Source organism: Chitinophaga ginsengisoli (assembly GCF_003014595.1).
Lineage (GTDB): Bacteria > Bacteroidota > Bacteroidia > Chitinophagales > Chitinophagaceae > Chitinophaga > Chitinophaga ginsengisoli.
The window spans coordinates 1-57,671 of sequence record NZ_PYGK01000009.1; the positions used below are offsets into that span (position 1 = coordinate 1).

39 protein-coding genes (1 of these 39 running past the window's edge) are annotated in these 57,671 nt (G+C 46.6%); 19 read left to right on the forward strand and 20 right to left on the reverse strand.

Features of this window, described 5'->3' with window-relative positions:
* The first annotated feature begins 159 nt into the window (after positions 1 to 159).
* Entirely contained in the window at positions 160 to 453 is a 294-nt protein-coding gene (locus CLV42_RS20580) for a thiamine-binding protein (protein ID WP_089836295.1), read from the forward strand.
* A gap of 7 nt (positions 454 to 460) precedes the next feature.
* Here the strand turns inward: CLV42_RS20580 and CLV42_RS20585 are convergent, their stop codons facing one another.
* From CLV42_RS20585 to CLV42_RS20595, 3 genes are all read right to left on the reverse strand, one after another.
* Positions 461 to 1,723 (reverse strand): glycosyltransferase family 39 protein, encoded by a 1,263-nt coding sequence (locus CLV42_RS20585; protein ID WP_146154441.1) that lies wholly within the window; start codon positions 1,721 to 1,723, stop codon positions 461 to 463.
* Positions 1,724 to 1,796: 73 nt separating this feature from the next.
* Positions 1,797 to 3,047, reverse strand: coding sequence for a YeiH family protein (locus tag CLV42_RS20590; protein WP_106603832.1), 1,251 nt, complete (start codon positions 3,045 to 3,047; stop codon positions 1,797 to 1,799).
* A gap of 84 nt (positions 3,048 to 3,131) precedes the next feature.
* Positions 3,132 to 4,370, reverse strand: coding sequence for a nucleoside recognition domain-containing protein (locus CLV42_RS20595; RefSeq protein ID WP_106603833.1), 1,239 nt, complete (start codon positions 4,368 to 4,370; stop codon positions 3,132 to 3,134).
* 140 nt (positions 4,371 to 4,510) lie between these two features.
* On the opposite strand from CLV42_RS20595, the gene ychF reads away from it, so the two are divergent.
* The 4 genes from ychF to CLV42_RS20615 all read left to right on the forward strand — a co-directional run bounded on the left by ychF (position 4,511) and on the right by CLV42_RS20615 (position 14,370).
* Entirely contained in the window at positions 4,511 to 5,614 is a 1,104-nt protein-coding gene (gene ychF, locus CLV42_RS20600; RefSeq protein WP_106603834.1) for a redox-regulated ATPase YchF, read from the forward strand.
* A gap of 528 nt (positions 5,615 to 6,142) precedes the next feature.
* Positions 6,143 to 9,376, forward strand: a complete 3,234-nt coding sequence (locus CLV42_RS20605; RefSeq protein WP_106603835.1) for a hypothetical protein — start codon at positions 6,143 to 6,145, stop codon at positions 9,374 to 9,376.
* A 7-nt stretch (positions 9,377 to 9,383) separates the two neighbouring features.
* Positions 9,384 to 13,895, forward strand: a complete 4,512-nt coding sequence (locus CLV42_RS20610) for a DUF6443 domain-containing protein (protein ID WP_211303499.1) — start codon at positions 9,384 to 9,386, stop codon at positions 13,893 to 13,895.
* Positions 13,896 to 13,902: 7 nt separating this feature from the next.
* Positions 13,903 to 14,370 (forward strand): hypothetical protein, encoded by a 468-nt coding sequence (locus CLV42_RS20615; protein WP_146154442.1) that lies wholly within the window; start codon positions 13,903 to 13,905, stop codon positions 14,368 to 14,370.
* Between the two features lie 465 nt (positions 14,371 to 14,835).
* Here the strand turns inward: CLV42_RS20615 and CLV42_RS20620 are convergent, their stop codons facing one another.
* The gene (locus CLV42_RS20620; RefSeq protein ID WP_106603838.1) at positions 14,836 to 15,843 is read right to left on the reverse strand and encodes a phosphotransferase enzyme family protein; all 1,008 of its coding nucleotides are present in this window, start codon (positions 15,841 to 15,843) and stop codon (positions 14,836 to 14,838) included.
* A gap of 101 nt (positions 15,844 to 15,944) precedes the next feature.
* Between CLV42_RS20620 and CLV42_RS20625 the strand changes: the two genes are divergently transcribed.
* Positions 15,945 to 17,246: a GH36-type glycosyl hydrolase domain-containing protein gene (locus CLV42_RS20625; protein WP_106603839.1), complete on the forward strand. Its 1,302-nt coding sequence runs from the start codon at positions 15,945 to 15,947 to the stop codon at positions 17,244 to 17,246.
* Positions 17,247 to 17,424: 178 nt separating this feature from the next.
* On the opposite strand, the gene CLV42_RS20630 is transcribed toward CLV42_RS20625, so the two are convergent.
* From CLV42_RS20630 to metX, 6 genes are all read right to left on the reverse strand, one after another.
* Entirely contained in the window at positions 17,425 to 20,181 is a 2,757-nt protein-coding gene (locus tag CLV42_RS20630) for a TonB-dependent receptor (protein WP_106603840.1), read from the reverse strand.
* A gap of 475 nt (positions 20,182 to 20,656) precedes the next feature.
* Positions 20,657 to 23,779, reverse strand: a complete 3,123-nt coding sequence (locus CLV42_RS20635; protein ID WP_106603841.1) for an efflux RND transporter permease subunit — start codon at positions 23,777 to 23,779, stop codon at positions 20,657 to 20,659.
* Positions 23,780 to 23,793: 14 nt separating this feature from the next.
* Positions 23,794 to 24,873 carry an efflux RND transporter periplasmic adaptor subunit gene (locus CLV42_RS20640; RefSeq protein WP_106603842.1) on the reverse strand — a complete coding sequence of 360 codons (1,080 nt, stop codon included), beginning with the start codon at positions 24,871 to 24,873 and terminating at the stop codon, positions 23,794 to 23,796.
* Between the two features lie 18 nt (positions 24,874 to 24,891).
* The gene (locus CLV42_RS20645) at positions 24,892 to 26,193 is read right to left on the reverse strand and encodes a TolC family protein (protein ID WP_106603843.1); all 1,302 of its coding nucleotides are present in this window, start codon (positions 26,191 to 26,193) and stop codon (positions 24,892 to 24,894) included.
* A 143-nt stretch (positions 26,194 to 26,336) separates the two neighbouring features.
* A complete protein-coding gene (locus CLV42_RS20650; protein WP_146154443.1) occupies positions 26,337 to 26,705 on the reverse strand; it encodes a hypothetical protein in 369 nt (122 codons plus the stop codon).
* A gap of 501 nt (positions 26,706 to 27,206) precedes the next feature.
* Positions 27,207 to 28,223: a homoserine O-acetyltransferase MetX gene (gene metX / locus CLV42_RS20655; protein ID WP_106603845.1), complete on the reverse strand. Its 1,017-nt coding sequence runs from the start codon at positions 28,221 to 28,223 to the stop codon at positions 27,207 to 27,209.
* A gap of 123 nt (positions 28,224 to 28,346) precedes the next feature.
* Between metX and CLV42_RS20660 the strand changes: the two genes are divergently transcribed.
* The 4 genes from CLV42_RS20660 (at position 28,347) to CLV42_RS20675 (ending at position 33,080) form a co-directional block, all read left to right on the forward strand.
* Positions 28,347 to 28,766, forward strand: a complete 420-nt coding sequence (locus CLV42_RS20660; protein WP_106603846.1) for an OsmC family protein — start codon at positions 28,347 to 28,349, stop codon at positions 28,764 to 28,766.
* Between the two features lie 82 nt (positions 28,767 to 28,848).
* Positions 28,849 to 30,030, forward strand: coding sequence for a trans-sulfuration enzyme family protein (locus tag CLV42_RS20665; RefSeq protein ID WP_106603847.1), 1,182 nt, complete (start codon positions 28,849 to 28,851; stop codon positions 30,028 to 30,030).
* Positions 30,031 to 30,171: 141 nt separating this feature from the next.
* The gene (locus CLV42_RS20670) at positions 30,172 to 30,528 is read left to right on the forward strand and encodes a hypothetical protein (protein WP_106603848.1); all 357 of its coding nucleotides are present in this window, start codon (positions 30,172 to 30,174) and stop codon (positions 30,526 to 30,528) included.
* On the forward strand, positions 30,525 to 33,080 hold the full coding sequence (locus tag CLV42_RS20675) for a DUF5686 and carboxypeptidase regulatory-like domain-containing protein (protein ID WP_106603849.1): 2,556 nt from the start codon (positions 30,525 to 30,527) through the stop codon (positions 33,078 to 33,080). The genes CLV42_RS20670 and CLV42_RS20675 overlap by 4 nt, the downstream gene beginning before the upstream one ends.
* Before the next feature lie 35 nt (positions 33,081 to 33,115).
* Here CLV42_RS20675 and CLV42_RS34455 read toward each other — a convergent pair whose 3' ends face one another.
* Positions 33,116 to 33,241 carry a hypothetical protein gene (locus tag CLV42_RS34455; protein ID WP_262510007.1) on the reverse strand — a complete coding sequence of 42 codons (126 nt, stop codon included), beginning with the start codon at positions 33,239 to 33,241 and terminating at the stop codon, positions 33,116 to 33,118.
* Positions 33,242 to 33,488: 247 nt separating this feature from the next.
* Between CLV42_RS34455 and CLV42_RS20680 the strand changes: the two genes are divergently transcribed.
* The gene (locus CLV42_RS20680; protein ID WP_146154444.1) at positions 33,489 to 33,701 is read left to right on the forward strand and encodes a hypothetical protein; all 213 of its coding nucleotides are present in this window, start codon (positions 33,489 to 33,491) and stop codon (positions 33,699 to 33,701) included.
* A 156-nt stretch (positions 33,702 to 33,857) separates the two neighbouring features.
* Positions 33,858 to 34,892, forward strand: coding sequence for an oxygen-dependent tRNA uridine(34) hydroxylase TrhO (gene trhO, locus CLV42_RS20685; RefSeq protein ID WP_106603851.1), 1,035 nt, complete (start codon positions 33,858 to 33,860; stop codon positions 34,890 to 34,892).
* A 266-nt stretch (positions 34,893 to 35,158) separates the two neighbouring features.
* Here the strand turns inward: trhO and CLV42_RS20690 are convergent, their stop codons facing one another.
* From CLV42_RS20690 to CLV42_RS20705, 4 genes are all read right to left on the reverse strand, one after another.
* Positions 35,159 to 35,824 (reverse strand): efflux RND transporter periplasmic adaptor subunit, encoded by a 666-nt coding sequence (locus CLV42_RS20690; RefSeq protein WP_106603852.1) that lies wholly within the window; start codon positions 35,822 to 35,824, stop codon positions 35,159 to 35,161.
* Positions 35,825 to 35,921: 97 nt separating this feature from the next.
* Positions 35,922 to 37,325: a sensor histidine kinase gene (locus CLV42_RS20695; protein WP_106603853.1), complete on the reverse strand. Its 1,404-nt coding sequence runs from the start codon at positions 37,323 to 37,325 to the stop codon at positions 35,922 to 35,924.
* Positions 37,322 to 38,008 carry a response regulator transcription factor gene (locus tag CLV42_RS20700; RefSeq protein ID WP_106603854.1) on the reverse strand — a complete coding sequence of 229 codons (687 nt, stop codon included), beginning with the start codon at positions 38,006 to 38,008 and terminating at the stop codon, positions 37,322 to 37,324. The genes CLV42_RS20695 and CLV42_RS20700 overlap by 4 nt, the downstream gene beginning before the upstream one ends.
* Positions 38,009 to 38,089: 81 nt before the next feature.
* Positions 38,090 to 40,108: an ABC-F family ATP-binding cassette domain-containing protein gene (locus CLV42_RS20705; RefSeq protein WP_106603855.1), complete on the reverse strand. Its 2,019-nt coding sequence runs from the start codon at positions 40,106 to 40,108 to the stop codon at positions 38,090 to 38,092.
* Positions 40,109 to 40,221: 113 nt separating this feature from the next.
* Between CLV42_RS20705 and CLV42_RS20710 the strand changes: the two genes are divergently transcribed.
* The 5 genes from CLV42_RS20710 to CLV42_RS20730 all read left to right on the forward strand — a co-directional run bounded on the left by CLV42_RS20710 (position 40,222) and on the right by CLV42_RS20730 (position 47,374).
* Positions 40,222 to 40,785, forward strand: coding sequence for a DUF3347 domain-containing protein (locus tag CLV42_RS20710; RefSeq protein ID WP_106603856.1), 564 nt, complete (start codon positions 40,222 to 40,224; stop codon positions 40,783 to 40,785).
* A gap of 155 nt (positions 40,786 to 40,940) precedes the next feature.
* Positions 40,941 to 42,881, forward strand: a complete 1,941-nt coding sequence (gene thrS / locus CLV42_RS20715; protein ID WP_106603857.1) for a threonine--tRNA ligase — start codon at positions 40,941 to 40,943, stop codon at positions 42,879 to 42,881.
* A gap of 207 nt (positions 42,882 to 43,088) precedes the next feature.
* Positions 43,089 to 43,787 carry a translation initiation factor IF-3 gene (infC, locus tag CLV42_RS20720; RefSeq protein WP_211303500.1) on the forward strand — a complete coding sequence of 233 codons (699 nt, stop codon included), beginning with the start codon at positions 43,089 to 43,091 and terminating at the stop codon, positions 43,785 to 43,787.
* 131 nt (positions 43,788 to 43,918) lie between these two features.
* Positions 43,919 to 44,311: a response regulator gene (locus CLV42_RS20725; protein WP_106603859.1), complete on the forward strand. Its 393-nt coding sequence runs from the start codon at positions 43,919 to 43,921 to the stop codon at positions 44,309 to 44,311.
* Between the two features lie 18 nt (positions 44,312 to 44,329).
* Positions 44,330 to 47,374 carry an ATP-binding protein gene (locus CLV42_RS20730; protein ID WP_106603860.1) on the forward strand — a complete coding sequence of 1,015 codons (3,045 nt, stop codon included), beginning with the start codon at positions 44,330 to 44,332 and terminating at the stop codon, positions 47,372 to 47,374.
* Positions 47,375 to 47,421: 47 nt separating this feature from the next.
* Here CLV42_RS20730 and CLV42_RS20735 read toward each other — a convergent pair whose 3' ends face one another.
* From CLV42_RS20735 to CLV42_RS20750, 4 genes are read right to left on the reverse strand one after another with little or no spacing between them, the layout of a single operon-like run.
* Positions 47,422 to 48,738, reverse strand: coding sequence for a DUF4302 domain-containing protein (locus tag CLV42_RS20735; protein ID WP_170117587.1), 1,317 nt, complete (start codon positions 48,736 to 48,738; stop codon positions 47,422 to 47,424).
* A 10-nt stretch (positions 48,739 to 48,748) separates the two neighbouring features.
* The gene (locus CLV42_RS20740; RefSeq protein WP_106603862.1) at positions 48,749 to 49,597 is read right to left on the reverse strand and encodes a zinc-binding metallopeptidase; all 849 of its coding nucleotides are present in this window, start codon (positions 49,595 to 49,597) and stop codon (positions 48,749 to 48,751) included.
* A 20-nt stretch (positions 49,598 to 49,617) separates the two neighbouring features.
* Complete coding sequence (locus tag CLV42_RS20745) at positions 49,618 to 51,075, reverse strand: RagB/SusD family nutrient uptake outer membrane protein (RefSeq protein WP_106603863.1); 1,458 nt, start codon at positions 51,073 to 51,075, stop codon at positions 49,618 to 49,620.
* A 16-nt stretch (positions 51,076 to 51,091) separates the two neighbouring features.
* Positions 51,092 to 54,505 (reverse strand): SusC/RagA family TonB-linked outer membrane protein, encoded by a 3,414-nt coding sequence (locus CLV42_RS20750; RefSeq protein WP_106603864.1) that lies wholly within the window; start codon positions 54,503 to 54,505, stop codon positions 51,092 to 51,094.
* Between the two features lie 179 nt (positions 54,506 to 54,684).
* Here CLV42_RS20750 and CLV42_RS20755 point away from each other — a divergent pair, with 179 nt between their 5' ends.
* A complete protein-coding gene (locus tag CLV42_RS20755; protein WP_106603865.1) occupies positions 54,685 to 55,665 on the forward strand; it encodes a cation diffusion facilitator family transporter in 981 nt (326 codons plus the stop codon).
* Here the strand turns inward: CLV42_RS20755 and CLV42_RS20760 are convergent, their stop codons facing one another.
* Positions 55,666 to 56,853: a serine hydrolase domain-containing protein gene (locus CLV42_RS20760; RefSeq protein WP_106603866.1), complete on the reverse strand. Its 1,188-nt coding sequence runs from the start codon at positions 56,851 to 56,853 to the stop codon at positions 55,666 to 55,668.
* 298 nt (positions 56,854 to 57,151) lie between these two features.
* On the opposite strand from CLV42_RS20760, the gene serA reads away from it, so the two are divergent.
* Positions 57,152 to 57,671 carry the start of a phosphoglycerate dehydrogenase gene (serA, locus tag CLV42_RS20765; RefSeq protein WP_106603867.1) on the forward strand. It continues 719 nt past the right edge of the window, so only the first 520 of its 1,239 coding nucleotides appear in the window; the start codon lies at positions 57,152 to 57,154; its stop codon lies off the right edge, out of view.

Consider the following 57,671-nt stretch of genomic DNA (forward strand, 5'->3'; position numbering starts at 1 on the left):
ACTATTTTGATGTGCCGCCGTATACGGACCCGTACGTACGGTGGCTGGAGGGGACGGCATGCGAAATAATCTCATGCCTCCTACTCACTTGTAGCGCGGGATGCAACCCCGGGGATCGGGGATTCGTAATAACATTTCAATAATAATCGACAAATCAATATGGCACACAAGATCAATCTCGCATTACAAATCCTCCCTTCCGTACCCAGCGACCAGGTATACGCCGTGGTAGACGAAGCTATCGCCGTCATCCAGGCTTCCGGCCTGAAATACAGGGTATGCCCTTTCGAAACGGTCATAGAAGGCACCTACGACGAATGTATGGAAGTAGTCCGCAAGGCACAGGACGTCTGTTTCAAAGCCGGCGCCTCACAGCTGCTGGTATACGTAAAAATGCAGATCAAAAAAGATGCAGACGTCAGCATTGAAGACAAGACCGGTAAATACGACTAAGCCATATTTATCTGAAAAGGAAATTTGTTTCCAGCGATAACAAACCAATGATCATTCCGGCAGCAAATCGGATACACTGTTCCTTACTGGCGCGGACATAAGGTGCCAGTAGTATGATGAACAGCGGCGCTGTCTGTGCTACATACCTGGAGCTGAAAAGGTGGCCGACCTTAAAACTGGTGGCCAGCATCAGGAAGGTAGCCAGCAATAGGAACAGGAAAAAAGGTTCCGTACGCCGTTCCATCCATTGGAGGAAAGAACAGTACAGGAAGTACAGCGCGATAGCTATCAGCAGGGGAGAGATAAGATAAGGATATATCTGTATGACAGCTGCCGGAAAGATCTTCTTCATGGCTTCATTCAGCGGGGCATATGTGAAGTCCAGCCAGTAGTAGTTAACAGGCAGGAATATGATATATAGCAGTACCAATACCGGCAGTGTCAGGCGCCGATAGATAAACCAGCCCGGTGCTACGATGAATACGATGATCGCCCCATAGGCAAATGCCAGTATACCATGCCAGGGCACGAAGTCCCCTGCATTGATGATAGCCTGCTTAGGCGGCATCAGACCTCCCCAGATAAGAAATACCGGTATACAACAGAGCAGGGCCACGCCCATGTATATACTGACATTTACCCAGCGCTTCCATTCTCCGGCCGACTGTAACAGCAATAGAAGGGCAGCGGGTATAAACACCAGGAAAGACGAACTGCCAAGTATAGCCAGCCCCAGGCACAAGCCCGCCAGCAGAGATAAGAATATGCCTAGTCCACCGCGTTTATGGGTATGATCGAGCGCATGCTGCAGGAGCCAGATAGATAGCGTGGCAAATAGCATCGAAGGAATTTCCGTTAATGCCATCCCTGCTACCTGCCATATCATGGGTACTGCCATGATATGTAACGCAGGCAACCATACGCTTTTCTTTACCTTTCGTTGCATCTTCCGTATAATGGCCGCCAGCAGGATGATGATCAGCAGCAGCATCGTTGTATTCACCAGCCGGATGCCCGGCGTCTGTAAATGCGTGACCGGCTCCAGTGCATAATGTATCAACTGATACAAAGGCCCAGGCGCCTGGTTATCTATATTTAAGAGGAAGGCACGGGACAGCCCATATTGATGTAGTAGCTGAATATTGGCAATAAAAAGTGGTTCGTCAAACAGTGGTCCTTGCCAGTGTAGAAGTGTAATGACCAGCAGAAACAGGTAACCGGCAATACCGGAAGCCAATAATAATCTCTCTTGTGAATTTGGGCGTAGCATGTTCATAGTTCGGTAGCAGACGATCCACAGACCGTAGTGTATTGCTCACCTGCGGTCTGTGGATCATCTCCTTTTATTGTCGACCGAACACGAGGTAAGCTATCACCAGCGTAAATATGATATTGAAGAGCTGCGCAATGATAAATGCCATTGCCGGACGGCCATTCTCTATTTTAAAAATATCAGTGAATTTAGTCTCCAGTCCTATACAGGTAAACGCAATAGCGAACCAATATGTTTGCAATTCCTTCAAAGGACCTTTACTGGCGGCTACCGTTGCGGGGGATAATGCAAAGGAAAACAGAAGGGACGCCAATACGAAACCCAGTACGAACTTGGGAAATCGGTCCCAGATGGTACGCAGTGTAGGCTTTTCATAACCTGCTTCCTTACGCGAATAAGACCAGTAAAGAGAGATAAAGAAGGCTGCCAGTCCAAGCAACACGTTCTGTGAGAACTTCACCAGCGTGGCATATTTCAGTGCTTCTTCTCCCAGCACACTGCCAGCGGCTACCACAGCGCCAGAAGTATCGATCGTACCTCCCAGCCAGGCGCCGGCTACGGCAGGCGTCATATGCGCCCAGGTAGCGATATAGGGCATGAACAGCATCATGGGAATAGCGACGATGAGTACCAGGGAAATAACATGTGATAATTTTTTATTGTCCCCCTCAATAGCGCCCGCAGTGGCAATGGCGGCAGAAACCCCACAGATAGACACGGCACTGGAGATCATCATACGGAATTCATCATCCAGTTTAAACTTGCGGCATACCCAGAAGCTGAAATACCATACGGTAAATACTACCGCCACAGACTGTAAAATACCCAGTCCACCAGCTTTCAGGATGTCCTGGAAAAGTACGTTGGCGCCCAGTAATACCAGGCCGATCTTGATATACAGCTCCGTCTGTATAGCAGGCCTGAAAATGGCCGGTATCCCTACCAGGTTGCTGATCAGCAATCCCAGTATCAGGCTGAATAACACGACCTCAATGCCATATTCCTTTATGGGTTTATAACTTGCAATGAATTGTGCCAGTAGGGTAATAAAGACGATGAATAACAGGGACACCAGCAGTTTCACGACTTCCACTTTCCCTGTAAAAGCCTTCGCCAGTAGCAGACTGGCAAATACCCAGAGAAATAAAAGGCCCGTCTGTCCCCATACGGTAACTCCTCCGAATTGTGCCGTCACAAGGGAGGCATCACTCCAGACGGCGATCTTCGGGAATACCGGTTTAAGACCCAACAGCACCAGGCCAATAGTCAAAAAAGCAATAATAACAGCAATCCAGTCTTCGTGCAGCGTTTTCTTAGGCATGATAGTAAGCGACGTTAATAGTTTAAGAGTACCTCTTGGTGGAAGCGGATCTATTGGTGGTGGGCCCCAAGTTAGTAAAAGAATTTATTTATTATGAAAGAAAATGTACCCTATAATAATAGCAGCCACCAGTCCTACCACATCAGCGATCAGCCCACATGTCAGCGCATATTTGGTCTTTTTGATGTTCACAGAGCCAAAATATACCGCGAGTACATAGAACGTTGTCTCCGTTGATCCCTGTATGATACTGGCCAGGCGTCCCGCAAAGGAATCCGGCCCGTGTGTTTTCAGGATATCCACCATGAGAGCACGGGCGGCGCCCCCGCTGAGGGGTTTCATTAAGCCGACAGGAAGGGCTGGTACAAAGTCTGTATTCATACCCATAGCAGCAAACAGGCTGGCAATGCCATCCAACACATAATCCATGCAACCGGTATTCCGGAATGCGCTGATAGCCACGAGCATGGTAACCAGGTAGGGGATGATGGTAACAGATACCTGGAAACCTTCTTTGGCCCCCTCTATGAACACATCATATACATTGATCTTTTTGACCACCCCCAATGCCAGGAAGCCTACAATAATGGCAAATATGGTAAACCCACCGACGAAAGCGGTGTATTGTGCCAGCTGGTCGGCCGTGAGGTAGGGCATTACGTAATAAAGCCCCAGCAGCGCCAGACCGAAAACGGCAAAGGTCAGCAGGATAGGGGCCTTCAGTAAGTTAATCCGCTGGTAGATGGCCACGGCGATCAGACCAGACACAAAAGAGATAATAGTACCTATCAGCGTGGGAATAAAGATCTCAGCAGCATTATGGGAACCCGCGGCAATACGCAGGGCAATGACGGAGGTAGGTATCAGGGTGATGCCGGCTGTGTTCAATACCAGGAACATGATCTGGGCATTGGTGGCAGTATCCGGCTCAGGATTCAGCTCCTGTAACTGCTTCATGGCCTTCAGCCCTACAGGAGTGGCGGCATTGTCCAGTCCTAAAGCATTGGCGCTGAAGTTCATGAGAATAGACCCCATAGCAGGGTGCTTTTTAGGTATCCCAGGGAAGAGCTTGGAAAAGAAGGGGTCCACCGCCCTCGCCAGAATGCCGATCATTCCACCTTTTTCCCCCACTTTCATGATCCCCAGCCAGAAGGTCATAATACCTGCCAGCCCCAGCGAGATCTCTGCCCCGGTTTTGGCACTCTCAAACATGCCATTCATGACGGTAGAGAACACGGCAGTATCCTGGAGGAAGATCAGCCGACAAACGGCCACAACAAAAGAGATCAGGAAGAAGGCCAGCCAGACGTAGTTTAATGCCATATGGTGTGAAATGATTGAAAGCCAAATCTAATGGCAAAAATTTAATATTAAAAACATAAATCTGTGTTATAGCATGTCACTTCGGCCGAATTGCCATTGATAGCGAAAAAAGCATTATCTTCGCGCAAATTTTTAAAAAAATGGCGTTACAAGTAGGAATTGTTGGATTGCCGAATGTAGGGAAGTCGACTTTATTTAACGCGGTAAGCAATAGCGCAAAGGCGCAGGCCAGCAATTACCGTTTCTGTACAATTGAGCCTAACGTAGGACTTGTAGACGTACCGGATGAAAGGCTGAGAAAGCTGGAAGAATTGGTAAAACCAAACCGGGTAGTTCCTACTACTATCGAGTTTGTGGACATTGCAGGCCTTGTAAAGGGTGCCAGTAAAGGGGAAGGTCTTGGTAACAAGTTCCTCGCCAATATCCGTGAAGTGGATGCGATCGTACACGTGATCCGTTGCTTCGAAGACGATAACATCCTCAGGGAAGAAGGCGCCATCAACCCTGTAGGCGATAAAGAGATCATTGACACGGAGTTACAGCTGAAAGACCTCGAAAGCGTAGAGAAAAAGATCGCACGTACCGAGAAAATGGCAAAAACCGGTGGTGATCCGAAAGCGAAAAAAGAATACGAAATCCTGAAACAATGCCAGGAACACCTGGAAAAAGGTAAGAATATCCGTGAGCTGGGATTGAGCAAGGAAGACCGCGTAGCGATCGCCGACCTGTTCCTGCTGACGGAAAAGCCAGTACTCTATGTAGCCAACGTAGACGAAGCCTCTATGCTGACCGGCAACAAATTTTCCGAGCAACTGCAGGCTTCCGTTAAAGCGGAAAACGCAACAGTAGTGGTAATGAATAACAGTATCGAAGCCCAGATCTCCGAAATGGAAGATCCTGCGGATAAAGAATTGTTCCTGTCCGAATATAACCTGACCGAACCAGGCCTGAACCGCCTGATCCGCGAAGCATATAACCTCCTGAACCTGATCACCTACTTTACAGCAGGCGTACAGGAAGTAAGGGCATGGACCATCCACACCGGATGGAAAGCACCACAGGCTGCCAGTGTGATCCATACCGATTTCGAGAAAGGTTTCATCAAGGCAGAGGTGATCGCTTATGATGATTACGTTAAGTTTGGCTCCGAAACCGCAGCACGCGATAATGGCCGCTTACGCATAGAAGGTAAAGAATACATCGTGAACGATGGTGATGTAATGCACTTCCGTTTCAACGTATAAAAATACTCAGGGTTTATCCACTGAGGGGTACAACAAATCTAAGACGCTCCGGGGCCTTCCCCGGGGCGTCGCCAATTTTAGGGGGGGGATTTCTCCCCTTTTTGCGTTTCTACGATTGTCGTGTTGGGAATTAGTTCTAATTTTCAACTGATATTACAAACTCCAATAGTAACTATCCATAATTATTTCCAGATAACGTATTTCTGGCACTGGTGCATCACCAGGGCAGCCGGAATAAATGACAGCATAAAAAATTAACATTGGTTTCATTTTTTACACTATATCTTCATCTTGTAATTGTCAGTAGAAAACTCAAATTAGTTTAACCTATATGTGGTATTTCTTCTAAGAATTAATAGAAGAACTAATGCAATTTAATAAACCCAACATACCTATAAAAGTTCGTATCATTTAATGCTAAGAATCAAATATCTAAGTACGATATTGCTAGTAATCGTGCTGTTTGCCAAGCAGTTGTCCGCTCAAAACTATCTTTCAAGCCTCGAAAAAACATTAACTCCGTCGCCGATGATAGCTTCTCTGGGGACTTTCGGAGGAACAGAAATCAGGAAGAATACCGGTGGTGTCCAAAAGAGTATTCCGCTGTTTCAAGTGAAGCAGGGAGACATCAGTTACAGCCCTACCCTTGAATATTTTTCCACTGGTATTAAAGTAGACGACTGGGGTAGCCGTGTTGGTATGGGATGGACGGATAACATCACTGCGGTTATTACCCGTACAGTGAGACACATACCGGATGAAACAGCTACTTCAAGATTTGGAGATGGTCCCGATGAGTTTCTGGATCCGTCAGACCCTGTAAATGCGCAGAATGCGCTTGCTAAGGCAAGGCAATTGTCATCTCCTACGACAAAGGTGGATGGAATATTTGACGAGTTTCATTATAATATAATGGGTACTTCTGGAGGTTTTATTATCCGGAAAGGTCAGGCAGTATTGCTGAAGGACAATAACGAGTTTAAAGTATCTATTATATCAACAAGTCCTACTTATCAGTTTATTCTTACTGACATAGGGGGGACAAAATATTATTTCACCTCATCTGTTGAGAAGACTAAGTTTGATGCAGATAACCCGTGCGATAATGATAACCCGAATACTGCTTATACGGCTACTGCATGGTTTGTGGATAAGATGGTATCTCCAGGTGGCCGTGTTGTGAATTTCTATTATAGTGATTTATCGTTTAATTATTTATACGATTTTAACGAATCATATATTTTCTCTGAGGTAAATGATTTGCCTTACGATCCCTGTAGTGAAGGTTCAGCTCCTAGTGGAACCCGTAGCTATTGTTTAAGGAGGAAACTATCGAACACTAAACTGTTGTCTTCAGTCACTGCAGATAACTTCAGTTTGACATTCGACTACATTACACGTAATGATATCTATGCTGAGAAATTGCTTAGCAAGGTCACGTTGAAGAATAATGATGGCGAGGTAAGGAGTGCTACGCTGAAGTATGACGAGGTAGTCGCTACTTCCACGTTGGAATTGATCATAGCGAATAGCTTGACTAACGATCCTGTAGAGGAAAAAGGCCTGAAAACGAGATACTATCTGAAATCGCTTGAAATTTCAGATAGCAAGGGCAAACCTGAGCAGTTATATCAATTTACATATTTTAATCCGGGAGACTTGCCACATCGCTATTCTCTGTCGCAGGACTATTTGGGTTATTATAACGGTCAGATAAATGTAAGTTTAGTGCCGAAAATATCGTTAATAGGAGAGCCGCAGCTTTTTATTGATGCAACACGTGGTATTACCTTCGGTAACCGTGATCCCTCATTGGCTGGTCGTGCTGGACTTCTGAGCAATATCACATACCCCACAGGCGCAAAGGATGATATCACTTATGAACAGAACAAATACCATACAATTGTAGAAAACATACATACAGCATCTGTTAAGGACTGGTATTCTTGTGAAGAATGGCCATCCTATTCAGGTGGATTTTTTACAATGAATGTGCCGATGGCCGGTCCTGTTACCTTATTTGTAGAATGTTATTACGGGTCTGATGAACCAATGACCAAGCCGGTGGAAAATTATGAAGCAGATTTTGAACTTTGGAGTTCAGATGGTATTGTAACTTTTCCCAGCGGACAGACCAGGATACAGTTGCAGCTAAACAAAACGTTTAATTCTACAAATATTCTCAAAGGGCAGCCAATAAAACTGATGATGGAACCCGATAAAGAATACTGGTTAAACGTCAATATTTATGGCAAGAATACTACTTTGAGAGCAACACTTGAATACATCACTTCTATTACCAATGACCCTGTTGATTCGGTTTACATGGGATATCGTGTGAAAAATGTAGTTACTCATCCGTTGGCAGGACCGGATCTTGTTAAGTCATATAACTATAACACTTTTAAGGTAACAGGTAATCAACTGGCGCTTTCTAATGAAAGTTCTTTGAATGTCACCCCGCTTAACAATTTCCGTACGGAAGGACTGTGGTTATGCGAAAAGACCGCCACTAATGGTGTACCCACCTTGTCACTGCTTAAATTAATGGGTAAAAGCAACTATAACTTAAATGAATATGCAGGAGTACCTTATACATATAGCTGCATTACAGAGTTTCAAGATGCGTCGGAAACGGCATTCATCTCCAGCGAAATGGCGGTGAGTCGCGACACACGTGAAGTTCGAATAATTGACGATGGGAAATGGACTGGCCTGGAAATAACATATCCTGCCCTGAATAATTCCTCCTGGAACAATGGTATTGAATTAAACCGGTATTATGGGGCGAAAATCGATGGTAAGTACAATGTAGATCGCCGCATAAACTGGGATTATTTACAGGATGAAAAGTGGTTCTTTACTTATTCTGCATATCAACTCTTGCCTGTAATACAGGGATTTAGTGATCCGAGATCCAATCTTGGCTTTTATATGATAAAGTCAGGAGCAGTTTACACCCACTATGTAAAACTGAATTCCATGACGGAAACTAATTTTTATCCTGTCGCAGGGGGAGGATATAATACAGGTGTCAATAAGACGCTCTATAGGTATGCTGGCGACAAGCTGAAGTCTGAAGAAGAAACAACTAGCAGTAAGGGAGAGGTGCTGTTGAAACATATCGCCAGACCATATGAGATGATGAATACAACAGGTAAAGATCCACAGGGTATTTATGCAGCAATGGTCAATAACCATATAGTGGCCCCGGAGATCGAAGTAGCGAATAATCGCGATGGTAATCAGGTAAGCTTGGTCCGTACTAATTACTTCCAGCCATTTACGGGTTTGTTTTTGCCGCAATCTATACAGACGCAATCCGCTAGTAGTGATCCTTTAGTGACGAACCTGAAGTACCTGAAATATGATGATATGGGCAACATATTAAGCTTATCTGAAAATAACGGTAAGATCATTAATTATATCTGGAGCTATAAAGGAATTTATCCGGTTGCCAAAATTGAGAATTGCGATTATAGCACTCTGGAAAGTGTAATAGGATCTGCCGCACTCACAAGCTTTCGTGGTCTTAATCCGGATGACGTCAAGGTAGAGCAGCTGATAGCCCCTGTCAGGACTAATGTACCGGGGGCGTTTATTACCCGATATACTTATACGCCCCTGGTAGGTGTGAATGCTATAATGGACAATAAAGGGCAGATGATCTATTATAATTACGACAACTTCCAACGCTTGAAGACTATCAAGGATACAAACGGTAAAGTTATAAAGAGTTTCTTCTATCATTATGGCAATTAACTCTCCTATGAAAAAGCACATAACTAATATATTACTACTAATAATACCCGCATTTGCGAATGCACAAAATAAGCCAGTGGGTGGTGGTGTCCCCGCAGCTACCAGGACTGTGAATATTCCTACCGCGTATCCGGCAGATATGAAGTATAATTATATCCGTACATGGGAACCTTCGTTGCCTCTCCCTGATGATGCATCGTTGGGTACCTATACTGATGCCAGGGACGTCGTACAAAGTACGCAGTATTTTGATGGTATGGGACGACCGCTTCAAACAGTGACAAGAGGTATTTCGTCTACAGGTAAAAAAGATCTGGTAGTACCTTTTTTATTTGACGAATATGCACGTGAGCAGTTTAAATACTTACCCTACGTTTCTTCAACTGCTACTGGTGAATTCAGGAGCAATGCTTACGCAGAACAGAATACTTTTTTGAAAAGCCAGTATTCCGGTGAGACGTTCTTCTATAATGAAACCCAGTTTGAGCCTTCAGTATTGGGTCGTGCATTGAAAATGATGCCCGTAGGTAACAGCTGGGTAGGTAAAGGTCTTGGAACGGGTCAGTCCTATGATGTAAATACCTTGGCAGATGCTGTCAAAATATGGGATATGGGTACACAGGGATATCCTGTAAGCCGTACGCAGGACTATGCCGCGGGCATGTTGACGAAAATGACCACAACCGACGAAGCCGGCCATCGGCTTATAGAGTACCGAAACACTGAAGGACAAACTGTTCTGCAGAAAGTACAGCTTTCGGAGACGCCTGGCACCGATCACACCGGGTGGTTATGTACATATTATGTGTATGATGCTTATGGCAACCTCCGTTACAAGATACCTCCCCGCGCAGTTGAAATATTGTCCGGGAATGGCTGGACACTTGCAGATGCCAAACTGCGCACCGAGTTATGCTTCAGCAACAATTATGATAATCAGCAGCGATTGATTGGTCGGCAGATACCTGGTAATTTGACTTATGAGTATGTGTACGATTCACGTAACAGACAGGTAATGGTTAGGGACAATAATTTGTTGATGCAGGGTAAGTGGCTTGCTACATTCTATGATGATATGGACAGACCCATCATGACAGCCTTTTATAAATCAACTGAGTCGGCTGCACAGTTACAGGCGATTTTCAGTGCCGCGACTTCCGGACGCCAGATACCTTATAATGTGTCTGCGCCGGCCAACCTTGTTGTCAATATCGATGATGGTAGAACACAATACAAAGCAGCGGAGGAGATCGTGTTTGCTCCCGGATTCGAGAGTATGGGCGCCTTGGAAACAATATTAGGTCCAGGTACTACGCTCTATACCGAAATCATCGCTGCTAATAATGTTCCGTCAGCCATTGTCGACTCGCAGCTTGAACCCCTTACCTATACCTATTATGACAATTATGACTTCAAAGATAAAAAAGCGGCTGTTTCAACTGCGATGGCGGCACCTTTAGGTACGCCGTATGTTGATGAACTACCGATAACTTTACAAACTAAAGGCTTGATAACAGGCCAGAAGGTGAAGGTGTTGGGAGCGAGCAACCAATGGCTGGTTACAACTTACTATTATGATAATAAAGCACGTACCCGACAGATCATTTCAGATAATGCGGAAGGGGGGCTCGATATTGTAACAAACCTCTATAATTTCAGCGGTCAGTTATTGAATGACAATGTCATCCGTCGGAATCCCCGCAGTACGGCGACGCCAGAGGTAGAAATATTGACCAGGCGAGAATATAACCACGCGGGAAAATTAGTGAAGATAAGTAAACAACTGAAAGGTAAACCAGCGGTGGATATAGCAACTAATGAGTATGATGAGTTGGCTCACCTGAAAAGGAAAATTTTCAAAAGGAGTGATGGATCTGAACTTGAAAGCCTTACTTATGATTATAATTCAAGGGGTTGGTTGAAAGGCATCAATACTCAGTATCTGAAAGGATCAGAAAGCCATTATTTTGGTGAAGAAATAAGCTATGACTATGGATTCTCAGAACCTCAGCTTACTGGTAGTATAGCAGGTATCAGATGGCGCAGCAGCGGTGATATGGTGCAGAGGGCATATGGCTACAGTTATGACGCCAGCCGCAGATTGCTAAAAGCTGATTTTACCCAGTTAACAACTGGTGGAAATTGGGATCAGAGTGAAGGTGTGAATTTTGATGTGAAAATGGGTGATGGTAAAGACGCTTTGCAGGCCTATGACGCCAACGGTAATATTAGGAGAATGCAGCAATGGGGGCTGACAGGTGCTGGTACCAGTGGACAGATTGATGACCTGATCTATAAATACAAGGAAACAAATGAAGCTAGTAATAAGCTAAAATCTGTGACTGATAATCGTAACAATCCCAGCAGTCTGCTTGGAGATTTTAAAGAGATCACAAAAGGGGAAGCAGAAGATTATGACTATGATGGTAACGGCAACTTCATACGTGACAATAACAAAGGTATCACCCAGGTTACCTATAATTACATGAACCTGCCAGAGTTGATTACCTTTGGTACGAAAGGTACTATCCTGTTTGAATATGATGCTACAGGTGGTAAATGCCGTAAAACAGTCACTGATAAAACGGGAAGCTCGACAAAAGTAACTACCACTGCCTATATAGGAGGAATGGTATTCGAGCAGGACGTGCTGAAGTTTGTTAAGCACGAGGAAGGCCGCATACGCTTGTCTTATCCTTCGAACCAACCAGTGCAGTATACATTTGACTATTTCGTCAGGGACCATCTGGGTAACATACGTAGCATACTAACAGAAAACACACAGCAGGGATTGTATATGGCGAGCATGGAAACCGAAAGAGCAGCTACAGAGACGGCCCTGTTTTCAAATATAGAAAATACGCGTACAGCTAAGCCGGCAGGATATCCACAAAGTGAGACGGCAACAGCCAACCAGTACGTAGCCAGGCTTAATGGCGATGACCAGAATAGAAGAATAGGCCCCTCCCTGGTATTAAGAGTAATGGCTGGCGATACAATAACGATTGCTGCTAATGCTTTCTATAAATCTACCTCACCTGCCAATACACAAAACAAAAGTGTTCCAGTCGAAGCAATGATCACGTCGCTTGTACAAGCATTTGGTGGCCTATATATAGATAAACACGGTAAAGCAGGTACGGAAGTAAATAAGACATTGCTAAATGCAAAAGATCTCAGGGGCCAGTTACGTAATTCAAATGAGCCGGAAGATGATCAACCTGTATCACCCAAACGTCCTAAAGCTTACCTGAATTTTTCGCTTTTCAACGACCAGTTAAAGCTTGTGCAAGAGAATAGCAGTGTAAAGCAGGTGCAGGAAATGCCAGATGAGTTACAGACACTGGCGCAGAATAGAATGGTAATACGACAAAGTGGTCTGCTATATGTGTATACCAGCAACGAAACTGCACAAGACGTATATTTTGACAACGTTGCAGTTAACGCAATACCTGGCCCCTTACTGGAAGAAACACACTATTATCCATATGGTTTGACAATGAACGGCATTTCTACTCAAGCTGCCACCGTTCCTGTCAATAAATATTTATATACTGGTAAGGAATTGCAGACTAAGGAATTCGAAAATGGCCCAGGTCTTGACCTATACGATTATGGCGCCAGAATGTATGACGCACAGATAGGCAGATGGCATGCACTTGATCCGGCTGCCAGCTCTTTCGCAGGAGTGTCTCCATATAACTATGTATCTAACAATCCAATTGCTTCCATTGATCCCAATGGGATGTGGACTGTCGATATCAAACAGGTAAAAGCGGCTGATGGTAGAACTACTTATGCTTTACAATTCACTGCGGAAGCAGGAGACAATCTCCAGACACTAAGTGATCAATTAGGAGTCGCAGTAGATGAACTTAGCCAAAATGCAGAATTAAAAGGAGCCACTATCAAAGAGGGAGCAACATTCAGTTTGAAAGATCTGGACGCTGTAAACCAGATAAATACGGCATTGAATACAGTAATACAGGATACATGGAACTGTGCAAATTTTGCTGCTGCCGGAAGTGGAACTGTGGGATTGCAAACACAATGGGACCATCCGGCTTCTAAGGGTTATGAAGATAATATTGAAATATTTTCCCGTACATTGAAGGGGGACTATGCCGCTGTAGATCAGAAGAACACATCAATAGGGAATGTTGTACATTTCAGGGTGAACGAAGAACGATTCAGGAAGCAGATTATGGAGAAGGCTGTGGCCAAATTTAAGGCGTCGGGAATGTCAGATGCGGATATACAGGCATGGATATCAAATCCTAAGTGGGTTGAGGGTTTTACTACTTTTGTATGTGACGTGGTGGAACATGAAAGGCATTTTGCGGTGGTGGTGTTAAAAGATAAAACCGGACAGAACATTCAGGATATTATACAAAAAGCGGGGAAGCAACATTTTATGTTTACTGTTGATAAGATGGCAAACGTAGGCAATGAAATTCCTTACGTTCCTACTCCGGTAGAAGGAACAACAACTCCTTATTATGATAAAACGAAGAAATAAAGTCTATATGAAACTATTAACTATTTTTATAATGACCTGCCTTTTTGGATTAGATGCTGTTGCCCAGGAAGCTAGTCGTAATAACGAAATGCGATATACAGTTGTTAAAGCTCAGGGCTTAAAAGACGATATTAAAAAAGTTCTCGTGACGGTTTCCAAAAAAGAGTTGACAAATCCCAAGGGAGTAACAGTTAGCTATTATGCCAAGCCAGGGGAGATATATCTGGAGAAGGATAGTGTGCAGATTGGATATTACAATGTGAGTGGGAATGAGGACAGTATTATGATCGATAATTTTCGTCCTTTCAGAGAGAGGTTATCGAGTTTAGATCCAAACGAACGAAAATATAAAGTTGCTATAGTCAGCCGAACCTCAAAGGCCATTATCGTAGAGGTGAATAATTGGGGCGAGGAGACAAAAGAAAATCTCCTAGAGAAAAGCGTGTTACTAACTTTAAAGCCTTTAAAGCAATAGAGAAGAAAAGCCGTCTCATTGACGTGCTTTCCGTCAATGCCCTATCGGACATAAAAAATCATTTTCGGTGCGACCGCGATTTGTCGATCCACAAAAAAGCCTTCAGATTATCTGAAGGCTTTAATACTTGCGAGAAACAGGGGTCCGAACTCCCGCACGTGCCCAGATTTCTATCAGCCTTCAAACCTGATTTTACAGGAGCCATATTTCAATTTAATACTTTTCCAAACCCACCAGATGAAAGGAGCAGCCAATAGCTTGTAGAATGGCTAGGATTGGAATGTTGTTTCCAATATATAAAGGGTATTTATAATCGATAATAACTGACATAATGATGCGATCCCCCCCTGCATCCTATCCATTCCTTCCCCATATCAAAGGCACATTAAAGGCATATCAAAGGCATGTATAAAGCATGCTAACCTGGCCAAAACTGCCCCATGTACCCCCTGACAATATTACCGTTCAACCGTGTTCCACCACCTTCCACGCCTGCTCCAACAGCTTACGAACAACCGCAAACCTACCCTGTAACATATGCAATTGCATCATCGGATAAAACTGATCATGCGTAGTATGAAAGCCCATATAAAACACCCAGAATCCTAATCCCAGATAAGGGATCGCTGCTAATTCCTCCTCGCTGAGTGCACGCTCGCTGCGATAAGCTTCCACGAAAAGCGACCAGGTATTATCCCGTTGTTCTGCCGTCAGGCGGCCTAGATGTGTATCAATGAGCAATTGCTGGTGGAAAGTCATCAGGTCATTAGCCAGCCAGCCTTTTCCAAAGAAGTCGAAGTCAAAGAAGGTTATATGATCCTGTGCATCGAAGTGGAAGTTCTTCGGCAGGAAATCAAAATGACAGTAGCCAAAGGAAAAACGGGAGGTATCCAACTGCGACAGGAAGGCCTTCACCTTATCTGCCGACGCTAACAGCCATTCATAAGTGGCAGGATCTTCAGTGAAGTATTCTTTGACCGCAGCCAGTGGTTGAAATAAGGTGGTTTCCAGGTCAAATATCCACCGGTCTTCACTCAGTTGTATCTGGGACGAGATATTATGAAACCGTGCCATTTCCCGCCCAAAATGGCGAAGCTGAACGTCCGACAGGATATTATGGGAACGCCCTTCCGCATAACTAAACAAAACCGCATGGCGGATGCCTTCGGCTCCGGGGAGGGCTTGGATGTAGTGTCCATCTTTATCCACCAGCGGGTAGGACACAGATACTTCGGCTGTATGTAAAGCCGTCAGCAGTTCCACTTCCGCCTGTATATTACCCAGGGTACGGTGAGAAGGTCTGTAAATGCGTAGAATAAACCGCTCACTGGCGGAAGTAACAAGATAAGTATCACCTACACCGCGCACGATAAACTGGCACTGAACGGAGCCAAATGTATACTGCTGACTGATGTAAGCGGCTAGGGCAGTAGGGCTAAGGGTCGAATACAGGGTCGGGAAAACAGTTTGCATGCCGCAAAGATAGGATTCCTATACTTTGTTGGGTTTGTCTATAATGTTTGTACATTTAAATACATGTTCGTACATTAGCCTCAGGTCTTAACAACAGATATATGAGAATATTTACTGCTTTCCTCGTCATTTCACTCTCCCTGGCAGCCTTCCGGACGCCCGTCCTTGCTCAAAAGACGGACAACAGGAAATTGTCACTTGCCATTCGTAACGACCATCGTCTGGACACTATTCAGGCCCGGGCACTGCGTCTGCTCACCGGTTTTAATGCTGGCACCTCTTACGGAGAGGTCTGGATCAGGGACCTCAACACCTTTATTAAGGGTTCCCTGAAAGTCCATTCTCCTGAAAAAGTAAAGGATATGCTCCTGCTGTTCTTTAAAATGCAGGGGAACGGAGGTGATATCGTCGATGGTTTCATCGATATCAAAAAAGCGGCAGTAGGCTACGAATTCCGCTATTTTCCAACAGCCCCCGACTGGGTAGCGCATAAAAACACCGTAGAAACAGACCAGGAATCATCTTTGATCCAGGCCATCAGAAAGTATATAGACGTAACCGGCGACACATCCATTCTAGGGGAAAAAATAAACGGGAAGACCGTCATCCAGAGAATGGAAGACGCGCTTGCGTACGTTCATAACGAACGCTGGGCAGAGGAGTACGGATTAGTGAAAGGCGCTACTACTGTCGATTGGGGCGATGTACAACCAGAAACTGGCTGGGGCGTAGTCATCAACCATAAAACCAAATGGGCTGCTGATATTTACGACAACGCCATGTACCTGATCGCCATTCAGGACTTCCTGGCGATGAAACCAGCATCCTATCAATCTGCTGAAGACTGGACAGTCATCGCCCAACAGATAAAGGGAAACGTACGTAAACATCTCTGGGAATCTGCGAAGCAGAAATACATTCCTCATCTCTACCTGAACGGCAGCCCTTTTCCTGCATCATTCAATGAGAACGAGATGCTGTATACCGGTGGCTCCGCCTGCGCCATCCTGGCCGGCCTTCACAAACGGGAAGAAATAGCCGCTATCAACCAACAAATGGTAGACGCGGCTGCTAAAGAGAAATTCGCGACAATCGGCATAACCGTATATCCTCCTTATCCTGCGGAGGAATTTCCCAACATGCATCCTTACATCTACCAGAACGGTGGTGACTGGACATGGTTCGGCGGCCGAATGATTCAGGCCCTTATTGCCAACGGAATGATAAAGGAAGCATGGGAAGAATTACAGCCTATCGTTGCAAGAACTATCGCCCGTAAAGGCTTCTACGAATGGTATGACGTACGTACCGGCGAACCCAAAGGCTCCGGCGATTTCAGAGGAGAAGCAGGCGTCTTGTTTGACACCATCACCATGTTACGGGAATGGGCCGAAAAAAAGTAAATAAACGGAAACAACAAACGCTGATAATCCGCGTCAATAGCCCCCTTTAGGGGGCTTTTTGTTTGTAGTGCGGGTCTTCAATCCCGAGGTTGGCCCTCCGGGAAACATAACGTACCGAAAAAATTAACCCCGGGGTACACATCCCCGGGGTTAAATAAGTATTCAAAGAACCATCAGATTATTTCAACAGATCATCAAACAGGATCGCGGTATAATAAATCGCTCCTGCTTTCGGATTACCGTACGAAGTCTGGAAGTAATGGTTCGTAATATTAGAGCCACCTACTTTAATCGTAGCCCTGATCTTCGGTATTCTGTAATTCACCTGTGCATCTACTGTACTATACGCAGACACGGTACCTCTCACGAAACTGGAACTCCATACAAACGCATCCTGCCAGCGATACATCACGTTAAAGCCAAGGTTCTTGGCGATGCTCTTACTCGCAACACCGATATTGAAACGGTATTTAGGCGTGTTAAATGCATTGTCCAGTTCCCCTTTGTTGTTCGTAAGATCGTTGTAAGAGAAGTTACCTGACAGGGTCCAGCTATTGATCAGGTAATCGAGGCCGATGGCACCTCCCTGTGCTTTCACCGTTTCAGGATTATTCACGTAGGTAGCAAATATTTTGGCACTGCTCAGGGTAGGATCCTGTGCCAGTGGTACTGTAGGCTGTATCAGTGCTGTATAGGACAGGAAGTTCTTATAAGCGCTGTAGTAGTAATACGCGTCGATCAGCAGGCGATTCTGGATCAGACCCTTATATCCGATCTCATAAGCGCTTACGCTTTCAGGCCTGAACTTGCCGAAAGTATACTGTTGCAGCTGGGTAGGATCGCCAGTGGCAGCATAGCGTTGTACGCTGGCCTGCGTATAACCTTTATTGTTGTAGAGGTTATACTTGTTCAGCAGTTCAGGTAATCCACCTATGAGGCGTGTATTGGCGCGGATAGGCAGGTCGATGTACTGGTCCTGGTTGGTAGGATTACGGTAGGCTGTCTGGAATGACAAACGGATATTATGACGAGGGGCAACAGTAAACACGCCGGATATACGAGGTGTGAAGCGGCCGTCAAAATTTTCGTTTTTGTCATAACGCATAGAACCTGTCAGTTTGATCCTGTCATTTACCAGTTTCTTACCCACCTGCAGATAAGCACCTACTTCATCGATCTTGATACGTCCGTCAGCATCATCGAAGATGGTACCGTCAGAGTTGAGGGAGTACCTGCGGAAGGCCGCGCCTGCCTGTACTTCCAGTACTTTGATGTGGTCGGTGAAGTCATAGAAACCTTCATAGTGATACAAGTTCGTTTTATCATTGAACTTGGCTCCGTTCCTGCCGGCGCCGAAGCCGATATAATTGCTGGTGATAGTCTCTTTAGCCTGGTTGAAGGCTGCGCTGCCAGGCATTAATCTGTTTCTGTCAGCTACTCCTCTGGCAATAGCATGCGCCTGTGCATCTGTCTTTACACCTGGAGCGCCGGGGAAAACACCTGCGCGGGCCTGGTTGTAAACGGTCGCATATTCTGCAAACCATCCGCCGGTTACATTACCATCGTTATCCCTGACTACGCTTGGATTATAAGCCTCATTCAGCAGGGTTCCTAATGCAGTGGCATTGTAGGCTTTACCGGAACGTTCCTGCGTGGTATAACCACGTACAAAGAAGCGTTTGCCCCTTATTTCGATCTTATACTGTCCCAGGTTGAACTTGCGGAGTGAATAGCGGTCAGAGCCAGTGTATACAGTGGTACCGGTTCCCCAGTTCCCCTGAACAATGGCCTCCGTATTATCTGTGATCTTATAATGAAATGCAGCGCCTGTCTTCAGGCTGCTTGTGCTGTAATCTACCAGGTCCTTTTCCCTGTAACCGGTACGGGATACCGCCTGTCCGTTGAGTAATCCGCCTGAAGCTCCGAAAGTAGTGGTGATCTCATCACCGTAAACGTTGACACCGTCGTAATTAGGATCTGTAGCATGAGAGAAACCTGGTTTAGTATGCAGGTTTAAACGGTCGAAATTCGTAGAATCTACCGCCTGCCAGTCGTCAGCCTTCATGTACCCGAAGTTGAGTTTAAAGGCGAACTTACCGAAGGCTTTGGCATAACGGGCTGTAATATCCGGAATGAAGCCGATATGGTCCTGTTGCTTTTGACCTACGTGGTTGATCCCTGCCTGTAGTTTCAGGCTGAGACCCTGGTAGTCAAAGGGGCTTTTACTGGTCATCAGTAAGGTACCGTTCATACCTCCTGCACCATACAGCGCAGAAGATGCGCCTGGCAGCAATTCCACACTGGCTACGTCCAGCTCGGAAATGCCGACAATGTTACCTACGGAGAAGTTCAGGCCCGGCGCCTGGTTGTCCATGCCATCCATCAGCTGGTTAAAGCGGGTGTTACCATTTGTATTAAAACCCCTGGTGGTAATGGTACGGAAGGTAAGGCTCTGTACGCTGGATTCAACGCCTTTCAGAGAAGGCAGGGCGTCATAGAAGCTAGGGGTAGGAGATTCCCGTATGGCCGTTGCATTGAGTTTCTCAATAGATACCGGCGATTCCAGTATACTTTGAGACACACGGCTGGCGGCAACTACGATCTCTTCTCCCAGGATCTCCGTCGAAGCGAGTTGCACAGTAATGTTGCCCGCACTGTTCACCACCACCGGGGCGCTGCTATACCCCACGGAGGAAAATACCAGTGTGATCGGGAACTGGCGGGTCGTGTTGAATCTGAAATTTCCGCTACCATCAGTAATGGTACCGGCAAGTGAGCCTTTGACGCTGACAGTAACCCCCGGTAAGGGATTGCCTGTTGTCTTGTCTGTTACAGTACCTGTTACTGTCTGTTGTTGCTGTCCATAAACCCTTGTAGATAAGTTTATGAGCAACAAAAGGGCGCACAAACAGGTGAGTTGTAGATAGTTCTTCATACTGTGGCGATTTAGGATGATCTTGGGATTACGTATACGTTTTGATGAATGTAAGGAAAATAGTTGAATAGTCGACAGGCGACATCGTATAGTTAACAACCTACACGTGATTATGTTCTGATATGTTACAATAGTTGTTTACGAACGTTTTTGAAACTGCATTGTATATTACTACTGCATTCTAAAAAATAAATGCTGCTGATTGACAACCTGTTGGTTATTCAGTACTCATTCTCTTTATGTAAATTTACCATGTATGGCCTGAAATAGCCTATTGTATTTCTGCTGCTTTGGATGGGCTATTATCTGGTGAACCTGGGGGTTTCTTATAACAAGAAATATAACGTTCCTGATATAGATGAAGAGAGGCCACGAAGGCACTCTTCTTAGTATTTATCAGTAGCCTCCTTTACATAAAGAAGAAGTCTGCCAACCGGCAGACTTCTTCAATTACATAAGCACAGAATCAAATCACTCAATCCATTTTCTGTCCAACCTTCCTGTAACCCAGGTAGAAGAACAATGGAAACACCAGCAGCGTGAGCACGGTGGCAGTGATCAAGCCACCAATTACTACTATCGCCAAGGGTTTGGAAGTCTCAGAACCAATACCTTTGGATAACGCTGCTGGCAATAAGCCAATAGCCGCCATCAACGCTGTCATGACCACCGGGCGTATTCTCGTACGTACCCCGTCCCGTATTGCTATTTCAAGAGTGTGATGATTAAATTCATGCCGCTTCACCGACTGCATGTTGTTCTTAAATACCGATATCAGTATTACTCCGTTTTGTATACAGATACCGAACAATGCAATGAATCCGATACCGGCCGAGATACTGAAGTTCGTCCCTGAAATCAGTAAGGCCGCAATCCCCCCAATGATGGCAAATGGTACGTTCAGCAACACCATGCCCGCATCTTTCACATTGCCAAACATCACAAACAGGATCAGGAAAATGATCAGAAGGCTGATAGGCACCACCTGTGTCAGACGCTTCGTAGCACGCTGCTGGTTTTCAAAGTCGCCAGCCCACTGCATTTCATACCCCTTATCCAGTTTTACCTGTTTATCCACTTTGCCCTGGGCTTCTGCAATAACGCTACCCATGTCACGTCCCCTTATGGAAAATTTAACGGCGGTATATCTTCTGTTGTCGTCCCTGAAAATGATACTCGGCCCTGTCAGTGTACGTATTGTGGCAATGTTCTTAATAGGTACCCGCGCTCCGCGTAGGGTAGGGACCATTAAATTACTGATTGCTTCTGCATTGTTGCGGTATTGCTCTTCATAACGTAAACGCAATTGGAATTTGCGCTCTCCTTCATAGATCTGCGTGATAGCCTTACCGCCAATCGCCATTTCAATGATAGCGTTCGCGTCCGCTGTAGTAACGCCATAAAGGGCCATTTTATTTTCATCGAGGTCAATTCTCATTTCCGGTTGACCGATATTCCTGATCACACCCAGATCTTCCACCCCTTTTATGTCCTTCATAATGTCGTATACCTGGTTCGCCTTGGCCTCAGTATAGGTGAGACTATCCCCGTATATCTTCACACAAAGGGAGCCTTTAACCCCCGATACTGCTTCCTCCACGTTATCCATAATAGGCTGGGAGAAGTTCAGGTTCACGCCCGGATATACTTCCAGCTGCTTCTGCATCTTATCGATCAGCTGTTCTTTTGACAGTCCGCTCTTCCATTCTTTCTTAGGATAGATATCTACGTGAAATTCAATGTTATAAAAGCCTGTAGCATCTGTACCATCATTCGGACGGCCCGTTTGCGACATCACCTGTTTCACCTCAGGGAACGCCAGGATGATGCGGCGCATCTTGTTAGCCAATACTTTAGACTCATCAAGCGATACACTCAGCGGACAGGTAGCACGGATGTAGATGGCTCCTTCATCCAGTTCCGGCAGGAATTCACTACCCAGAAACTTGAACATGAAAAGCCCAACAGCCACCAGCGCCGTTGCTATAATGAGCGTAATACGCTTATGACGATAGGTCCGTGAAAAGACCTTCATGATGCCATTCGTAATGCCTTCTACAAAGATATTATGTTTTTCCCGTACATTTTTACGTAATAGGATACTACTTAACAATGGTATCAGTGTTAAGGTCAGCAGTAATGCGCCCAGTAATGCAAAACCCAGCGTCCAGGCCAGCGGAGAGAACATTTTACCTTCCACTTTCTCAAAAGAGAAGATCGGCAGCAAACCGGCAATGATGATCATCTTGGAGAAGAAAATAGCCTTACCCAATTCTCCACCGGTATTCTTGATCATCCCCAGTTTGGATAACTTATTGAAGCGCTCCATGCCCAGCTGGTGCTGTTTATGGTCCAGCAACACGAAGATCCCTTCCACCATCACGACGGCACCGTCAATGATGATACCGAAGTCTATCGCCCCCATCGATAACAGGTTGGCCGACATGCCTTTGAGTGTCAGACAGATAAAGGCAAATAACAGTGCGAGAGGGATTACAATAGCCACAATAACAGTGGTACGCCAGTCGGCCATGAACAGGAATACGATCACCGTTACAAAGATGATCCCCTCCAGCATATTGTGCAATACTGTGTGCGTAGCAAACTCGATCAGGTTGTCGCGATTGTAGAACGTATTGATTTTCACATCTGAAGGCAATACTTTTTCATTCAGATAGGTAATCCTGTCCTGTACCCGCTTGATCACCTCACTGGGGTTCTCTCCCTTGCGCATCACAATGATACCTTCCACCACATCGTTCTGTTTATCACGACCTACCTGTCCGAGACGGGGTAGGGCGGATACCGATACCTGCGCAATATCTTTCACCAGTATCGGCGTATTGTTGATATTATCAACAATGATATTACCTATTTCTTCCTCATTGTTCAGCAAACCGATACCACGTACCACATAAGCCTGCGAATTGTCTACGATCACATCGCCACCTACATTGATATTACTTTTGGAGATAGCACTGTAAACGTCCAGCGGCGTAATATCATAAGAAGCAAGCTTCTGTGGATTGACAGTGATCTCGTACGTCTTCACTTCACCACCAAAACTCACTACATCACCAACGCCGGGCACATTCAGCAAACGGCGTTCTATTACCCAGTCCTGTAATGTTTTGAGATCCTTTACTGTTTTAGTTTTGCTTTCCAGCGTATAACGGAATATCTCGCCGGTAGGTCCTGTAGGCGGTTGTACATCTGGTTCTGCTCCATCCGGTATTACCACATCACGCAGCATGTTGTTGACCTGCTGACGCGCAAAAGCATCATCTACATTATCGTCAAAGATCACTTTCACTACCGACAATCCAAACACCGTAGTAGAACGTACAGAGGTCTTTTTCTGTACAGGGTTCATGGCCACCTCAATGGGGACGGTCACAAACTTCTCTACTTCCTCCGCACTTCTGCCGGACCATTGTGTGATGATGGTGATCTGTGTATTCGTTACATCCGGAAAAGCTTCAATAGGTATATTTCTGAATGAAATGATGCCCCATATGATAAGGACAACGGTGGAAAAACCTATGAAGAGCCTGTTCTTGAGGGAAAAGGCAATGACTTTTTTTATTATTTTCTGCATGAGATCCTGCTTGGCTAGTTAAGGTTAAGGGCATCATAGATAAAGACCTGTGAACTGGTCACAACCTGTTCACCTTCCTGCAGACCGGAGATAAATGCCCGGTCTTCGATCCTGCGTATCAGGTTGATCTCCCGTATTTCCAGGCCCGTTGCTTTCTTTACGATCACATACTGTTTGCTGTTATCCATCACCATTGCTTTGGCAGGAATGCTGAGGATAGCACCGGTAGGCTTCGCACTCACTCTCACCGTTGCAAACATTTCAGGCTTCAGTTCCCCATTGGTATTCTGCATGCTGATACGTACCTGCATGGTGCGGTTGGCAGGATCCAGTACATTGTACACCTTATCTATTTTGCCTGTATATTCCTTGTCAGGACTGGCCAGGGTTTTCACTGTTACCAGATCACCCAGACGGATATTCGCAATGTCTGATTCATATACATTGGCAATGATCCATACAGTAGAAAGATCAGCAATGGTGAACAGGGTATTGTTGTTATCCTGGCGTACCTCAGAATTGTTGGAGATGTTCTTTTCTATAACATAACCGCTGATCGGTGCTTTGAGCGTATAGGCAGCACTGCTGGCGCCTGTGATATTCGCTACCTGACGGGCCCTGTTCAGCTCTGATTGTGCTTTCTTATATTCTATCTGCGCAGACAGGTAATCCTGTTGTGTAGCCAGGTTGCCTTCGAAGAGAGATTTCTGTGTCTCCATATTCTTCTTCGCCATTTCAACGCTGGATTCTGCAATAGATACATCGTTGGAGATACCGGCTACTTCAGAGCTCTGCATGATGGCCAGCACCTGCCCCTGTTTTACGTAGTCGCCCATTTCCACCTGCACATTTTTTACCTTACCGCTTACCAGGGCATATACCTTGGACTCCTTACTTTCATCGGGCTGGATCTTACCATTCAGTTTAATATTTTCTGATGGTTCTTCCATCTTAGCCGTTGCAGTTTCCACGTGTTTAAACAGGCTGTCGGAGATGGCAGGATCGTCTTTTTTCACTTCCGTTTCATGTGAGCCGCAGGCAGACAGCATGCATACAAAGGCAACAGGAAGGAGATATATAATAAAAGGTTTCATGACTATTTTCTGTTATTGTTATTTATTGAACAAAGTTTTACCGATCGCGAAGTTGAGTGTCTCTATCGCCTGCATTCTATCATTCTGCAACTGATTCAGCTGAAGGATGTTTTCTTTATAGGAATCATAGAAGTCTGTCAATTCCAGCAGGCTGATATTCTTCTTCATAAAATTGTCTGTAATGCTTTGCAGCAGTTGCTCGAACTGTCCGCGGAAAGCAGGGTCCACAGACTCCAGCATCTTGTCGGTATTAATGGCTTTTACATAGGCCGTCTGTACTTCGTTCTCTACAGCCTGTGTCTGTTGCTGTACCAGCACTTTCGTCTGGTCAATACTGAATTTGGCGGCCTTGATATTCCCCTGGTTACGGTTAAAGAAGGGGAGGTCTATACCCAGATTCAGGAAGGAAGCATTGTTCACAAAACTGCCTCTCTTGTCAAAGCTGGCGCCCAGTGTAAGATCGGGTACTGCCATCGCTTTCTGCAGACTATAATTCTGTTGATTATACAGCAGATTATTTTGTGCCAGTATCAGGTCCTGCCGGTTGGCATAGGCGCTGTCCACAAGGCTTTGTAAGCTGGTCTGCCGTACTTCAGGAATGCCGGTAATAGCACTGTTGTCAGCTACATCAGGTGCAAACCAGGAATGATTATTCTGTAGTAGTAACTGCAGCTCCGCTTCCAGGTCGTTCACCTGGTTCTGCAAGCTGGTACGTTCTGCCCGCAGACTATACAACAAAGAGCGCAGACGTACTGCATCCTTGAGTGTAACAAGCCCTCTCTGTTGCAGGTCTTTGTAAGTGGCGTCCATCTTTTCCAGCGTAGCGATCTGTGTTTCGTATGCTTTCATGGAACTCTGGAGGTAATACGCCTGGTAGAAGTCACTACGCAGGGTGAACCGCAGCGTGCGCAGGAGGTCGAAGAAAGCATTCTCCGCCATATCTGCACTGGTACGTGCCAGTTTTACCTGTTTATTTCTTTTCCCTGCCAGCGAGATCATTTGCTGTATGCCGATCTCGTACTGACCGGTCTGATTGCTGATATCAAAGAATTTCTTTTGGTCAGGATTGTACAGGTTACCACTGAGGGTAAGGTTTGGATTGTTGTATAACCGTGCTTGTATGATCTGTGCCTTTGCGATAGAAACATTATACTTTTCCGCCAGCAGCTGCAGGTTCCTGTCGAGGAACTGCTTTTCTGCATCCTGAAGGTTGATATGTAAGGTATCCTGCGCCTTGAGTGAAGTACCGGCGGCAAGAAGTAACAGACAGCAGGTAAGGATCCGGTAAAGTGATGCTACATTAAAGTCCTTACTAGACATATTAGAATCGTTTATTATGATATTTTGTATAAAACGGTTTATGAAGAGATCAACAATACAGGCACATAAAGGTTTATAGCCAGTCATGGTAGACTGCCATACGTACTCGCATGTAGAGATCTTTTTAAAGTGATATGTGGGTACTAAGCCTTGGGTGGAGGCGTGAGGATATCGTAGGCTACCGTGCTGATTTTCTGTACCAGCGCCCGGGGGTAAGCTATTGCCAGATCATTGACGGAGGGTTCATCCCTGACGAGTCTGATCTCCTGCGCGTTGGGGACATAACTGGTAATACCAGCGCCTGTAAAGTAATGGGCGAGGTCATCGTCTTCGTCCTGACGGGTGATGTCCGTATTACCCAGCATCACCTCGTTAATGAGTTGGAAAAAAGTATTGATGTCGTTGATCTGTCGTCCGCAGGCATCATATACGTCTTTCTCATCCGTCACCGGGATGAACATCGTCGTGTTGATGTGAATAAAGAGTAATATGTATGCAAAAAGCCTGATCATAGTATTTCTGATACAAATATATATTTGAGTATGTAGATAATGCCCTGCCTTAAGGAAGTTTAAGGCCATTTTAATCGGATTTTAACTGTAGGGCAGAGATGTTGCAGGGGGAAATGGGAGCTTCACAACACCCTGGATTTCTGTTAGTATCAACAGGGTACCAATGGCCTGGACGCTGTTGGTACCGTAGAAACGGTTGGATTTGACCAGCATCAAAGTTGCATATGACCAGGATATTCCTCCGTTCTTCTTCCGTTTTTAACGGAGGAATATCCTAGTCATATGCAAGTCACATGCAAGTCACATGTAAGGATAATCGAAGATTAGTTTCAATCCCGAGATAGCATAACGAATTCAGTCGCTGCGATAGGACTCCTTTAGGAATCCCGTTGTTTGCAGCCTGGGTTTTCAACCCCGGGAATGCGTGATACCCCCGGGTAGGATGAAACCCGGAACGTTGTGACAGCCCCGGTGTGTTTGGAACACGACATGCCGTCAGACCTAACACATCCAATCCCCTAAAATCCTGTTGATCTTTTCAAATTCAATAAGGAACCCGTCATGGCCGTAAGTAGAATCTATCTCATGATAGGTGGCCTGCGGGATGTGTTGTGAGAGAAACAGCTGTTCTTCCGGCGGACAAAGAATATCGCTCGTGATACCCACGATCAGGGCCGGCTGGGAAATGAGGGCAAGCGCTCCTGCCAGGTCGGTATGACGTCCGCGGGATATATTGTGGCTGTCCATCGCCTTGGAGAGTACCCAGTAAGACTGGGCATTGAAGCGTTTCACCAGTTTATCGCCCTGGTATTCGATATAGGAAGAAGCCCTGAAATGATCGGTTTTTTCATTGTCAGGGTCAGACTGTGTACGTACAAAGGTCTGGTAGTTACGGTAGGTCAGCATACCGATGGCGCGGGCTGCTTTTAAGCCTTTAGCTCCTGCAGCATAGTGATCATCCTGCCAGGTGTTATCAGCCTCTATCGCGAGCCGCTGGGCCGTATGAATGGCAATACTCCAGGGGCTCTCTGAAGCGCCGGTGCAAAGCAGGCCAAGACGCTGGATAACGGCTGGCTCCAGTAATGCCCATTCGAGGGCCTGGTAACCGCCCATGGAGCCCCCCAGGAGGAGTTTTACCTGCTGTATGCCCAGGTGTTTACGCAACAATACGTGCGCACTGACCATGTCGCGTATGGTGACCTTCGGGAAGGAATGAAAGTAAGGCTGACCGGTAGCAGGATTATTGGAAAGTGGCCCCGAGGTGCCATAACAGGACCCCAGGATATTGGCGCAGACAATGAAGTCTTTTGCAGGATCAATCGCCTGACCGGGCCCAATCAGTCCCTTCCACCAGTCCATCACATCAGAGTTGGCCGTCAGGGCATGACAGATCCATACCACATTGCTGCCCGCAGGGTTCAGCGTACCATAAGTATGATATGCAACGTGCAATTCCGGCAGGACTGCGCCGGATTCTAAGCTAAATGGCTGTTTATGATGGAAGTTATGTACTGTCAATGCCCCGGAAAAATTTGCGCAAAGCTAAGTTAAAAAATGCTTAATGCATAATGACCTTGAGATAAGGGGGTATTTGGGATTTGCCTTGAGGAAAAGTATCTTTGGTAAATAATTCAGCTAGAAATGAAGATATCACTACAGAGAATAGATGATGCGTTCAACATGGAAGCAGTTGATCAGAACGGACACAAGGTATTAATGGATTCTTCCGTGGAGAACGGGGGAAAGAACAATGGCATAAGACCCATGCAGATGCTGCTGATGGGACTAGGCGGTTGTTCTGCCATTGACGTGGCCATGATCCTGAAGAAACAACGTCAGGAAGTGACCGATTTCCGTATAGAGATAGACGGGGAAAGAGAAAAAGGCAAGGAGCCTTCCATCTGGGAGAAAGTACATGTGATATTTCACCTCAGCGGCGACCTGGACCCTGATAAAGCTGCCCGCGCTGTGGAACTTTCCATGACAAAATACTGTTCCGTAGCAGAAACCCTGCGCAGGGCAGGAGGAGACCTCACCTGGGAAACAAGGGTGAACGGATAATCATAACAATGATAACAGGCGCCTGACAGGTATATGATGACCTGCAGGGCTGATTATTCAACCAATATATCAAGGTAAACCGATGGAGAAAAACCAATACCGGCCGGAGACGAATGCGGTGAGGATACAGACAGAAAAAACCTGGCAGATGGAACACTCTACGCCGCTTTTTCTGACTTCCAGTTTCACATATGACAATGCGGAAGAAATGCGCGCCACCTTCGCGGATGAAACGGATAATAACATTTATACCCGTTTCAGCAACCCGAACGTGGATGAATTTGTACATAAAGTATGCGCGCTGGAAGGTGCTGAAGCTGGATACGCCACTGCCTCTGGTATGAGTGCGGTATTTGCCAGCTTTATGGCGCTGATGAACGCCGGAGATCATCTGGTATCCGCCAGTTCGATCTTTGGGTCTACGCATACCGTGATCACTAAATTCCTCCCTAAATGGGGTATTGAGTATAGCTATTTCGATATCAATAAACCGGAAACCGTAGAAGCACTGATCAGGCCCAATACGAAGATGATCTTCGTGGAAACACCTTCCAACCCTGGTCTGGAAATAGTGGATATGAGCCTGCTGGCGCAGATCGCCAACAAGCATAATATCATCCTCAACGTAGACAACTGCTTTGCCACTCCGGTACTGCAGCGCCCTATCGCTGATGGTGCACATATCGTCACTCACTCTGCCACCAAATGGATGGATGGACAGGGACGTGTATTGGGAGGCGTTGTAGTGGGTAGAAAGGACCTGATCAAGGAGATCTATTCCTTCTGCCGCAGCACTGGCCCTGCCATGTCTCCGTTCAATGCCTGGGTATTGAGCAAAAGCCTGGAAACATTACATATCCGTATGGCGCGTCACTCTGAAAGCGCCCTGACCCTGGCCAAAGCACTGGAAGGCAACCCGAACATCACCTGGGTGAAATACCCGATGCTGGAAAGCCATCCGCAATACGCTATCGCTAAAAAGCAGATGTCCGGCGGCGGCGGTATCGTATGCTTCGAACTGAAAGGTGGTCTGCAGAGCGGTACCCGCTTCCTGGATGCGCTGAAGATGCTGACACTCACGGCTAACCTGGGCGACAGCAGAAGCATTGCTTCCCATCCGGCCAGCACCACCCATGCTAAACTGACTGATGCAGAACGTGCGAAAGTAGGTATCACGCCTGGAATGATCCGCATTTCCGTAGGACTGGAAAATGTACAGGACATCCTGGAAGATATTCTTCAGGCACTGGAGAACAGCAAATAATCTGATTGAAATTATAATCCCGGGAAGCGCCATTGATGCTTCCCGGGATTATAATTTCGGGGATGACTTGCGTTGATAGACCCCCGAACCGATCCGCCTCCGAAATATTATCATCCGCTAATATTTCTTATCTTTCCATATATGAAATCTGTACCTCGCTTCATCCTCATTATTGTACTCAGCTTCCTGGGTGGTTACTTCTTTACATGGTGGACCGTGGCCGTAGCTGCGTTCCTGGTAGCCGTGCTGATACCATTGCCTCCATTGCGTTCTTTCCTGAATGGTTTTATCGCCGTATTCCTGTTATGGCTGGCATTGGCTTTCTTTAAGGATATCCAGAACGACCATATCCTGGCTAACAGGATGAGTGAACTGATTATTAAAGTGAGGAACCCGATCCTGATCGGAGTAGTGAGCGCATTCATTGGCGGCCTGGTAGCTGGTCTCGGAGGACTGACCGGCAGTTATCTGCGCTATAAGAAAAAAGCAGCAGCATGAGGGGAGCCAAAGCCTTATTGGCCTTAATTTTCTTTTTCATTTCTTATCATACACAGGCCGGTATTATACGCGGCAAAGTGACCAATGAAAAAAAGGAAGCCTTACCTTTTGCTTCCGTATTCATTAAGGGAACCACCAATGGCACTACCACCAATTCAGCCGGTCAGTTTCATCTCGATGTACCATCAGGGACGTATATATTGGTCTGCCAGTATATGGGGTATAAAAAGGAAGAAAAGCAGGTAACAGTTACGGAGGCAGAACAGGAGATCAGTTTTATCCTTGCCCCGCTCAGTCTCCAGATCAAAGAGGTGGTAGTAAAATCAGGTGGAGAAGACCCTGCCTACGCTATTATCCGTCAGGCTATTAAGAAACGATCTTTCTACCTGGATCAGGTAAAAGAATATACCTGCAACGACTATATTAAAGGCATCTTTAAGATGCGGGATATGCCCAATAGTTTCCTGGGGCAGAAGATAGACAAGGGTGACGTGGAAGACATGGGACTCGATTCCAATAAGCGCGGCGTTTTATTCCTGTCGGAATCAGTTACCAAAGTAGCAGTTAAAAGACCGGATGATGTGAAGATCGAGGTATTGTCTGCCCGTCAGAGCGGTGGTGGTTTTGGGTTCAGCTTCCCGGCCTTCATCGACTTCTATGAGAATAACGTGACGGCGATGATCTCACAGTTCAATAAACGGGGCTTTATCTCACCCATTGCCGAAAATGCTTTGTTCTACTATAAATACAGACTGGAAGGCGTCTTCCAGGACGACGGTAAAACCGTGAATAAGATCAAAGTGATCCCCCGCCGTAAATATGAACCACTGTTCTCCGGTTATATTTTTATCACAAATGATGACTGGCGTATTCACAGTATAGACATGATGGTGACACAGGAATATCAGCTGGAGATCATGGATACATTGCATATTACCCAGATACACGTACCTGTGAATGCAGACGTATGGCGTACAAAAGACCAGGTCATCAATGTAACGATTAAACAGTTTGGCTTCAATGTAGTGGGCAGCTTCGTGAATGTTTATTCTAATTACAATGTGACGCCCAATTTCCAGAAGAAATATTTCGACCGGACTATCATGCGGTATGATACCGCTTTTGACAGGAAACAGCTGACATATTGGGATAGTGTGCGTCCGGTACCATTGGAACCGGAAGAAGTGTCAGATTTCCACAAAAAGGACAGTATGGCGCGTGCCCGGAAAGACAGTGCGCAATCCATCTGGCGGCTGGATACATTGAAGGCCAGGCAGAAACCCATTAATCCGCTGAAACTCTTCTACAGCATGGGAGGAGTGGAACACAAATACTACTTTAAACGGGATACCGGTATTTACTATCACACCCTGGAAATGAAGTCCTTACTGACACAGGTTGAATATAATACGGTGGAAGGAATATCTGTGAATCTGGAGCCACAGCTGACACTCGACCTGCCCCGAAAGCAGGAACTGAGGATCATTCCCCGCGTGAGATATGGCTTTAGTAATACGCATCTGAATGCGTATACCTACCTCGCATGGGAGAAGGAGGCAAAACTGGCAGGAAGGTATGGACAGAACACCTGGACGATAGGAGGAGGGAAACGTATTTCCCAGTTCAACCGCGACAATCCCATAGCGCCCATCGCCAACATTTTTTATACCCTGCTGTTCAAAGACAACTATATGAAGCTGTATGAGAACTGGTTTGGTGAACTGCGTTTCAGACGCAGGTTTGAAAGCAGTGCTACCATTACGGCAGGTATCTCTTATGAAGACAGGATCCCGGTGGAGAATACTACAGATTATAGTTTTCGGAAAGACAGCGGCAAACATTTCCTGCCCAATCATCCTTATGAACTGGCAGCTATTCCTTTTAACAGGAACCAGGCGCTGGTCCTGAACGTGTCCTTTTCTTTCCAACCGGGGCAACGGTTTATTGAACTGCCGGACCGGAAAGTGGCCATTGGTTCTAAATACCCTGTATTCCGGGTAGGATACAGCAAGGGAATTCCTGACATTGCTGGTAGCGATGCTAATTTCGACAAATGGAACTTTGAAGTGCGGGATAACGTCAACCTGAAACTTTTCGGGGAATTTCAGTATCGTTTTGGGGCGGGCGGATTCCTCAATAGTCAACATGTAGACATACCCGATTTCCAGCATTTTAATGGTAACCAGACCTTTTATAACATCAAATACCTGAACAGCTTTCAGCTGGCGCCTTATTATCGCTACAGCAATACCGCCTCCCTGTATGGAACGGCGAATGTAGAACATCACTTTAATGGATTGCTTACCAACAAGATACCCTTTTTCAATCGTTTGAAATGGAACCTGGTGGCTGGATCAAATGCGTTCTATGTGAACCGGGATAATAATTATGTGGAAGTTTTTGCGGGACTGGAAAATATTCTGAAAGTGATCCGCGTTGATGTAATTGCCGGATATCAGAGTAAAGACGACACCCGGATCGGCGTAAGGGTTGGTTTTGGGGGATTGTTTGGAGGCCTGGTAAGACCACAACAGGATGAGGCGGTGCAATAAAGAAAGGGAAAGCCAATTGACTTTCCCCTGCTTGTCTAAAATCTTTCCTTTCTTGCTTTATAGCCTTCTTTGGGATTACGATCATCGTAGAAGTAAGCCAGTAAACGGTAGATCCATAAGCCTACTATAAAATAAAGGATGTAGAGAAAAACTGTACTCATAATTCACATTTTTGGGTTAATCTGATTTGCTTGTCCGTGTACCTTTATTTCAAAAAGGATGCCAAGGTCTTATCATTATTTTATATACGATAATAATCAAATAGTTATAAAGGATGGGATATGTTCAGGATTGTCTAAACATTTTCTCCCTGTTACACGTTGTAGTAATAGTAAACATATTTTAAGCCAGTTTACACCTGTGTATCGTATAACGTTCATGTGAATCATCTAACTCAACTATCCCCGCATGAAAAGAATTGCTATGATTGCATTTGTTCTTGGTATTTTAATGGCAACCCTGGCCTATGTGGCAGAAATGAATGACTGGAATGGTCTGCCTGAGTACCTTACCGTAGGGTTTGCCGGTTATGTATTGATTATCAGTGCTGCCGCCTATTATCTGACAGCGATCCTGTACGAGTGGTCCCGGGAAACGGAAACCTGGCAGGGAGAACTCTGAGAATTTTATTACCTTTGCGGCGCTGAGCCAGTTTTAGAAGTTTAGACATACTTTTAGACATAATTTTCGTGTCTGTCTGTTGAAACTCAATGCTGGTAAGGCGATCACTGAAATTTTGCTCACAAGGCAAGTGTTCTTAAAATTTCTTTACGCAAAATGGCTTTACACAACAGAGTATCTGCCGCCGAGCTGAAAGTACGGCTGGCTGCTGAGACATTCAGGCGCGTCACTGTCTCCTTCTATCAGTACGCAAAGATCGAAGATCCCAACGCTTTCCGAGATGAACTTTACCAGCGGCTCTATGCCCTGGAAGTATTTGGCCGCATCTATGTGGCTCACGAAGGTATCAACGCACAGATCAGCATTCCCGAACACAATTATGACGCTTTCCGGGACACCCTCTATTCTTATTCATTCCTCAATGGCATCCGGCTGAATATCGCAGTGGATGACGATGGTAAGTCTTTCTGGGTATTGAAGATTAAAGTTCGTGAGAAGATCGTGGCAGATGGTATCGAAGACCCTGCCTTCGACATGGCCGTAAAAGGTAAGTACCTGGATGCCAAAAGTTTCAACGAGCTCACTGACGATCCTGATACCATCGTGGTAGACATGCGCAATCACTATGAGTTTGAAGTCGGACATTTTGAGAACGCGATAGAAGTACCTTCGGATACCTTCCGCGACCAGCTGCCCATGGCTGTTGATATGCTGAAGGACCAGAAAGACAAGAATATCGTGATGTACTGCACGGGTGGTATCCGTTGTGAAAAAGCATCCGCATATATGCTACACAATGGTTTCAGGAATGTATTCCACCTGGAAGGCGGCATCATTGAATATACAAATAAGGCAAAGGCGCAGGGCCTTCCACTGAAATTCAGAGGTAAGAACTTTGTATTTGACGACAGGCTGGGAGAACGTATCACAGATGAAGTGATTGCCCAATGCCACCAGTGTGGTAAGCCCTGTGACACCCACACCAACTGTAAGAACGATGGTTGTCACCTGTTGTTTATCCAGTGCGATGAATGTGCCGCTAAATATGCAGGTACCTGCAGTGACGAGTGTCACACGGTAGTACAGATGTCTCCCGAAGAACAGGAACAGTTGAGAAAAGGTGTAGAAAAGGGGACGATGTTCTTCAATAAATCGAAACAGAGATTAAGGCCCAGATTGGGAGATAGATAACGTAACAAAACAACAAGGGGCCCGCTAGTAGCGGGCCCCTTGTTGTTTTGTCGAATGCGTTTATTATGATTTGCGCAATTTCCCCACGGTTAGAACCCCCGGGCTATAAACAAACATAAAAAAACCGCCCCGCGTTGTTTCTTCTGCGGCGGGGCGGAGTAATTGAGCATGTAGAACAGTTCAAACAAATGATAACACCTGTAAGAGCTGCATTAGCATGTCCATTCTATCAACCTATATGCGAACTAAAACCTTATTGATCAGCGTTAATTATCACTCAGTGCTTCGTATATCTGTTGCTGATGTGCAGATATGACGTTTTCTCCGGCAGTCAATCCCCTGAGGATATAGATAATATCACCGGTGGTGGTATATGTTTCAACCTCTCTTACCTGGATATTATATTTGTCTTTAAACACCAGCACGAAATTCTTGCTGTGATCAGCTATTACTGCTGTTTCCGGAATGGCGATCATATCATCTCCCTGGTTGCAATGCACAATGACGGCTGCTTTCATATCCGGTTTGAGCAATGCCTCGGGGATGGTCAGCAATATATCCAGGCGTCCTGCTGATGAATCTTTTGCCGGATAGATGGTCTCTACTTTTCCATAAAACACTTTCTCGGGAAGGCTTGCTGTGATGATCTCTGCCTCATTACCTTCTTTCACGTTTTTCAGATCGGCCTTTGCTACATCTATCAGTACGTCTGTTTTGCGGGCAGTCCGGTTGTTCCGGAGTATTTTTCCCGGCAGCTGCAGCTCCTTTTGTACGGACTTCAGACTGGCGGTATCTATCCTGATCGTTTTCAGCATGGTATCACTCAGCACAAACGTCTTTTTTTGGACTCCTCCGTCAATCTCCGGATGCTTACATGCTACCAGGCATAGGCTGGTAACAAATAAGACGAGGATGAAGGAGATGCATTTCATGACGTATTTCAGAATTAGTGCAAAGCTCTGCAATCCTACTTAAAGAGGGCTTTAAGGACAATTAAAAAGTGATTAAAATGTAAGGGGAAGCGGGCTGCTATTGATGGCGGTGAGGCAGGGTGACAGTGAAGGTAGTGCCTTGTCCCTGTACAGACGAGACAATGATCTGGCCTCTATGTAGCAGGACGATCCTCTTACAGATGGAAAGCCCTAAGCCATGGCCGCGTACCTGGTGTGAATTGGAGCCCCTGTAAAAGGGTTCGAAGATCTTCTCCAGGTCTTCAGGGGCGATGCCTACGCCATTATCTTTTACCTGTACCTGGATATTCTTGGTAGTAAAGTCAATGATGACGAATGTGGTATTATCAGAGGAGAACTTCAGGGCATTATCCAGCAGGTTCAGGAAGAGTACCTTCAGGAGGCTTTCATTGCCTTCACAGATCAGCTCTGCATCCAGTTCCGGCACTTTGAGAAAGCTGATGTCGATCCGGGGAGATTTCAACGGTTCTGCGCCAGGGCTGGCCGGTGCATGCTTCAGTTTGATCAGGTTGCCCATATCCAGCAGCAGCTCATCTATCCTGACCTCTGTGAAGACAAACTGCTGTTCATCCAGGCCCGATTGCGCCAGCTGTAGCAGTCCGTTGCTGAGGTCTGAGAGGTGCTGTGCATCTTCCAGTACGGAGGTCAGGGTATCCTGGTATACTTCTTTACTTCTTTCTTTGGACAATGCCACCTGTAACTGGCTGATAATGGATGCCAGTGGCGTTCTCAGCTCATGGGAGGCATTGCTCACAAAGCTCTTCTGCAGGTCAAAGGCATTGCTCAGGCGCTTCAGCATGGTATTGAAATTGGCGCCCAGCTGGGATATCTCATCCCTTCCTTTAGCGTCTACAGTCATACCCTGGAGGTTATTGGCATTGATGGTACGCACCTGCCGTACCAGATTGTCAATCGGCTTGACCATTCCTCCTGCGAAGACATAGCCGATCACTACCAGCAGGATGACTGCCACAATGATTTCAATAATGAGGATCTGCCGCAGGTTCTGCAGGTTCTGATGACCATATTTATCAAAGGAAGTGACCAGCACGATCACGGAGACTTTACCTTCAGTATAGTATACGCCTACCAGCTCACCATTATCACGCTCATGACTATACTCGCCATACTTTTTAATATAGTCGAGCAGGTGACGGGAGGTGCGGATAGCGGTATCTTTTACGTTGGAATAAAGCAGGTCGTATGTGGGATCGTAAACGAGAATGGTCTCTTTGTATAGGTCCTGGAAAGTGGTTTTGTCCAGCTTCCGCAGCAGGTCTACCTTTACACGGTCGTCTTCAATGATCACATTGGCAATAGAACGGGCGCGGTACTCCAGGCGTTCAAGGTATTCCGCTTTACGGGACTGTGCAGAGAAATAGTATGCCAGGATGGCGAAAGTATTCAGCAGTACGAATGCTGAAATAGAGTAGGAGAGCGCTATTTTATATTTGATCTTCACTCTTCGGCAAGGTAATAACCCATTCCTGTTTTTGTGTGGAGCAGCTTATTGTCAAAGTCTTTATCGATCTTCTTACGGAGGAAATTCATGTATACCTCTATCACATTGGTACCGGTGTCAAAGTCGATATCCCATACCTTTTCGGCAATGACCAGTTTGGAGATCACTTTGCCTTTGTGCAAGGCGAGGAATTCCAGGAGCTGGTATTCCTTGGCAGTGAGGGCGATCTTTTTACCCGCCCTGGTCACTTCCTTTTTCTCACGGTCTATTTCCAGGTCGCCGATCACGATCTTATACTGGGTATTTTCCTGTACTTCGGAACCTGCTCTTTTCAGGAATACCCTGATACGGGCCATCAGTTCGCGGAAGTCGAAGGGTTTTACCAGGTAATCATCTGCTCCCAGCTCAAAGGCCTGCATTTTATCGTCCATGCCGCCAAGGGCAGTGAGCATGATGATGGGTATGGCGTTATTTTTCCGGCGGATCACTTCACATACTTCGTAGCCGTTGGCATGGGGCAGGTTCAGGTCCAGGATCACCAGGTCATAATTATTGCTGGCGCCCAGGCTTTTACCCATTCTGCCATCATAGGCAACATCGACTTCAAAGCCATTTTCTTCTAATCCCTTTTTGACGGCATTAGCTACTTTGATTTCGTCTTCTACTACGAGTATGCGTTGCATATGTTATCCCAGTTAGTTCGCTTGTTGAAGGTACGAGTTATGCTGATATATTAAGTTGTTCTATTTCGGGCGGTTGTTGTATCAACCCTCCAGTTCCATCAGCTTTTCGAAAGCCTTCTCATACTCCTCGTTCACCTGTTTCAGTTCCTTACCCAGTTGCGCGTATTCAGTTTCGAGCTGCTGGAAGCGCTTCTTATCTGAATAGGTCTGAGGGTCGTTCATGGAAGTTTCCAGGGCAGTCTTCTTTTCATTAAGACGCGCTAGTTGCTCTTCCAGTTGCTGGAACTGACGTTTATGCTTCTGCAGCTCTTTCTGTTTGTCCTTGTCTATCGGACCGTTTTTCTGCTGATTGTTGCTGTTATTGTTATTATTACCGCCGTTTTTATTATTGCCGTTATTGCTGTTGGCGTTGTTGTTATTCGTTGGCCGCTCTGTCTTTAACTCTTTTTTTTTTGAGTCGTTGGTGTTTTTGTCGGAGGCAGCGAGGAGTTTAGCATTTTCAGCCTGGCGCTTTTTGTACTCTTCCCATTCTGCATAGGTGCCCTTGAATTCCTTGATCTCACCGTCTACGATCTCCCAGATCTTGTTGGCTGTCTGGCTCACGAAGTAACGGTCGTGGGATACCAGTACATAGGTACCGTCATATTGTGACAATGCATCGATCAGCATCTGCACGGAGTTCATGTCCAGGTGGTTCGTCGGCTCATCCAGCAGCAGGAAGTTGGCCTGGCTGATGATGGTTTTGGCCAGCGCCACACGGGCTTTCTCTCCTCCGGAGAGGATCTTGATCCTTTTGTAAACGTCATCGCCTGTAAAGAGGAAACAACCCAGCAGGGAGCGGAGTTCCACCTCTGATCGACCACTACCGAAGTTCTTCAGTTCATCCAGGATCTCGCTGTTGAGGTCCAGGCTTTCCAGCTGGTGCTGGGCATAGAAACTAGGCACCACGTTATGTCCGCCGATACGCTCGCCTTCCATTGGTTCTGTGCCTGCTATTACGCGGAGCAGGGTGGATTTACCCTTACCGTTGGCCCCGATCAGGGCTATCTTGTCGCCACGGTTGATCTCAGCACTGGCATTTTCCAGGATAGTGAGGTTACCGAAACGTTTGGTCACATTATTCAGCGTGGTAATGATCTTACCAGGTATTTTATCAGGGGTAAAGTTGATACGGATCTTGGAAGGGCCGTTATCTACCTGTTCTACTCTTTCCAGTTTGTCCAGGCGTTTCGCAATACTCTGTGCCTGGGCCGCTTTGGAAGCCTTTGCCTTAAAACGCTCGATAAAGCGTTCCTGCTGACGGATGTAGTCCTGTTGATTTTCGTAAGCACTCTGCTGCATTTCCCGGCGCAGTTCCTTTTCCACTTCGTAGTCTTCGTAATTACCAGCGTAGTGGTGTAACTGCTGCTGATAGAGTTCTACAATTTTATTAACCATCCTGTCCAGGAAATAACGGTCATGCGATACGATGATCACAGCGCCATTGTAGCTCTGAAGATATTTCTCCAGCCATTCGATGGAAGGGAGGTCAAGGTGGTTCGTCGGTTCATCGAGCATCAGTACATCCGGCTGCTGCAGGATCAGTTTAGCCAGGAGCACACGCATACGCCAGCCTCCGGAGAATTGGCTGTAGGGACGTTCGAGGTCGGCGGTGGAGAAGCCAAGGCCTTCCAGTACCTGGGCGGTTTTATGCCGCATATTGTAACCGTCAAGTACTTCAAACTCATGAAGTTTGTCAGCATATTCCATCAATAAGGCTTCTGCCTCATTGGTTTCCAGTTCTTTAGTGATGCGTTCCAGGTCTTTTTCGAGGCGTAGGGCCTGCTCAAAGGCAGTCATGCCCACATTCAGGATAGATTCGTCAGATTCGAAGCTGAGCAGGTCCTGGTTGAAGAAGCCGAGAGAGAGGTTTTTGATCTTGTTAACACTTCCTTTAGAGACAGTGTACTCACCGTTGATCACACGTAAAATGGTAGATTTACCGGTACCATTCATCCCGATAAGACCTACACGGTCGCCCGGTACAATATGCCAAGAAGCGTTTTCCACGATGGCCCTTGCGCCAAACTCAAAAGTGATATCCTGTAGTGCGATTAGCATTGCTAAATAAAATTGAAGGTGCAAAGGTAGTGCTTTTCGGGGAGAGTCCATAGCCTGGTGAGCAGTTCTATCGACTGTTTCGATTATCTTTGAACGCAAAAGCAAAATAAAACATGAGGTCAGCTATAATTCTGGTTATCACCGCATTCTTTGCCTGTAATGAAGCCGCAAAACAACCCGCTGCCACCCAGGCGGACAATGCTCCGCTGAAGGCGCCCTATGCCACTGAGTTCTATGATTCCCTGCAGATAACCATGGATGCGTATTATGATCTGACCGATGGCCTGTCACAGGGTAATATCACCTACACCGACAAATGGGCCGCTATCCTGAAGCAGCATATAGACAGCCTTCCTCTGGGCCTGCTCCAGATGGATGCTGCAAAACTGGGTGTCCTGCATACTGCCACCGGCAGTATCAGTGCTGAGCTGACCGGCATGCTGGGGGAAAAGGAACTGGAAGAGAAAAGAGCCGGTTTCGAGTCGGTGTCCGATATGTTGTACGACATTATCCAGAACACGGGACTAAAAGGAAAGACCGTCTACCGGCAGTATTGCCCAATGGCATTTAATGACCGGGGAGGGTACTGGCTGGCGAAGAGCAGTAAGAAGCAAAATCCCTATTTTGGTAACGGAATGCTGGGCTGCGTCGAGGTTACAGACAGTTTACGGTATTAAGAAAGCCACCTGAGGTAAGAATGCAGTGAGGGCCATTACATTTGATATACAAAAATGCCGTCATTTTTCTTAACTTCGCAAGCCGATTTTACAGGCTATTTAAAATCAATATAAAAGCAACGCAGCAATAGCTGTAGGTTAACAGCTCAAATCGTATGATCAACATTACATTACCGGATGGCGCAGTTCGTCAGTATGAAGCAGGAGTAACTGCAATGGATGTTGCCAAATCCATCAGCGAGGGATTGGCACGAAAAGTTTTGGCCGCAAAATTTAATGGTCAGGTGACGGATGCGTCCCGGCCAATTACAACGGATGGCACGCTGCAGTTACTGACGTGGACAGATACGGATGGTAAGGCTACCATGTGGCACTCTTCCGCCCACCTCATGGCGGAAGCGCTGGAAGCCCTGTATCCGGGGGTGAAATTTGGTATCGGACCCGCTATCGAAAACGGGTTCTATTACGATATTGACCTGGGAGGACGCAGCATTTCCGACGAAGATCTGCAAAAGATCAGCGACAAGATGGCTGAACTGGCAAAACAGAACAGCACTTACGAACGCCGTGAAGTAAGCAAGGCCGACGCAGAAAAATATTTCACCGAAAAGAACGATGAGTATAAGCTGGAACTGATCAGGGACCTGCAAGACGGTACCATCTCCTTCTATACACAGGGTAACTTTACAGACCTTTGCCGCGGACCTCACATTCCGAGCACCGGTTTTATCAAGGCGATCAAGCTGACCAACATTGCAGGCGCCTACTGGCGTGGTAATGAAAAGAACAAAATGCTGACCCGCATTTATGGTATCACTTTCCCTACGCAGAAAGAGCTGGACGAATACCTGCACCTGTTGGAGGAAGCCAAAAAACGTGACCACCGTAAGCTGGGTAAAGAACTGGAACTGTTCACCTTCTCAGAAAAGGTAGGCCTGGGTCTGCCTTTGTGGCTGCCCAAAGGCGCCATGCTGCGCGAACGCCTTCAGAACTTCCTGCAGAAAGCACAGATCGAAAGTGGTTATATGCCGGTAGTAACACCGCATATCGGTAACAAAAACCTGTATGTAACCTCAGGTCACTACGAGAAATATGGAAAAGACAGCTTCCAGCCTATCCATACGCCGGAAGAAGGTGAGGAATTCATGCTGAAACCCATGAACTGCCCGCACCACTGTGAGATCTATAAGGCCAGCCCGAAAAGCTATAAAGACCTGCCGGTGCGCTTTGCGGAATTCGGTACCGTGTACCGCTACGAGCAGCATGGTGAACTGCATGGTCTGACCCGTGTACGTGGCTTTACTCAGGATGATGCGCACCTTTTCTGCCGTCCTGACCAGGTAAAGGCTGAATTCATCAAGGTGATCGACCTGGTACTGTACGTGTTCAACAGCCTGAACTTTACTGATTATACTGCCCAGATCTCCCTGCGCGATCAGGAAGACAGGTCAAAATATATCGGGTCGGAAGAAAACTGGAACCTGGCAGAGCAAGCTATTATCGAATCAGCCGCTGAAAAAGGCCTGAAAACGGTAGTAGAATATGGCGAAGCAGCGTTCTATGGTCCGAAGCTGGACTTCATGGTAAAAGACGCCCTCGGCCGTAAATGGCAGCTCGGTACCATCCAGGTGGACTACAACCTCCCTGAGCGTTTTGAACTGGAGTATGTAGGAGCGGATAACCAGAAGCATCGCCCGGTAATGATCCACCGTGCGCCATTTGGCTCACTGGAGCGTTTCATCGCCGTACTGATAGAGCATTGCGCCGGTAAATTCCCGCTGTGGCTCACACCTACACAGGTGAAGATCCTGCCTATCAGCGACAAGAACCAGGCTTATGCAGAAAAAGTAGCAGAATTGCTAAAAAATGCGGAAATTCGCGCAGAAATAGACGACCGCAACGAGAAGATAGGGAAAAAGATCAGGGAAACTGAACTTGCAAAAATTCCTTATATGCTCGTGTTGGGTGAGAAGGAAACTGCTGAAGGCAAAGTTGCGGTACGCAGACAAGCTAAAGGCGACCTCGGTGCAATGGACCTGGAACAGTTCATGGCACTGGTAAAAGAGGAAGTAGTCAGCAGGAAACCATTCGAATAAGTCATTTCTCTACAAAAGGTCATAAAATATATTTTTAACTAATTGAACTTTTGTATTTTCGGGTACGTTAATTGCTTTTATAGTCCATAGACAACAGATGCTTGTCTGCAGATCCAATCCTCCCGACGGAAGGTAAATCATTAAGACATTGTTCATGGACTATGGACGACTACAGACAATTATTAATTTGTAACTTTATTTTTTTTAATGCCACAAGGACCCAGACCAAGTTTTAACAGTAACAACAACAGGGGTAGAAACCCCAATTTTAGAAGAGAACAACAACAGGAACACCGTACAAACAGAATGATACGTGTACCTGAAGTACGATTGGTAGGTGAAAATATAGAAGTTGGGGTATACCGAACAGAAGAAGCCCTGCGTATGGCAGAAGAGCAGGGACTGGATCTCGTAGAAATTTCCCCGAACGCTGTACCACCGGTATGCCGTATCATCGATTATAATAAATTCCTTTACGAGAAGAAGAAGAAGGAAAAAGAGATGAAGGCCAAAGCTCACAAGAGCGAGGTAAAGGAAATCAGGTTTACGCCCAATACAGACGATCACGACTTTGACTTCAAAGCGAAACACGCTGAGAAATTCCTCAAAGACGGTAATAAAGTAAAAACATACGTGCAGTTCAAGGGCCGTGCTATCATGTTTAAAGAACGTGGTGAGCTGATCCTGCTGAAGTTCGCTGAAAGGCTGGCAGAAGTAGGCGCCCTCGAAGGAATGCCGACCATGGAAGGTAAGCGTATGATCGCTATTTTCGCACCTAAGAGCGCGAAAAAGAAGATGGACAGCAAAGAAGCTAAAGAAGAGCGTGCAGAACGTGCACAGCAGCAACCAAGGGAACCTCGTCCCGCAGCTGCGTCTTCCGAAGGCAAGCCTGAACAGGGCGCATAATCCGATACGCTTTATTTACTTGGTGCAATTATATCAAAATGAACCCGGAACCTCGCGTTCCGGGTTTTTTTATGGATTTCCCAATACAGCAGTACTCAAAATTATTTATATTGGGTAAGTTTTGACACAATATGCAGGAGAAGATTATATGCTTTCTGATTGACGATGATCACGATGATCAGGAAATTTTTTCGTTGGCGCTCAATGCGATAGATGAAGAAATTGACTGTATCACGGCCAACGATGGCGTAGATGCTATTAATAGATTGCGTAGAGATCGGGGATTTACTCCCGATTTTATCTTCCTCGACCTCAATATGCTGCGCATGAGCGGCAGGGAATGCCTGAAAGAGATAAAGAAAATTCCACATTTGAATGACATCCCTGTTATTATATACTCCACTTCCTCAGAGCAGAAGGATATTACCGAAACGATGCTCCTTGGTGCCTCCGATTACATCGTAAAGCCCCCCAGCATATCAATACTCACAAAAAGATTGGAGCAAGTTTTGAGAAAGGAATAGTGTTGATTTAACTTATTTATGGAATTAACGAAGACTGCAATCCCCGAATTTCTCAACGGCGGCGGAGAGATGGGGGAACTTATACGCTCCAGAGATTGGTCTGAGACGCCGTTAGGATCCGTGGAGACGTGGCCCCAAAGTTTGAAGACCTGTATACGGATTATTCTCACTTCCCGGCAACCCATGTTCGTCTGGTGGGGACCTGATCTGATCAATCTGTACAACGACGCTTACAGAAGCATTCTGGGCGGCAAACACCCGGAGGTACTGGGTATGCCCGCCAGTGAAGTATGGAAGGAAATATGGGACCAGGTAGGGCCCCGTGCGGCTACTGCCATGCAGGAAAATGAAGGTACTTACGATGAGTCCCTCTTACTGATCATGGAACGTAACGGATACCCGGAGGAAACCTATTACACCTTTTCCTATAGCCCCGTGCCGGGTGACGCAGGCGGCGCTGGTGGCATCGGCGGAATCATTTGCGCCAATACAGACGATACCCAGCGTATTGTCGGTGAAAGACAGCTGATGACCCTGAAAGACCTGGGTAAATACCTTCCGGACTGTGTCAGCGACGAGGATGTCTATGACAGGACGATCTCCATCTTAAAAGAAAATCCAGCCGACTTTCCTTTTGCATGCATTTACCAGACAGACCTGAAGACTGGGATGCTTGAAATGGCAGGAAAAACAGATGCTTCCATTGCCGATAATGTGCTGCCGGTTTCTTTGGAGATTGAATCTGCCCTGGCTGCCGAGTGGACATTCAATCAGGTTATTCATACAAATAAATCACTGATTGTTAATGGATTGAAGGATAAATACGGCCAATTGCCTTCAGGTAACTGGACCATTAGCCCCGACCAGGCATTGGTAATACCCGTTGTGCAAAGCGGACAGGCATGTTCTTTTGCGCTGCTGATAGTGGGATTGAGTCCTTACCGGCAACTGGATGAAAAATACCGTAGTTTTTTCCAGCTGGTGGCCGACCAGGTGGCCAGTAGCATTGTAAACGTGCATACGGTGGAGGAAGCCCGTAAAAAGGCCGAAGCGCTCATCGAAATAGACCGGGCCAAAACAGCCTTCTTCAGCAACATCAGCCACGAATTCAGGACGCCACTCACACTGATGCTGGGACCACTGGAGGAATTACTGGCGCAACAGGAAGGAACCCTGAGCCTGGAGCAGGAAGCACATGTAATGGCAACACACCGGAACGCCTTACGCCTTTTACGCCTGGTGAATACATTACTCGACTTCAGTCGCATTGAGGCAGACAAGGTGCAGGCAAACTATTTCCCAGTCAATCTTACAACACTTACAGAAGATGTAGCCAGCACCTTCAGGGCGGCAATAGAACATGCAGGACTACAGTTTCATGTAAACTGTCGTCCCTTGACCATAGAGGCCTATGTAGATAGAGACATGTTGGAAAAGATCATTCTTAACCTGTTATCCAATGCATTTAAATACACATTGCGGGGCACCATCACACTCTCGCTCGAGCAGCAGGATGACAACGCCATACTGCGTGTAAAAGATACAGGTGTAGGCATTCCGGCAGAGGAGATCCCTCATATGTTTGAACGCTTTCATCGTGTTAAATACACAAGGGGACGCACCTATGAAGGAACAGGTATTGGTCTCTCCCTCGTGAAAGAACTAGTGTTGCTGCATGGTGGCGATATCAGCGTAGAAAGTGAGGACGGTATGGGAACCTCCTTTACTGTCACGATTCCACTAGGCAGCGCCCATCTGCCTGAAGACAGGATCATGAAGAATGATTATGAAGTGTATACGTCGGGCCTGAGTGAGACCTATGTCAATGAAGCGTTTCACCTGGGCCGTGACAATGGGACCGGTATCAATGGTCATACTCCCGGCGGTGAAGAAAAAGCCCGTGTACTTATTGTGGATGACAATGCCGACATGCGGGATTATCTGCAACGCCTGCTCGAAAAACAATATTGGGTTGATACAGCTGCTAATGGCAGAGAGGCATGTGAAAAGATCATGGCGCATCCGCCAGAACTCGTGGTCAGTGATGTCATGATGCCCGAGATGGATGGTATCCAGCTCCTGAACCATATCAAACACGGACCCGCAACCAGTTCAGTACCAGTTATATTGGTGTCTGCAAGGGCAGGGGAAGAAGCGAAAATTGAAGGGTATGATATTGGTGCAGATGATTATCTGATCAAGCCTTTTTCTGCAAAAGAATTGCTGGCGAGAGTGCGTGCACAGATCAGGGTCTCCCGTTTACATCAACAGGCCATTGACATCCTGCAACATAGTGCAGATGAACTGGAAAAGAAAGTGGAGGAACGTACCGCCGAATTACTGCGTAAGAACTCCGAACTGGAACAGTTTGCCTACATCGCCAGTCATGACCTGCAGGAACCCCTGCGTAAGATCAGGACATTCTCTGAAATGTTACAGAAAGGGTTGCAAAAAGGTATGCCTGTAAATAACTATTTCGAAAAGATCCAGTCCTCTGCTGCACGGATGGCACAGCTGATCAATGATGTGCTGGATTATTCCCGCTTATCACGTACTGACTCACAGTTCATCTCTATAGACCTCAATACCATCCTCCAGCAGGTAAAAACGGATCTCGATCTGCTCATTGAACAGAAGCAGGCCCTTATCAAGAGCAACTGTCTTCCGGCGGTAAAAGGTATTCCTCTGCAGTTAGTGCAATTGTTCACCAACCTGATAGGTAACTCATTGAAGTTCTCTGAAAAGCAACCACTTATCACTATCACAGGAGAGGCCTTGCAGCCATCTGAAAGGCTATCTTATCCCGGATTACAGGACGATATGGATTATGTCAAACTGGAATTCACTGACAATGGTATAGGGTTCGAACAGAAATTCGCAGAAAAGATCTTTACTATTTTCCAACGACTGAATGAAGGAAGACAATATGCCGGTACAGGCATAGGACTGACCCTTTGTAAGAAGATCGTGGAAAATCACCATGGTGCAATAAAGGCTGAAGGAGGACTGAATGAAGGGGCGACATTTACTGTCATGCTACCGGCAGATCACCAGACGTCATAAAAAGGCCGCGATGATTCATCGCGGCTTTTTTATATGACTTGATTCTTTTATTGCGGGAATCCTGTAAAGTAAAAATCAGTATGTTCTACACTTTTCAATTGCCCCAGTTTTCCGTTTCCTCCCTGCGTATCCACAATGAAATCCATCGTAAAGTGGTCATTACGGATGTAATCCAATAGTGGTTTCATGTCAGTGGCAATCAGGGAGGCATTGCCCTGGAAGGCCTGTCCTGTGAACTTAAATACCCCACTGGCGGTCTTGGTGTAAGTGAATGGATAGCGTGCCAGGTAAAGTGAACCATTCTGGATAACATATACATCCACATTCATAACCTGCTGACTAACGTCAAAAGCAAACTCTGTATAATACAGGGTTAACCCATAAGGCCCATTCACTAATGATGTCGCAATATTTGAATAGATGGTGGTAAAGCTGTCAGACCATCCCGCCATCTGCTGTGGAGGCACGATCAGGGAAGAAAAGTCTACTCCCAGCAATCTGTGCATGGGCACTACCGATGTGAGAGCGACTTTTACTTCTATCCGTTGACCATCTATTGTCACATAAAAGACCTGCCGGGCATTATCCCAGAACACTTCATGGAAGCTTTTACCCCCATAGACGATGGGTTGTTGAAGGTAGATGCCATTCAGCGTATAGTAGTAAGGGCTGGACAGCAACTGTACCTGGTTCGCATCATCGATATAAATGAGGGTGAAGGTCTTGGTAAAAGTATTGACACTTACCTGCAGTTTCTTCCCGTCGGAAAACTGCAGATAGAGCCAGGGGTTCTGCAGCATATAGTCTTCCATACTAGAAATCAGGTTCGCATAATTGCCGGCGGCATATGCTTCCGCTTCTGCCTGGGTAGCTTTTACGAGGACCATCTTTGTGCTGAAAGAGATGCCTGTCAGCTTGATAGTATCAGCAGAGACACTGTCTATGGAGTATTCAAAATCAACTGAATAGCCTGTTCCGGTTTGTCCGTTGTACACATTCGGATCCGGGTCAGACAGCAGGTGGAGATAGGAATAAGTATCAAATAACAGGGATGGTCTTTGCACCGCTTTCAGGCGATAGGTGCTTTCTTTAGCAGTACCTGCAGCATCCAGGGACACGTCGCTGTACATAGTAACCCGGTCATTCGTACCGAACCGGAAATAGAAGCTGTAAGCGCCGCCTGCGGAAGGATACACCACTGTTTTCCATCCATAGGTACTGCCTGTGAGCGTGGCCTTATATTCCGCCAGGGCTTTCTCCATCCGCTCTTCCGGTTTCTCTCCCAAAAGCGATGTGGTTTTATCTTTTGTACATCCTGCAAAAAGGATCGCCAGCAGGATGATATATAGTCTGTTGTGAAGCATGTTTCCTGTTTTACAAATGATTAATTGCATCCTGTACCCGGCTCTGGAGATTATAAAAATCAATGTTCCAGCTCTCTTTGAAGTAACGGACGATGATCGCTTCTTTCTGCTGGAATTTGACCTGCGCATCAGCCGGAGCGGAAGCAACAATAGCCTGATATCCGGTTTTGCCTTCCACCAGCATAGTAGCTACCATTTCTACAAAGTCTTCATCCGGCGCACTGCGGGCATATTGTGTAATGAAACCTCTTGCCAGTGCTTCATCCAGGGTGTAGTCATTCCAGCTGCCGGTATAACCGGTGGAAATACGTTTGTACTCCACAGGATACATGATGGTCTGGTGCAGGATGTGTGCAAACTCGTGGTGAATGGTATGGAGCATTTCCCGCACAAAAGGCTTATCGGTGAGACTGAAGTCATTGAGCCAGAACAACACGATCTTACGGCCACCTTCGGCTGTACCGAGGGTAATGGTATTGTTGGAATTGAACTGCGGACTACCCACCAGCACAAACTGTTTCTGGCAATATGTCTTGAAGAAGGTTTCTCCTGCTTCCGCGATATAGGGCGCTGCCCAGGTCTTCAGGATGGTGGACATCACCGGTTCTACTTTCTCCTCCTTTACAGGCACCAGCGTTTTATCCAATGTCAGTTCGTAGCGTTCGAAGCGGTATTTCACTTCTATGTTATATGGTTTGGTAAAGGCCGAATCTATCCAGAAATCGATGGGCCCTTTTTCCCAGGTCTCGCCACCCAGTCCGGGGATGTTCACACTGTTTATTTTATCATCCTTGGAGCAGGCCATAAGACTGCCAAGAAAGATAAAGGTCAGTAACAATTTTATATGCATTTGTTTCATAGTCAATTAGTTTAAGCGGATTAACGGGGATTCAGCTGAATACCAGCCAGTTTCACTTCCTGTGGAAGCTGGAACAGCCGGCGGGGATCAGTCGGTGTCAGTGTTTCAGATTCGCCGGCTACACTGGTATGATTGACAGGAATGTTGTAGCGGAGTATATCAAACCATCGCACGCCTTCCTGGATGAATTCTGCCTGTTTAAAATCCAGCACAGTAGCAATCAGGGCTGACTTGATATCCGAGGTGCCGTAATAGTTGGTCAGCTTCGTATCGGTGATCCTGTAAGCAGTGCTGTAGTTTTCTATGCGCATGCTGGCATAATCGTTCAGGTCCTGTTTGGCGGCCGTTAAGTTACCCAGGTAGATATTGGCTTCCGCTCGGTTGAACAGCGCTTCCTCTGCTGTGAAGAGCGGGAAGATGGTATAAGGAATACCAACGTCTGCATTGGCGCTGGAACGTACGAAGTGTTCGCGGAATTTCAGTACCAGCCAGTTCTCCGTATTGTTACCGGAGTAATACAGGGGTTGTACCCAGGTAGCGCCGGTTACATTCCGGAAGATGAACAGGGAATATACCAGGTCTGTTCTCAGGCCATAGCGGTACGAACCATAGGAGCGTGCCCAGTTGGAAGGGGCTTCGACTAGCAACAGGTTGGCCGTTTCGGTCGCCTTTGTGTAAATGGCTTGCATTTCTGTACCTGTCAGCTGACTGTACACCGTTACCCAGGGGCGCAGGTTGGCTTTGATATTTCCACCGGGAAATACATTGTCCGCATATGTGATCACCTTCTGATAATCCTTTTTATAGAGGTAGAAGCGGGCAGCAAATGCATTAGCTGCAGCTTTGTTAAAATGGTATTTAGGCACCTTGTAGGAGGTATTGTCAATGAGCGGCATACCTTCCAGCAGGTCCTTTTCTATCTGTTCGTAGACGTAGGCAACGGTCTTCCTTTCGTATTTACCATTTACCACCTTTTCAGGGGTCGTTACATAAGGGACACCCGGGTCCTGGCTGGCAGTAGCGGCATCATAGACTTTGGAGAACAACGTCACCAGCATGAAGTGGTTGTATGCCCTTGCCACCAGCGCCTCGCCTTTCTGGGCGTTATAGTCAGCAGGATTGTCTGCCTTACTGATGGCGTCCAGCGCCTGGTTGGCTGCTGCGATTGCCTGATAACAGGCATTCCAGTAGTTGGTGGGCGATCCCTGCTCTCTTTCGGTTACATCCCGAAAGAAGAAGGGGTTCGTGTTGACCTCTTCACTGAGGGTTCCGCCTATGCCTTTATCGGCTGCATTATCAGAAGCGGCTTCGGTAAAGGTGGCATAATCTGCCTGTGGATAGGCGGTGGCCAGCAACTCGGCCACCTTTTCCACGGTATTGAGCTGGGTACGCTGATCAGGGGCCTGTTCCAGGTACTTTTTACATCCCGCAGAGAGGAGTAAGGTGGCAGCAAGTATATAGTAGGTTGTCTTTTTCATCTGTCAGTATTTTGCGTTATAAACCTGCTTTCAGGGAGAATGTGAACTGTCTTGGTATAGGCAGGGCTACACCACCTGAATTGAAGAATTCGGGATCCTGGCCATTCAGACGGTCGTCTGAATAGATCAGCCAAACGTTATTGGCTACCAGGCTGACAGACAGGTTATTAAAGCCTGCATGGCGTATCATTTTCGGCGGCAGATTGTAGGAGAGCGACACCTGCTTCAACCTTACGAAATCCCCATTGGCTACGCGGGCGGTAGAGTAGTTGTAGTTATTGTAAGGGGAGGCGCCATTCAGCTGCGACTGACTCAGCTTGTCCATTACGGAAGGTACATTTGTACGGTTTTCATCACCGGGTAATGTCCAGCGGTTCAGGAAGTCATTCGAACTGGCGTCCAGGTCGGAGTAAATTTGTTTGAAACCGGGATTCAGACGGATCTTGTTACCTGTACTGTAGGTTACCAGGGCCGACAAGGCAAAATTGCTGTAACGTACGGTATTGTACCAACCGCCAGTCAGCGTTGGATCTACAGGACCGTTATACACCAGGTTCTGTATCTTATCACTCTGCAGGTATACATTGCCGCTTTTCGCACCGTCCTGGTTGGTGAACAGCGGAGTACCGTCTTTCGGGTTCAGGCCTTCAAACGGTATGGAATAGAGGCCGCGTACAGGATGTCCCACCGTAGCGCCACCTTCTGCCACCACCAGGTCCCAGATGATAGGAATGTTCTGCAGGTTGGTGATCTTTCCCTTATTATAACCCAGGGTCAGCTGGGTACGTAGTCCCCATTTACTTTTATTGACGATATTATAGCCGATGGTAGCTTCCACCCCGTGCGATTTCATGTCGCCATAGTTGGCGATCTTGATACTTTCCCCGCCAATACCGGAGGTACGGATAGGACCTATCAGGTCGAAGCCTTTGCGCATGTAACCATCTACTGTAATGCTCAGTTTATCCTGGAACAGGCCTGCGTCAATACCAACGTTGGTCTCGTACTGCTTCTCCCAGGTCAGCTCCGAGTTTTCCAGGCTCTGGATATAGATGGATGATTCTATTTCTGATAGGTAAGGTCGGTTGGTGCTGCGGTTCTGTAATACCACGCTGGAGTTCCGGGCATTACCCATACTACCGGTAAGACCGTAGGTTGCGCGGAGCGTCAGCCTGTTAATGTTGTTCTGGCCACGCATAAAGTCTTCCGTATCTACGTTCCAGGAACCGCTCACATTCCAGGTGGGCAGCCAACGCGCTGTACGGGATTCGCCCAGCAGGTTGGAACCGTCATACCGGATGCTCGCATTGAAATTGTATTTCCCTTTATAGGAATAGGCGGCATTGGCGAGGTATGCCAGGTAGCGGTCATAGTTCATCGCCATGCTGTAGTAGTTGAAGTTATTTTCAACATTCTGCTTGATGATATTAGGATCTATGAAAGGCACGCCACCTTTGTCAAACTGGTAGCCGTAACCGTCGAACTGCCTGTTCTGCCGGTTGGCATAACGTAATTCCTGCGCTCCCAGGAGGTTGATCATGTGGATGTCGTTCCAGTTTTTGCTGAACTCTACCGTGTTACGGAAATAATAGCTGACCAGGTAATCATCCTCCGTCGTATAAATACCGCCATAAGGTAGTACTACTACTGGTTCTGCCTCCGGATTATCAGGATTGCGGTAGAGGAAGCGGTTCCTGTCCCGGATGGTGGCATCACCAGCCGCCCGGTAGGCCTGGGGCATATTGGAGTTCTCCTTGATCTTGTGTTCCTGGGAGGACTTCACATACCGGATGTTGCCCAGGAAAGTATATTTCAGGTTCTTGAGGATCTTATATGAGAAGTCGCCCTGTAGTTTGATATCGAGCTGGCTGAGATCGATGTAGTTGTTGTGCAGCTCATTCACGATATTAAAAGGGGCGAAGTTGCGCGTAAAGTATTCCAGCTTGCCTCTTTCATCGTAGGCGGTGAGGGCACGGCTGGTATTAAGTACGTAGCTATATGGATTGATGTCAAAGTCCCGGTCAAACTGCCCCGTTACCGGGTTGCTGTTCCTGTTCAGGCTTCCGGGCACCCGCTGGTCGCGGATGACAGCCTGTGTAATGAAACCAAAAGAGACTTTGTCACTGATGTTGTAATTGGCCCTTACGTTGCCGGTAAAGCGCTTCAGCTTATCTGCTATTGTCCAGCCCTGGTCCTGCAGGAAGCTGGTGGAAACGTACAGCTGTGATTTGTCTGTACCGGATGAAACGCTAAAGGAATGTTCCTGCATAAAGGAATTGCGGAACAGTACATCGAACCAGTTGGTATTGGCCTTTGCATACCTTTCGAGGAACTGGCGTTTGGCTTCCGGCGTATTCTCCAGTCCAAACTTACCAGTAGCAGGGTTATAGGTATCAATGAGGTTGTACATCTTGGTATAGACGCCGCCATTCTCTGCACGGGTGGCATCTGAGTGGTTCAGCCAGCCCTTTAGGGAAAGCTCGTTATAGAAAGCCATTTGATCATCAGATTTCATGATGTCAAACTGGTTGTAAGTCGGCTTCAGATATGACGAGAAGTTGCCGGTATACGAGATGACGGGCTTACCGACTTTCCCCTTTTTGGTTGTGATCACCACAACGCCGTTCATCGCACGGGCGCCATAGAGGGATGTCGCTGCAGCATCTTTCAGGATCTGGAAACTCTCGATATCGTCCGGGTTCAGGCCCGCCACAGAAGAGCCCAGCAGGGTAGCAGGGTTACCGGTAGAGAGCTGCTCGTTAGAGACGTTGATCACATCTTCGAGTACAACACCATCCACCACCCAGAGGGGTTTGTTGTCGCCGGTAATGGAAGTGGCGCCGCGTACACGGATCTTCGGCGCTGCCCCGAAGGTACCGGATACGTTCTGTACGCTGACGCCAGCTACCTGGCCTTCCAGCATACGGCTCGCATCTGTAATACCGTCACGTTTAACGTCGGAGCCTTTGACACTGGCGGCGGCTCCGGTGAAGAGTTTACGGTCAATGGTCTGGTAACCTGTCACAACTACCTCTTTCAGGGCGCTGATATCTTCATCCAGGATCAAACTGATGGGTGTGGCGGCAGAAGCCTTCAGTTCCCTGGATTTATAACCGACCATGGAAAAGGTAAGGGTAGCGCCTCTTTTTACGCGTAACGTATAGGCGCCTGCGGCATCCGTGACAGTGCCGTTGGTAGTACCTTTTTCAATGACATTGATACCGGGAATGGCCTCCGGTCGACCGTTCTTGCCATAGACACGGACAATACCTGTAACGGTTTCCAGGGCAGGCTGTTGCTGCTGAAATAGTCCGTAGGCAGCGGGGGAGACGGCTTTACTGGTCAGGGGTGAAGCATTTGCATGGATCCCGCAGAATGCGCTGCATACAAGCAGGCATAACCACTTTGCTTTTGGGCTGAAAATGTACATACTACAGATTTTGGTTGCTCATTAAAGGAGCTGAAAGAAAAACGATTATACTATGATACTCAGGATTATTTGCTTATTAAGGATAATTCAACGCAATTCTACATACAGTTATCAGTCACAGAACCCTCTACTAACTTACGCAATATTTTCCTTTTCTTTGTGGATCAATCCATCACGTTTTGCAGAGAAGAGAATTACGCGTTATACTGGTATCACTGATTGTCAGCTTTATTTTGACGGGAACCAAATTTGCGGCATGGTACCTGACCAATTCTGTCGCTATTTTATCTGACGCACTGGAATCCATTATTAACGTAGTTGCCGGAGCTTTCGCCTGCTACAGTATCTATCTGACGGGTAAACCAAAGGATGAGAACCATCCTTATGGACATGGAAAAGTTGAGTTCTTTTCCATCGGTTTCGAGGGGGCTATGATTTTTATTGCGGGCGTGCTTATTCTTTTCAAGACAGCACAGTATTTTTTCCATCCAACGTTACTGGACAAACTGGATAAAGGCGTATGGCTGATTGGCGGCACTACGCTGGCCAACCTGCTGTTGGGCTTATTCCTGGTGCGGGAGGCGAAAAAATTATCGTCGCTGACCATCAGGGGCAATGGTCAGCATATTATGACCGATGTGTACAGTAGCCTCGGACTGATAGCCGCCTTGTTACTGATCCACTTTACCGGCTTTCAATGGATTGATCCGCTGGCATCCCTGCTGATGGGCGTATTGATTTTACGGAAAGGATACCAGTTATTGAGAACTTCCATTTCCGGCCTGATGGATGAAACGGATATGCGTGTAGTGGACAGGGTGATAGAGATCCTGAGCGCTCATAGACACGCTAACTGGATTGATATCCATAACATGAGAGTGCAGCAATATGGGAACAACTATCATATCGATTGTCACCTGACCCTGCCTTATTACCTGGAGCTCAGCGATGCGCACGACGAACTGAAAGCGTTGGAACGGATGGTCAATGTGGAGTTTTCCTCCGGAGAAGTCGAATTCTTCATCCATACAGACCCCTGCATCCCGCTCTGCTGTCATTATTGTCAACTGGCGGAATGCCCCGTAAGACAGGACCGTTTCACAGGCCTGATCACATGGAAGAGAGAGAACGTGCTGCCTAACCGGAAACACGGGGAATGATTATTCCTCCCCGTCTTCGGTGCCATGTCCCAGAATGGCGCTGATGGGCTTCACTGCACGATAAATATTACGATTGTATTTATTACCCAGGATGATAATAGTGGAAGTATCTTTAATGATACGGTTGAAGACGGTATTGTTGCCATGCCACCAGCCATTGTGATACACTATTTCGCTGCTGTCTGGATAGACCATTAAACGCCAGCCCAGCCCGTAATTCCGGATACCCGGTTTCTCATGACTATAAGGCATGTAAGCGGCCTTAATCGTTTCGTCGCTGAATAACTGACCACTGTAAAGGGCCTGGTCCCATTTAAGCATATCCCTGGCGGAGCTGTAGATGCCTTTATCGCCTACGACACCATCAAAGTATGTATCCGGCTCTAACTGGCCATTGTATTTGTGGCTGGCCGTCTGATGAGGACGTACGGCGGTAGCGGGGGCATACACAAAAGTATTGGTCATGCCCAGCGGGCCAAAGAAGGTGTGCTGCATAAATTCGGCATACTTCTGTCCGCTTACCTTTTCGATAATGGAACCCAGCAACATGTAGTTCGTATTACAATACTGGAAATGTGTGCCCGGTGCATGCTGTATACGCGGACGGTGTTTTACCATCAGCTGGACCACATCGTCATTGGAAAGGAACTTATCTTTGTCTGGCCAGATGCTGTCGCAAAAGTAGAGGTAGTTCGGCAGGCCACTGCGGTGAGACAGTAACATCTGGAGCGTAATACCTTTATATGGAAATTGCGGGTAATATTTCTGTACGGAGTCAGTCAGGCTGAGCTGCTTCTTTTCCATCAACCAGAGAATGCCCATAGCCGTGAAGGTCTTGGACACTGAGGCCAGCTGGAAAGAGGAGCTGTCGTTCATGGCAGAAGCCCTGTTCCGGTAGTTCTCCAGGCCGTGGTAGCGTTCAAAGATCACTACGCCTTTTTTGGCTACCAGCATGGCACCGTTGAAACCGGCATGCACCATATCCTGGTAAAAAGCGGTCAGTTCTGTCTGCTGTGATTTAGTAACCGGTGAGTTGAGGACAGCGAGCGCTGCTTCGCTCATTTCTTCTGTCCTGGGAGTATCTTTTGTTTTGGTATTACGATAACTATTGGCCGCGTTGCTCTGGCATGCGGTAATGGCATATAAAGCAATCCCTGAGATAGTCAATACAATATAAGCTGCTTTCATTCTGCTAGTTAGTCTCGATTCTGTTTCTGCTTAATTATAAAGGCACTAAAATTAGGCCCTAATGTGCTGTTACGCAAAAAAAATGGTTCCGAATAAGCGATTTTAAAGGTATTTTAAGTTTTAATCCTCTAAAACGGTCAAAAAAGGCCAAATGTGCTATAATTTTTGACGAAATCAAATTTGAAGGACAGACTGTTTGATAATTGCTGAACATCTTTTAGGTTTGTGCCTTCGTTTGGCGATATTACAATTATTAAGCCAATTGTTTATTGCAATTGGTAACACATAAAATATAATCATGGATCAGCAAAAGTTGACAAGTTATCCGAAGGAGAAGATCAATATTTTATTGTTGGAAAATATCAGCGATGCCGCTGTGGCGGAATTTACATCGGCAGGATATGCTAACGTAAAAAGGCTATCGGGCGCATTGGGCGAAGAAGATCTGATCCGTGAAATAAAAGATGTTCATCTGCTGGGGATCCGTTCCAAGACCCAGGTCACCAAAAATGTCCTCGCAGCCGCCCAGAAGTTGCAGGCGATTGGCTGCTTTTGCATCGGCACCAACCAGGTAGATCTGAAAAGTGCCCGTGAAATGGGCGTGGCAGTATTCAACGCACCTTATTCAAATACCCGCTCTGTAGCGGAACTAGTGATCGGCCTGTCCATTATGCTGATACGCCGTATCCCGGATAAGAACTCCGCAGCGCATGAAGGTGTCTGGATGAAAGAGGCGAAAGGTAGTTATGAACTGCGCGGCAAGTCGCTCGGTATCGTCGGCTACGGGAACATCGGCAGCCAGGTAAGCGTATTGGCAG

Bases quoted from the DNA above. Each gene is read 5' to 3' on its own strand.
- CLV42_RS20710 (WP_106603856.1), top strand. From the start codon at position 40,222: ATGAGGTCAGCTATAATTCTGGTTATCACCGCATTCTTTGCCTGTAAT.
- thrS (WP_106603857.1), top strand. From the start codon at position 40,941: ATGATCAACATTACATTACCGGATGGCGCAGTTCGTCAGTATGAAGCA.
- CLV42_RS20625 (WP_106603839.1), top strand. From the start codon at position 15,945: ATGAGAATATTTACTGCTTTCCTCGTCATTTCACTCTCCCTGGCAGCC.
- CLV42_RS20590 (WP_106603832.1), bottom strand. From the start codon at position 3,047: ATGCCTAAGAAAACGCTGCACGAAGACTGGATTGCTGTTATTATTGCT.
- CLV42_RS34455 (WP_262510007.1), bottom strand. From the start codon at position 33,241: ATGAGTACAGTTTTTCTCTACATCCTTTATTTTATAGTAGGCTTATGG.
- CLV42_RS20580 (WP_089836295.1), top strand. From the start codon at position 160: ATGGCACACAAGATCAATCTCGCATTACAAATCCTCCCTTCCGTACCC.
- CLV42_RS20725 (WP_106603859.1), top strand. From the start codon at position 43,919: ATGCAGGAGAAGATTATATGCTTTCTGATTGACGATGATCACGATGAT.
- CLV42_RS20630 (WP_106603840.1), bottom strand. From the start codon at position 20,181: ATGAAGAACTATCTACAACTCACCTGTTTGTGCGCCCTTTTGTTGCTC.
- CLV42_RS20615 (WP_146154442.1), top strand. From the start codon at position 13,903: ATGAAACTATTAACTATTTTTATAATGACCTGCCTTTTTGGATTAGAT.
- CLV42_RS20595 (WP_106603833.1), bottom strand. From the start codon at position 4,370: ATGGCATTAAACTACGTCTGGCTGGCCTTCTTCCTGATCTCTTTTGTT.
- CLV42_RS20730 (WP_106603860.1), top strand. From the start codon at position 44,330: ATGGAATTAACGAAGACTGCAATCCCCGAATTTCTCAACGGCGGCGGA.
- CLV42_RS20675 (WP_106603849.1), top strand. From the start codon at position 30,525: ATGAGGGGAGCCAAAGCCTTATTGGCCTTAATTTTCTTTTTCATTTCT.
- CLV42_RS20645 (WP_106603843.1), bottom strand. From the start codon at position 26,193: ATGTCTAGTAAGGACTTTAATGTAGCATCACTTTACCGGATCCTTACC.
- CLV42_RS20750 (WP_106603864.1), bottom strand. From the start codon at position 54,505: ATGTACATTTTCAGCCCAAAAGCAAAGTGGTTATGCCTGCTTGTATGC.
- trhO (WP_106603851.1), top strand. From the start codon at position 33,858: ATGGCTTTACACAACAGAGTATCTGCCGCCGAGCTGAAAGTACGGCTG.
- CLV42_RS20760 (WP_106603866.1), bottom strand. From the start codon at position 56,853: ATGAAAGCAGCTTATATTGTATTGACTATCTCAGGGATTGCTTTATAT.
- CLV42_RS20680 (WP_146154444.1), top strand. From the start codon at position 33,489: ATGAAAAGAATTGCTATGATTGCATTTGTTCTTGGTATTTTAATGGCA.
- CLV42_RS20735 (WP_170117587.1), bottom strand. From the start codon at position 48,738: ATGCTTCACAACAGACTATATATCATCCTGCTGGCGATCCTTTTTGCA.
- infC (WP_211303500.1), top strand. From the start codon at position 43,089: ATGCCACAAGGACCCAGACCAAGTTTTAACAGTAACAACAACAGGGGT.
- CLV42_RS20620 (WP_106603838.1), bottom strand. From the start codon at position 15,843: ATGCAAACTGTTTTCCCGACCCTGTATTCGACCCTTAGCCCTACTGCC.
- CLV42_RS20635 (WP_106603841.1), bottom strand. From the start codon at position 23,779: ATGCAGAAAATAATAAAAAAAGTCATTGCCTTTTCCCTCAAGAACAGG.
- CLV42_RS20640 (WP_106603842.1), bottom strand. From the start codon at position 24,873: ATGAAACCTTTTATTATATATCTCCTTCCTGTTGCCTTTGTATGCATG.
- CLV42_RS20740 (WP_106603862.1), bottom strand. From the start codon at position 49,597: ATGAAACAAATGCATATAAAATTGTTACTGACCTTTATCTTTCTTGGC.
- CLV42_RS20610 (WP_211303499.1), top strand. From the start codon at position 9,384: ATGAAAAAGCACATAACTAATATATTACTACTAATAATACCCGCATTT.
- CLV42_RS20605 (WP_106603835.1), top strand. From the start codon at position 6,143: ATGATAGCTTCTCTGGGGACTTTCGGAGGAACAGAAATCAGGAAGAAT.
- CLV42_RS20650 (WP_146154443.1), bottom strand. From the start codon at position 26,705: ATGATCAGGCTTTTTGCATACATATTACTCTTTATTCACATCAACACG.
- CLV42_RS20665 (WP_106603847.1), top strand. From the start codon at position 28,849: ATGGAGAAAAACCAATACCGGCCGGAGACGAATGCGGTGAGGATACAG.
- CLV42_RS20745 (WP_106603863.1), bottom strand. From the start codon at position 51,075: ATGAAAAAGACAACCTACTATATACTTGCTGCCACCTTACTCCTCTCT.
- ychF (WP_106603834.1), top strand. From the start codon at position 4,511: ATGGCGTTACAAGTAGGAATTGTTGGATTGCCGAATGTAGGGAAGTCG.
- CLV42_RS20660 (WP_106603846.1), top strand. From the start codon at position 28,347: ATGAAGATATCACTACAGAGAATAGATGATGCGTTCAACATGGAAGCA.
- CLV42_RS20690 (WP_106603852.1), bottom strand. From the start codon at position 35,824: ATGAAATGCATCTCCTTCATCCTCGTCTTATTTGTTACCAGCCTATGC.
- CLV42_RS20585 (WP_146154441.1), bottom strand. From the start codon at position 1,723: ATGCTACGCCCAAATTCACAAGAGAGATTATTATTGGCTTCCGGTATT.
- CLV42_RS20705 (WP_106603855.1), bottom strand. From the start codon at position 40,108: ATGCTAATCGCACTACAGGATATCACTTTTGAGTTTGGCGCAAGGGCC.
- CLV42_RS20700 (WP_106603854.1), bottom strand. From the start codon at position 38,008: ATGCAACGCATACTCGTAGTAGAAGACGAAATCAAAGTAGCTAATGCC.
- CLV42_RS20670 (WP_106603848.1), top strand. From the start codon at position 30,172: ATGAAATCTGTACCTCGCTTCATCCTCATTATTGTACTCAGCTTCCTG.